Annotated in this window: 47 protein-coding genes (2 of these 47 running past the window's edge); 21 read left to right on the plus strand and 26 right to left on the minus strand. The window is 57.5% G+C overall.

What is annotated here, in order from left to right:
- A protein-coding gene (locus BLR44_RS22375; protein ID WP_245706147.1) for a Gfo/Idh/MocA family protein crosses the window boundary here: on the minus strand, nucleotides 1-593 show its 5' portion. 577 nt of this gene lie to the left of the window's left edge; only the first 593 of its 1170 coding nucleotides appear in the window; its start codon is at nucleotides 591-593; the stop codon falls past the left edge of the window.
- 249 nt (nucleotides 594-842) lie between these two features.
- Here BLR44_RS22375 and BLR44_RS22380 point away from each other — a divergent pair, with 249 nt between their 5' ends.
- The 3 genes from BLR44_RS22380 to BLR44_RS22390 all read left to right on the plus strand — a co-directional run bounded on the left by BLR44_RS22380 (nucleotide 843) and on the right by BLR44_RS22390 (nucleotide 4658).
- On the plus strand, nucleotides 843-2102 hold the full coding sequence (locus BLR44_RS22380; RefSeq protein ID WP_089686317.1) for an MFS transporter: 1260 nt from the start codon (nucleotides 843-845) through the stop codon (nucleotides 2100-2102).
- A gap of 156 nt (nucleotides 2103-2258) precedes the next feature.
- Nucleotides 2259-3812 carry a 3-keto-alpha-glucoside-1,2-lyase-like domain-containing protein gene (locus tag BLR44_RS22385; RefSeq protein ID WP_089686319.1) on the plus strand — a complete coding sequence of 518 codons (1554 nt, stop codon included), beginning with the start codon at nucleotides 2259-2261 and terminating at the stop codon, nucleotides 3810-3812.
- A gap of 3 nt (nucleotides 3813-3815) precedes the next feature.
- Complete coding sequence (locus BLR44_RS22390; protein ID WP_089686321.1) at nucleotides 3816-4658, plus strand: DUF3298 and DUF4163 domain-containing protein; 843 nt, start codon at nucleotides 3816-3818, stop codon at nucleotides 4656-4658.
- Between the two features lie 2 nt (nucleotides 4659-4660).
- Here BLR44_RS22390 and BLR44_RS22395 read toward each other — a convergent pair whose 3' ends face one another.
- Nucleotides 4661-5677 (minus strand): Smr/MutS family protein, encoded by a 1017-nt coding sequence (locus tag BLR44_RS22395; protein WP_089686323.1) that lies wholly within the window; start codon nucleotides 5675-5677, stop codon nucleotides 4661-4663.
- A 309-nt stretch (nucleotides 5678-5986) separates the two neighbouring features.
- On the opposite strand from BLR44_RS22395, the gene BLR44_RS22400 reads away from it, so the two are divergent.
- The gene (locus tag BLR44_RS22400) at nucleotides 5987-6490 is read left to right on the plus strand and encodes a tetratricopeptide repeat protein (protein ID WP_176956165.1); all 504 of its coding nucleotides are present in this window, start codon (nucleotides 5987-5989) and stop codon (nucleotides 6488-6490) included.
- Nucleotides 6491-6496: 6 nt separating this feature from the next.
- On the opposite strand, the gene BLR44_RS22405 is transcribed toward BLR44_RS22400, so the two are convergent.
- Nucleotides 6497-11080, minus strand: a complete 4584-nt coding sequence (locus tag BLR44_RS22405) for a translocation/assembly module TamB domain-containing protein (protein ID WP_089686328.1) — start codon at nucleotides 11078-11080, stop codon at nucleotides 6497-6499.
- Nucleotides 11081-11228: 148 nt separating this feature from the next.
- On the opposite strand from BLR44_RS22405, the gene tsaD reads away from it, so the two are divergent.
- The 3 genes from tsaD to ald all read left to right on the plus strand — a co-directional run bounded on the left by tsaD (nucleotide 11229) and on the right by ald (nucleotide 14327).
- The gene (gene tsaD / locus BLR44_RS22410; protein ID WP_089686330.1) at nucleotides 11229-12239 is read left to right on the plus strand and encodes a tRNA (adenosine(37)-N6)-threonylcarbamoyltransferase complex transferase subunit TsaD; all 1011 of its coding nucleotides are present in this window, start codon (nucleotides 11229-11231) and stop codon (nucleotides 12237-12239) included.
- Nucleotides 12240-12348: 109 nt separating this feature from the next.
- Complete coding sequence (locus tag BLR44_RS28945) at nucleotides 12349-13107, plus strand: DUF1573 domain-containing protein (RefSeq protein WP_176956166.1); 759 nt, start codon at nucleotides 12349-12351, stop codon at nucleotides 13105-13107.
- An 89-nt stretch (nucleotides 13108-13196) separates the two neighbouring features.
- Entirely contained in the window at nucleotides 13197-14327 is a 1131-nt protein-coding gene (gene ald, locus BLR44_RS22420) for an alanine dehydrogenase (protein WP_089686332.1), read from the plus strand.
- Nucleotides 14328-14398: 71 nt separating this feature from the next.
- On the opposite strand, the gene BLR44_RS22425 is transcribed toward ald, so the two are convergent.
- From BLR44_RS22425 to BLR44_RS22440, 4 genes are all read right to left on the minus strand, one after another.
- Nucleotides 14399-14854, minus strand: coding sequence for a hypothetical protein (locus BLR44_RS22425; RefSeq protein ID WP_089686334.1), 456 nt, complete (start codon nucleotides 14852-14854; stop codon nucleotides 14399-14401).
- A gap of 101 nt (nucleotides 14855-14955) precedes the next feature.
- Nucleotides 14956-15606, minus strand: a complete 651-nt coding sequence (gene upp / locus BLR44_RS22430; RefSeq protein ID WP_089686336.1) for a uracil phosphoribosyltransferase — start codon at nucleotides 15604-15606, stop codon at nucleotides 14956-14958.
- 33 nt (nucleotides 15607-15639) lie between these two features.
- The gene (locus tag BLR44_RS22435) at nucleotides 15640-16569 is read right to left on the minus strand and encodes a GNAT family N-acetyltransferase (RefSeq protein WP_089686338.1); all 930 of its coding nucleotides are present in this window, start codon (nucleotides 16567-16569) and stop codon (nucleotides 15640-15642) included.
- The gene (locus BLR44_RS22440; protein ID WP_089686340.1) at nucleotides 16570-17871 is read right to left on the minus strand and encodes a polysaccharide deacetylase family protein; all 1302 of its coding nucleotides are present in this window, start codon (nucleotides 17869-17871) and stop codon (nucleotides 16570-16572) included.
- 58 nt (nucleotides 17872-17929) lie between these two features.
- Between BLR44_RS22440 and BLR44_RS22445 the strand changes: the two genes are divergently transcribed.
- Both BLR44_RS22445 and BLR44_RS22450 read left to right on the plus strand, forming a co-directional pair.
- A complete protein-coding gene (locus BLR44_RS22445; RefSeq protein WP_143017423.1) occupies nucleotides 17930-18553 on the plus strand; it encodes a sll1863 family stress response protein in 624 nt (207 codons plus the stop codon).
- A 43-nt stretch (nucleotides 18554-18596) separates the two neighbouring features.
- On the plus strand, nucleotides 18597-18920 hold the full coding sequence (locus BLR44_RS22450) for a phosphoribosylpyrophosphate synthetase (protein ID WP_143017424.1): 324 nt from the start codon (nucleotides 18597-18599) through the stop codon (nucleotides 18918-18920).
- A 79-nt stretch (nucleotides 18921-18999) separates the two neighbouring features.
- On the opposite strand, the gene BLR44_RS22455 is transcribed toward BLR44_RS22450, so the two are convergent.
- Entirely contained in the window at nucleotides 19000-20244 is a 1245-nt protein-coding gene (locus BLR44_RS22455) for an aspartyl protease family protein (protein ID WP_089686346.1), read from the minus strand.
- Nucleotides 20245-20353: 109 nt separating this feature from the next.
- Complete coding sequence (locus tag BLR44_RS22460; protein WP_218127152.1) at nucleotides 20354-20806, minus strand: tetratricopeptide repeat protein; 453 nt, start codon at nucleotides 20804-20806, stop codon at nucleotides 20354-20356.
- Between the two features lie 265 nt (nucleotides 20807-21071).
- Here BLR44_RS22460 and proC point away from each other — a divergent pair, with 265 nt between their 5' ends.
- The gene (gene proC, locus BLR44_RS22465) at nucleotides 21072-21902 is read left to right on the plus strand and encodes a pyrroline-5-carboxylate reductase (protein WP_089686350.1); all 831 of its coding nucleotides are present in this window, start codon (nucleotides 21072-21074) and stop codon (nucleotides 21900-21902) included.
- 6 nt (nucleotides 21903-21908) lie between these two features.
- Here the strand turns inward: proC and BLR44_RS22470 are convergent, their stop codons facing one another.
- The gene (locus tag BLR44_RS22470) at nucleotides 21909-22334 is read right to left on the minus strand and encodes an HIT family protein (RefSeq protein WP_089686352.1); all 426 of its coding nucleotides are present in this window, start codon (nucleotides 22332-22334) and stop codon (nucleotides 21909-21911) included.
- A 15-nt stretch (nucleotides 22335-22349) separates the two neighbouring features.
- Here BLR44_RS22470 and BLR44_RS22475 point away from each other — a divergent pair, with 15 nt between their 5' ends.
- Nucleotides 22350-22958: a TIGR04282 family arsenosugar biosynthesis glycosyltransferase gene (locus tag BLR44_RS22475; RefSeq protein WP_089686354.1), complete on the plus strand. Its 609-nt coding sequence runs from the start codon at nucleotides 22350-22352 to the stop codon at nucleotides 22956-22958.
- Here the strand turns inward: BLR44_RS22475 and galU are convergent.
- The 4 genes from galU to BLR44_RS22495 form a co-directional block, all read right to left on the minus strand.
- Entirely contained in the window at nucleotides 22939-23811 is an 873-nt protein-coding gene (galU, locus tag BLR44_RS22480) for a UTP--glucose-1-phosphate uridylyltransferase GalU (protein ID WP_089686356.1), read from the minus strand. The two genes, BLR44_RS22475 and galU, sit on opposite strands and share 20 nt — an antisense overlap.
- Before the next feature lie 69 nt (nucleotides 23812-23880).
- The gene (locus BLR44_RS22485; RefSeq protein WP_089686358.1) at nucleotides 23881-24876 is read right to left on the minus strand and encodes a mevalonate kinase family protein; all 996 of its coding nucleotides are present in this window, start codon (nucleotides 24874-24876) and stop codon (nucleotides 23881-23883) included.
- A gap of 337 nt (nucleotides 24877-25213) precedes the next feature.
- Entirely contained in the window at nucleotides 25214-25774 is a 561-nt protein-coding gene (locus BLR44_RS22490) for a hypothetical protein (protein WP_089686360.1), read from the minus strand.
- A gap of 355 nt (nucleotides 25775-26129) precedes the next feature.
- On the minus strand, nucleotides 26130-27488 hold the full coding sequence (locus BLR44_RS22495) for a methylmalonyl-CoA mutase family protein (protein ID WP_176956167.1): 1359 nt from the start codon (nucleotides 27486-27488) through the stop codon (nucleotides 26130-26132).
- A 167-nt stretch (nucleotides 27489-27655) separates the two neighbouring features.
- On the opposite strand from BLR44_RS22495, the gene BLR44_RS22500 reads away from it, so the two are divergent.
- The 6 genes from BLR44_RS22500 to BLR44_RS22525 all read left to right on the plus strand — a co-directional run bounded on the left by BLR44_RS22500 (nucleotide 27656) and on the right by BLR44_RS22525 (nucleotide 37176).
- The gene (locus BLR44_RS22500; RefSeq protein WP_089686365.1) at nucleotides 27656-30595 is read left to right on the plus strand and encodes a sensor histidine kinase; all 2940 of its coding nucleotides are present in this window, start codon (nucleotides 27656-27658) and stop codon (nucleotides 30593-30595) included.
- Between the two features lie 53 nt (nucleotides 30596-30648).
- Complete coding sequence (locus tag BLR44_RS22505; protein ID WP_089686367.1) at nucleotides 30649-31278, plus strand: response regulator transcription factor; 630 nt, start codon at nucleotides 30649-30651, stop codon at nucleotides 31276-31278.
- A 321-nt stretch (nucleotides 31279-31599) separates the two neighbouring features.
- Entirely contained in the window at nucleotides 31600-34755 is a 3156-nt protein-coding gene (locus tag BLR44_RS22510; protein WP_089686369.1) for a SusC/RagA family TonB-linked outer membrane protein, read from the plus strand.
- A gap of 18 nt (nucleotides 34756-34773) precedes the next feature.
- Complete coding sequence (locus BLR44_RS22515) at nucleotides 34774-36210, plus strand: SusD/RagB family nutrient-binding outer membrane lipoprotein (protein ID WP_089686371.1); 1437 nt, start codon at nucleotides 34774-34776, stop codon at nucleotides 36208-36210.
- A 12-nt stretch (nucleotides 36211-36222) separates the two neighbouring features.
- Entirely contained in the window at nucleotides 36223-36684 is a 462-nt protein-coding gene (locus BLR44_RS22520; RefSeq protein WP_089686374.1) for a hypothetical protein, read from the plus strand.
- A 96-nt stretch (nucleotides 36685-36780) separates the two neighbouring features.
- The gene (locus BLR44_RS22525; protein ID WP_089686376.1) at nucleotides 36781-37176 is read left to right on the plus strand and encodes a hypothetical protein; all 396 of its coding nucleotides are present in this window, start codon (nucleotides 36781-36783) and stop codon (nucleotides 37174-37176) included.
- Here BLR44_RS22525 and BLR44_RS22530 read toward each other — a convergent pair.
- The 4 genes from BLR44_RS22530 to BLR44_RS22545 all read right to left on the minus strand — a co-directional run bounded on the left by BLR44_RS22530 (nucleotide 37173) and on the right by BLR44_RS22545 (nucleotide 41248).
- The gene (locus tag BLR44_RS22530) at nucleotides 37173-38279 is read right to left on the minus strand and encodes a transporter substrate-binding domain-containing protein (protein WP_089686378.1); all 1107 of its coding nucleotides are present in this window, start codon (nucleotides 38277-38279) and stop codon (nucleotides 37173-37175) included. The genes BLR44_RS22525 and BLR44_RS22530 overlap by 4 nt on opposite strands.
- A gap of 60 nt (nucleotides 38280-38339) precedes the next feature.
- Nucleotides 38340-39194, minus strand: a complete 855-nt coding sequence (locus BLR44_RS22535) for an SDR family oxidoreductase (RefSeq protein ID WP_089686380.1) — start codon at nucleotides 39192-39194, stop codon at nucleotides 38340-38342.
- A 75-nt stretch (nucleotides 39195-39269) separates the two neighbouring features.
- Nucleotides 39270-39731, minus strand: coding sequence for a ferritin-like domain-containing protein (locus BLR44_RS22540; RefSeq protein ID WP_089686382.1), 462 nt, complete (start codon nucleotides 39729-39731; stop codon nucleotides 39270-39272).
- Nucleotides 39732-39853: 122 nt separating this feature from the next.
- On the minus strand, nucleotides 39854-41248 hold the full coding sequence (locus tag BLR44_RS22545) for a DUF4403 family protein (RefSeq protein ID WP_143017425.1): 1395 nt from the start codon (nucleotides 41246-41248) through the stop codon (nucleotides 39854-39856).
- Nucleotides 41249-41399: 151 nt separating this feature from the next.
- Between BLR44_RS22545 and BLR44_RS22550 the strand changes: the two genes are divergently transcribed.
- On the plus strand, nucleotides 41400-42125 hold the full coding sequence (locus BLR44_RS22550) for an SDR family NAD(P)-dependent oxidoreductase (RefSeq protein ID WP_089686386.1): 726 nt from the start codon (nucleotides 41400-41402) through the stop codon (nucleotides 42123-42125).
- 175 nt (nucleotides 42126-42300) lie between these two features.
- Nucleotides 42301-43236 (plus strand): SMI1/KNR4 family protein, encoded by a 936-nt coding sequence (locus tag BLR44_RS22555; protein WP_089686388.1) that lies wholly within the window; start codon nucleotides 42301-42303, stop codon nucleotides 43234-43236.
- Nucleotides 43237-43496: 260 nt separating this feature from the next.
- Here BLR44_RS22555 and BLR44_RS22560 read toward each other — a convergent pair whose 3' ends face one another.
- The 7 genes from BLR44_RS22560 to BLR44_RS22590 all read right to left on the minus strand — a co-directional run bounded on the left by BLR44_RS22560 (nucleotide 43497) and on the right by BLR44_RS22590 (nucleotide 52598).
- On the minus strand, nucleotides 43497-44162 hold the full coding sequence (locus BLR44_RS22560; RefSeq protein WP_089686391.1) for an SMI1/KNR4 family protein: 666 nt from the start codon (nucleotides 44160-44162) through the stop codon (nucleotides 43497-43499).
- On the minus strand, nucleotides 44159-45418 hold the full coding sequence (locus BLR44_RS22565; RefSeq protein ID WP_089686392.1) for a glucuronyl esterase domain-containing protein: 1260 nt from the start codon (nucleotides 45416-45418) through the stop codon (nucleotides 44159-44161). The genes BLR44_RS22560 and BLR44_RS22565 overlap by 4 nt, the downstream gene beginning before the upstream one ends.
- Before the next feature lie 218 nt (nucleotides 45419-45636).
- A complete protein-coding gene (locus tag BLR44_RS22570) occupies nucleotides 45637-46194 on the minus strand; it encodes an OmpH family outer membrane protein (protein ID WP_143017426.1) in 558 nt (185 codons plus the stop codon).
- Nucleotides 46187-49522 carry a UTP--glucose-1-phosphate uridylyltransferase gene (locus tag BLR44_RS22575; protein WP_089686397.1) on the minus strand — a complete coding sequence of 1112 codons (3336 nt, stop codon included), beginning with the start codon at nucleotides 49520-49522 and terminating at the stop codon, nucleotides 46187-46189. Before BLR44_RS22575 ends, BLR44_RS22570 begins: the two co-directional genes overlap by 8 nt.
- Before the next feature lie 5 nt (nucleotides 49523-49527).
- Nucleotides 49528-50487 carry a UTP--glucose-1-phosphate uridylyltransferase gene (locus tag BLR44_RS22580; protein WP_089686399.1) on the minus strand — a complete coding sequence of 320 codons (960 nt, stop codon included), beginning with the start codon at nucleotides 50485-50487 and terminating at the stop codon, nucleotides 49528-49530.
- Nucleotides 50488-50656: 169 nt separating this feature from the next.
- On the minus strand, nucleotides 50657-51673 hold the full coding sequence (locus BLR44_RS22585; RefSeq protein WP_089686401.1) for a S41 family peptidase: 1017 nt from the start codon (nucleotides 51671-51673) through the stop codon (nucleotides 50657-50659).
- A 28-nt stretch (nucleotides 51674-51701) separates the two neighbouring features.
- Nucleotides 51702-52598 carry a hypothetical protein gene (locus tag BLR44_RS22590; protein WP_089686403.1) on the minus strand — a complete coding sequence of 299 codons (897 nt, stop codon included), beginning with the start codon at nucleotides 52596-52598 and terminating at the stop codon, nucleotides 51702-51704.
- A gap of 174 nt (nucleotides 52599-52772) precedes the next feature.
- Here BLR44_RS22590 and BLR44_RS22595 point away from each other — a divergent pair, with 174 nt between their 5' ends.
- Together BLR44_RS22595 and BLR44_RS22600 are read left to right on the plus strand one after the other, a co-directional pair.
- Complete coding sequence (locus BLR44_RS22595) at nucleotides 52773-53870, plus strand: acyltransferase family protein (RefSeq protein ID WP_089686407.1); 1098 nt, start codon at nucleotides 52773-52775, stop codon at nucleotides 53868-53870.
- Nucleotides 53871-53975: 105 nt separating this feature from the next.
- Nucleotides 53976-56435 carry a pectate lyase family protein gene (locus BLR44_RS22600; RefSeq protein WP_410493116.1) on the plus strand — a complete coding sequence of 820 codons (2460 nt, stop codon included), beginning with the start codon at nucleotides 53976-53978 and terminating at the stop codon, nucleotides 56433-56435.
- Between the two features lie 190 nt (nucleotides 56436-56625).
- On the opposite strand, the gene BLR44_RS22605 is transcribed toward BLR44_RS22600, so the two are convergent.
- Nucleotides 56626-57671, minus strand: partial view of a zinc-dependent metalloprotease gene (locus BLR44_RS22605; protein ID WP_089686411.1) — the 3' portion only. It continues 1444 nt past the right edge of the window; only the last 1046 of its 2490 coding nucleotides appear in the window; the start codon falls outside the window, past its right edge; its stop codon occupies nucleotides 56626-56628.

Genomic DNA, 57671 nt, shown 5'->3' on the forward strand with positions numbered 1-57671 from the left:
CCCGCAATGCCCGACTGCTTAGGATCGGTCCGCCAGGCGGCCTGCTTGTTATTGCCTACTTCGAGGCGTTGGGCCAGCCAGCCCTGCGGGTATTCCACGATGATTTTCCGCACCTTCCCGATCTCACCGTTTTTGACCATGTCGCGCGCCTGCTTCACCATTGGATAGCCGGTGTAGTTGTGCGTCAACGCAAAGGTGAGGCCCGTCTCCTTCACCAGCCGTTGCAGGTCCAGCGCCTCTTCCATATTGAAACACAGGGGCTTGTCGCACACGACGTGAAACCCCGCTTCCAGGGCCGCTTTGGCGGGACCGTAGTGGACGTGGTTGGGCGTTACGATCGACACAAAGTCCATCCGTTCGCCTTCGGGCAGTTGCCGTTCACGCTCGATCATCTCCTGATAGGTACCATACACCCGATCGGCCGGCAGGTAAAGCGCTTCTCCTGACTTCTTTGATTTCTCGGGATTGCTACTGAAAGCACCGCAAACCAGTTCGATTTCACCATCGATGGTGGCTGCAATGCGGTGTACGCCCCCGATGAAAGCGCCGATTCCTCCGCCGACCATCCCCATCCTGAGTTTTCGATTCGTCATATAGTTGTCTAGTTCGTAGGTTTAAAAAAATCTGATTGTGTCATTGTGACAAGTTCCGCGGATGGTATAAGTTGCGGAACCCTGAGAATTTCTCTAGCACGCGTAATTTTACAAAGGATATGCTTTCTCTGCGAGTTTAGAATTTTTTTCGGAAACAGGCCCGTTATTTCGTTTTTCGGTTAGTTTTCCGTTCTTTTAAATGCGTTTAACCACTTTTCCGTACCTGCTTACCAACACGAATACTCTTCTATGAACACCTCCACCACCGCGATCAACCGCGAGCGACTTTTCATCGCCAGTTGTTTCGCTCTGATTACCACCTCGATGGCCTTCGGGATTCGCGCCGGGGTTTTGACGCAACTGGGTGAAGCCTTCAACCTGCCCGATACGCAGCTGGGATACATCAACCAGATGGCGTTTCTGGGTTTCCCGATTGCCATGATCATCGGCGGCCCGCTCTACAACGTGATCGGTCCCAAGCGCATCGTTTGGGTGGCCTTTTTCACGCACCTGCTGGGGCTTATCATGACCATCTTCGCGACGGGTTTCTGGACGCTTTTCATCTCGACCTTCTTCGTGGGTTTCGGGAACGGTACGGTCGAAGCGGCCTGTAACCCCATGATCGCCGATATGTACGACGAAGGCAAAACGGCCAAACTGAACCGGTTCCACATGTGGTTCCCGGGCGGGATTGTGATCGGAGCGCTCGTTTCCGAATTTATGACCGGAGCCGGATTGGGCTGGCAACTGCAGATGGCCATCATCCTGCTGCCGACCATCGCCTACGGATTCCTGTTCTTCAACCAGGCCTTTCCGGAAAGCAAAGCCGAAGGCGCTCTGTCGTCGGGCGATAACCTGAAGGCCATGGCCACGCCGCTGTACCTGTTCATTGCCGCCTGCATGTGTCTGACTGCCATTTCCGAATTTGGTCCGCAACAGTGGATCGAGCGCCTGCTGGGCAGTAGCGGTGGTGCGCCGCCCATGGTGATTCTGGCGCTGGTAACGGGCCTGATGGCCACGGGGCGTTATTTCGCCGGCCCGATTGTGCACCGCATCAACCCGACGGGTGTGTTGCTGGCCTCTGCGGTCGTGGCTGCCATCGGCATTTTCATGATGAGCATCGCTACCGGAGCCCTGGTCTATGTAGCCGCCATTTTGTTCGCCCTCGGCGTGTGTTACTTCTGGCCGACCATGATCGGCTTTGTAGCAGAGTACATTCCACGGGCCGGGGCGTTCGGCATGTCGATCATCGGCGGCATCGGGATGTTCTCCACTTCGATTTTCCAACCCATCATCGGAGGATGGATCGACAGCCACCGGTCAGATGCGCTGGCCCAGGGGCTTTCGCCCGAAGCGGCGCAACTCGCCGCCGGACAGGCGACGCTGGCCAACATGGCCATTTTCCCCTGCATTTTGATCGTGGCGTTTGCCGGATTGTTCTTCTTCATGCGCAACAAGCACCACGTCAACGTGCCGGAAGCCGAGATCCTGGAGCAACCCCAGCGGTAAGCGTCCCACACGTTAACTACCCTTTTGCGAAGTACCTCTTTTCCAGGGGTACTTCTTTTTTTGCGTATCTTTTGCCGCCCGTTTCGGGTGCGGATCGTGAGGTTACCTCACCTGCTGGCGTGCGTTCTTACAACCTCTCACCTTAGTTTCACAACCTTGAAGTACACTCTCCTGCCTTGCTGGCGGATACTTTTTTTCCTGGCTGCGCTGTCGGTGACGGCGGCTCGGGCACAGTCGCCGTTGGTGCCTGAACCGACTGAACTCATTTTTTCGGCCGTGCAGGGCACCTCGACCCGCGAAACGGTCGTGCTGGTCAATACATTGAAGAAAACCGTGCGACTTCGCAACCTTTCCGTCGACGGGACCAACGCAGCGGCATTTCAGTTGATGACGGACCTTCCGGCATCGTTGAAAGGAGGCGACTCGCTGCAAATTTCCGTGGTCTTCAGTCCGTCCGATACCACGCTGGGGCTACGCACCGCGCGGCTGCACTTGCAGGACCGGAAACAAACGCTTCTGCAGTTGCCCCTGCGCGGTCTGGCGACCAAAGGGCTGGAAGGCAACCGCGAACCTTCGCTGGCCGAAGTGGTCAAAACGCTGGGCTACCCCATTGAAGTGGGGTGGAGCGGTCTGAACAACCACACACGGCCCCAACGGCAAGGCGCTGAAATCGCGCCCAGCCTCTTCCGCCGGGCCGGAGCGGGGCCGGTGGTGATGCATCCGGTGGCCCGCTACTCACCCGATTTCGAGCTGGCGTTCGGCTACTACACCTCGAACCGCGATGCCGTGGCGCTGCACGAAGTGGGCGTACTGGCCGCCCAGGACGAACGCCCCGAGCACCAGATTCTGCTGCCGGCGCTGGCGCGAGGCGCGATGCAATTCGACGTGGGTACGGCCCCCTTTGGTTTTTACACCACCAGCCCGACCCACACGGCCTACTCGGAAGATTACCTGAATGCCCTGCGCCACCCCGACCACGTATCGCACGCGGTACGCACCTACCCCCTGCCCGACAGCGCGCATGCGTATCTGGTGTGCTTTGAGGAAGCGCAAAACGGCGATTATCAGGATTATGTGTTTGTGGTTTCGAACGTAGAACCAGTGCAGGACTTTGTGACGCTGCTCGACGGAAAAGACCTGAAATCGTGGGAAATTTATGTACCGGGCACTGAGAAGAAAGCGGCGGATCGCCACGTTTTTCAACCGGAAGACAGCGCGTTGCACGTATCGGGCGAGCGGTTTGGCTACATCATTACGCGGGAGAGTTACGACAACTTCCACCTGCGGCTGGAATTCAAATGGGGTGAACGGAAGTATCCGCCCCGGCAAAACGCCAAACGCGACAGCGGCATTCTCTACCACATTGCGCCCGACAGCGCCAACCGCATCTGGCCCAAGGGATTCGAGTGTCAGATTCAGGAAGGCGATGTCGGCGATTTCTGGATGGTGGGCGGCACCACGCTCGAGATCGATGGCCAGCGGACCCAACCCGGCAACTACGTGCGGGCGGTCAAGAAACGCGACGCCGAACAGGCCCACGGTACGTGGAACGTCGTCGAAGTAATTTCACGGAACGGAACACTGCTCCATCTGGTCAACGGGCAGAAAGTAGCCGAAGGTACCGGCGCCAGTGTCACCTCCGGGAAAATTCTGCTTCAGTCGGAAGGTGCCGAACTCTGGTTTCGTAACGTAATGCTTAAAAAATTATAAGGCTTGAAGAAAAGACTTGTTTTCCTCTGGATACTGGGGCTACTGGCCGCGTGCGTATCCGACGAAGAACCCGCCACGTTGACGTGGCTGCCTGAGCCGATTGCGGGCGATACGCTGGTGGTGCCGCTGCCGTTTCACCCGCCGAGTACGCACGTGACGCTCCATCCGTCGGGACTTTACGAGATTGTTAGTTTCGATACCTTGATGGGCGACTGTGGCTTGCAGGGGCGGTCGGCCGCGTGTGCGCGCCTGTTTTACCGCTTTCCCCGTTTTATTGACCCGATGGGGCAGGCGCTTCGGCAATCGCTGAACCAGACGGTGACCCGCTACCTGTACAACGGCACGCGCGAAACGACCTTCGGCAACTACACCCCCGCTCCTCCGGCGCAGTTCGCCAACGATGCCTCGTACCAATGGCGCATCCGCAAAGAAGTGCGCGTAATTCGGCGCGACAGCATCGTGAGCCTGCAATTGGAATCGTTCGAGTACACCGGCGGGGCGCACAGCATCCACGACCTCACGTACCTGAATTTTGACGCAGCAAGCGGCACACCCCTGACGCTCAACGTGCTTTTGTCGGAAGAAGGACGCGAACAACTGCGCGACCTGGCCGAAAACCGCTTTCGTCAGAAATACGGCATCGACCCGGGGCAATCCTTGCAGGAGGCGGGCTATTGGTTTGAAGAAGACCGCTTTTACCTGCCCGACAACTTTTTTCCCGGCAAAGACAGCCTTCTGTTTCATTACCGTCTGTACGAAGTGGCCCCCTACACGCTGGGCGAGCCTTCGGTCGCGTTTTCGCGTCAGGAAGTTGCCCAACTCAGCCAGGGCCCGCTCAGCTGGTAAGCTTATTTGATTTTGGCACGAGTCGCGCCATAGCCGAACTTCTCCTTCTGGGCATCCTGATACCACTCCACATGCGGCTCCTGGCTCAAACGCCGGTGGATTTCCTGACGCAATACGCCATTGCCCACGCCGTGGATAAACGTTACTTCGTCGAGGCCCGCCGCGACGGCACGGTCCAGCGCCCGCTGAAACGTCGCCAGTTGCAACTCCAGCTTTTCAGCACGATTCAGGCGCGCGTGGTCTTTCGTAATCTGCTCGACGTGCAGATCGATAACGGCCGACGACTCGCCACGACGGCTTTTTTCACCGGCCGCCGTTTCTCGTCCCTGGTTCGTGGCCAGTTGCTCGCGAATCACGTTCAGATCTACTTCTGAGGTGGGTTCGCTGGGTGCCACCGCCTTCGACAGCTCATCGTCGATTTGAAATAAGTAGGCTTCTTTGTTCAGCAATGGGGCGGATTTCTTCTGCTTGAAGAACGATGACGCCCGAAAGCGAAACCGGCGCAAGAGCGGCGTGCGCAGTTCGTCGGGGCCGTTCCGGTGCGACAGTACCTGAAACACATAAGCCGGCCACTGCTCGAAATCGGCAGTCGATACCTGTTCGGACTGCAACGTGGTTCGGGGTTTCAGGAGTGTACTCAACAGGCCCTGGTACTGGTTGTTCCGCTCCCGCCCTAACGTCACGAGCATGTCGAGGTCGGTATTGTTGATCAGGTGGATAGTCAACGCTCGGTCGTTCAGCGGTACAAATGCTAGAAACAGTCCCCGGATGGCCGTTTGCGAAGCTGTAGCGGTGGTTGCTTTCGTCTTTTCCGTGGTTTTGCCCGGTGCGATCACCTCCGACTTTTCGCGCCGGAAAACCCGCTCTTCGTCCGTCGCGACGACAACCAGCTCGGTGCGTAGCACCGGAATGGGGAAATCGCCATCGATCGTCACTTCTACAACTTTATCGTCCACAAAGCGTGTGACCACGCCTTCTTCGGTACCCCGCAGCAGACGAACTTTATCTCCAATGTTCATGATCGTTCGAAAAAATGGTGGCGCCAAAAGTAACGAATGCCGCCCTCAGTCGCCGACCTTCTGCCCCAAAGGCTCCGGCGCAAGCCTACGACGCCCGGCGGAATTGGTGCACACCATTGGAGATCTGGTATAACTTTTCTATGTTTAGAAACCAGTTTTCACCTCTACCTCGATCCAACTTGAAAAATACGTTACGCTACCCTTTGGTGATTCCTCATGAATTCGGCTGATCAATCCAAGACTTCCCGTCCTGTTTCAGCCGCTATCTCTGCCCGTTCTACCGCATTTGCTTCCCTTCCCGATCCTCCAGTGCGACAGCACAATCGGTGGTTCTACGGCCTTTCGTTAGCGATTGGCCTCCTGCTGCTGGGTACCCTTGGTTACTTTTTCCTGATCAACCCGGTCAGCCGTACCGAGCTGTTCGACCAATACTACGACCCTTATCCCAACATCGTCGCGACACACAACGACGACAGCCTTGCTCAGGCGCTGCAGTGGTACACCGACCAGCAATATCCGAAAGCCGTTACTTACCTGAAGCAAATGGTGAAGCGGGCCCCCGAAAACGATACGCTTCAGTTTTATCTGGGAAGCACGTACCTGGCGGCCGGTCAGTTGAGTAAAGCCTCGGATACGTTTCAGGCGGCACTCCTCACGTCGGGTAGCGAGTTTGTCGACCCCATGCGCTGGTATTTGGCGCTGGCGTACCTGGGGCAGGAGCAGTGGCCGGAAGCACAGCGCACCCTCGAAAGCCTGACACAGTACAACAATTTGTACAGCAAGCAGGCCAAGGAACTTCTCGACGCTCTTTAGCGCGATTTACTTGCTGGCCTGAGGCCGATCGGGGCCTTCGACCGGCGGCGGATTCTCATCTTCGTCCTGCAACTTTTCGCGGAAACCGCGCGGCAACAGTTCGTGGAATTTGTTGAAGCTCTGCGTATGCAGGAAGCTAAAGCCCTGGGTGGTTCCGTTCGAAAAAGTAGAGTTGACGCCTGACGTCAGGAGGTTCTGGTTGGTGCGGCTGAACATTTTCAGGCGCAGTTTATTGTCGGCGGTCAACGAATATTCGACCGTGATGTCGCCGATGACGTTGAGGGTGGTCGCCTGGTTGGCACTGTTGGTAAACGAGCCGTCGCGCGTAAAGCGCAGCCTGCCGCCCAGTGCGGTATACGAAAGCCGTAACTGCAACGTGTTTAAGGCTTCCTCGTCGAAGCCGTTCAGGTCGATGTCGACTTCCAGATTATCGTCGATCTGCGAAAAGTAATAGCTTACCTGATTGGACAACAGTTCACTGATGCTGCTGACCGTACCGGTCTGAAAATCGATGCCGCCCACCACGTTGGAAGTCGGCAGAAGGCTGCGCATCACCAACAGCCCAAACACCTGCCGGTTCAGTTCCTGTTCGTTGTGCTTCGTCAGTGCCTCGAATTCCAGCACCAGCCGGCTCAGACTCGACGGGTACGAGTTCTCGGGGAAATCGATGCCCAGTTTGATCTGCGGGTTTAGCAATACGCCCTGCAACACCAGCTGCACATCGACGGGGTAGCGGCGGTTGATGGCAGGCAGGTCGCTTTCGGCGCGTCCGTTGGCCAGGGGCTGGAACGAAGCCACCTGCTCGTAGATCGCCTGAATGTTCATGATGCCCTGCAACGGATCGCCGTTCCAGGTAATGGTCCCCCCCGGTTCGACCACAAACTCCTTGTTGATCAGGTTCAGCATCGTGAAGTTGTAGCGCCCACGTGTAATGGTGTACTGCCCAAAGATGCTGAAATCGCCACCCCGGTCCAGCACCATGCTGATCCGCCCCTCGCCGTTGGCACGGATGATGTCGCCCGCCCGCCGGTCGAAGATGATTTCGCCATACGCTTCCGGCGTCACGTCGATGTTGAAGTTGAGGCTGAGGGCGTCGGTGTCGAGGTTGGAGAGCTGGATGGTATCGCTCGGCCCACCGTTCACCAGCGAATCGACGTTGATGAAATTGATGTAGTCTGATTGCGCCACTTCGTTTTCGTCCTCAACCGGAATGAACAGCTTTGTGTCCCGCTCGGTACGGACGTCGCCCCGGATCACAATGTCGCTAAAAGGCCCAAAGATTTCCATCGACCCGGTTACGTTCACTACGCCGTAATACAGTTTGTTGTCACGGTAGGTGGTATTCAACACCTGGAAGTTGTTGAGTTCGCCCTGCAGGCTCACCACAAAATCGCGAAAGCCGTCGTGAAACAGTCCGCCGCGTGTGAGGCGCGCGCGGTTGCCGTTTTCGTCGAGTAACTCCAGGTTGCTGACCCCAATCTGGTTCTCGCTGAAGTACACTTTGTCTTCGAACCGGTACGTGGTGTTCAGGTAATCGATGCGGAACCTGCCGCCGGTCACGTCGAGGTTGCCCAGCACCAAAGGTGAAGAAAGCATGCCCAGGATGCGTACCGAGCCGCTGGCCATGCCCGCCACGTTGCTAATGTCGGGAATGATGGTCTCCAGAAACGCCAGCCGCGCCCCTTCCAGACGTGCCGTCAGGTTCAGTTGGTTTTCTTCGTCTTCAGGCTTGTAAAATCCGGCCAGCCGTACCACGCGTTCGTTGTCGCGATCGATGTTCAGGTTGACATTCAGGCGTTGAGAAACGTCGTCCCAGGCCGATTCGCCGTAGACCTGCCCGACCATAAAATCCTCGAACATAAAGTTGCGCAACTGCACATTCCCCTGTAGCTCCTGGCTCTCCAGCACTCCGGACAGCGAAGCGTAGGCATTCAGCGTACCGCCAAACTTCCGGTTGACGACCGAATTCAGATTGGCCAGATCGAATTCGCGAACCACGACCAGCAGCGAATCGGACCGATCGCGCGAAATGAGTCCCCGGAAGCCCACCTGTTGTCCATCCTGCGCAATGGTCAGGTCGCGCACGTAAATGGAATCCTGCTGCCAGATGGTGATCAGGTTGTCGGGATTGATCTCCCAGCGATGGTCGATGATCTGGAAATGCGACGGCTGAAAGTGGAGTTCGGAGCGGTTGTCGCGGAACGTCATGGTACCGTTCAGATCGACCAGGTTGGTGCTGTTTTCCTGTTCCAGGCCCGTCCGGAACTCAATCTGCTTCTGGCTCCACGTGCCATCGAACAGAAAATTCTCCGTAGCGGCAATGCCGTGGATTTCCTGCCGCCGCGAGGTTGCAAAAATCGAAGCCAGTACGTCGCTGCTGTCCGCAATTTTGGAACTGGTAACGTCCAGGTCTGTCTCGAAGATGTAGTTGTCGTTGTAGACGAGCGTATCGAACGTCGTGTTGAGCGTGAAGACTGACGTGTTGCCGTTGAAGAAGTTCCCTTCCACGCGTGTGGCGGGCGATAGGTAAAAATTAGGGACAAACAGGCGGGTAATGGGGTTCACGTCTTTCAGCAACAGACCGTACTCCATGCTGTATTCGGGCAAGATCTCCTTTTTCTTCTGCTGATAGTACCGCTCTGTCAGCGCCGCATCATTCTGAAAAATCAGACCGTATTCGCGGGTGAGGCGTTGTAAATCTTTCACCACTTGTTCGATCTCAAAATCGCCGGCGAAATCGGCATCCACCAGGTCCGAAACCACGGAAAGTCGCTGTAGCCCCGGCTCCGGGTGCAACGACGTCACGTGGAGCGAGTCCAGCGTCAGCACGCGGTCCTGATATACCAGTTGCACATTGCGCAGAAATCCATCGCCTTGCATGTCGTTCAGGCGCAGGCCTTCAAAATCCAACTCCACGTCCGACTGCACCAGCGTCACGCCCTTCACCAATCCGAGTTGGTCCAGATTCAGGGTATCGATCCGCGCACTGATGTCCACCCGCCCGACGCGGTCGCGCAAATCGATCAGCCCGGCGGCCGTAAACTCCAGGTTGGGGTCTGCAATGCGCAGGTCGCCCCGGAACTGCTCCCGGCTCAGTTGCGCATCGACGGCAATGTTGCGGTAGTTGTACCCGTTGATGCCTAGGCGACTGATGGTGGCATTCAGGCTATCGTTGGCGTTTTCGAGCAGAAACCCGGTGCCCTCGATCCAGCCCGACATGTCGAGTTTTTGAAGTAAGCGTGGCACGTTGTAGAGCGTACCGATGTCCAGCCCGAACGTAGCCAGCTCGCCGCGGTAGTACGATTCCGCCGGATCTTCGTTGATTTTCAGGTTAAGGTCCGACTGAATATCGCCCAGGCCGGTGTTGAAAAAACCGTCGGCTACAAAGTCGTTGGGAAAACCCAGAAAACTCCCGTTAAACCGGATGGTGCCGAAACGCGCCACGTAGGCATATGCTTTGGGATTCGGAATGTACTGCCGGATGTCGGCGGCATCGACCTGCGCTCCCGAAAGATTCAGTTCAATAAACGTCTCTTCGATGGCAGGCAGGCCCATCATGGTCATCGACCCAAACAGATAGCTCTTGTCGCCGAAGTAAAAGTTCATGTCCTGAATCCGGAACCGATCCACGGTACCGCTGAACTTTCCGCGCACCATGACCCGCTCCTGAAAGCGCGCGACGGCCGGGGCAAAAAGCGCCAGGTCGTGGGCATACACAATGGTGTTTTCCAGATTAGCGTCGATGTTTACCTTGGGCACGAAATCGCTGAGGTCGGCCACCGAATCGTAGGTAAACCGCAGCGTATCCCCCAGATAACTGTCGCCGATGCGAGCGTTCAGGCCCAGAAAATCCATGCTCTGACTACAATAGCGGAAGAAGGATTTGAGTTGGTGCACCGGTACCCCGGCGTTACTCTCGAACGTCTGTAATTCATCCACCTGCATCTCGACCGTATCGCGCGCGATGCGGAAATCCGCTACCTCGGCCCGGATGCTGTCGTACTGCATGTGATAATAGTTGAACCCTTCGGGGAAGCTGTCGCGCGAGCGATCGGCATACAACAGGCGCGAATGGTTCAGGTGTACCTGCCCCACTTGAAAAACCACACTTTTCCCCGACGTGGTGTCGTTCGGATTCCGCGTCAGGTTGTTGATGGCCGCCACAAACCCGTTGATGTTCAGGCGCTCAGTCTCCCGGTCGATCACCAGCTGCACATCGGCCCCATCGATGGTTACTTCGTCGACGAAGATTCTGCCCGACTGAATCAGGGTACGCAGGTCGAAGTCGGCTTTCAGGTCTTCCACGTAAATCATGGGGGCTTGGGAAGAGTCGCGGATGCTGACCTGTTCGAGCACTACGGTATCGAACCAACGGATGCTGACGTAGCCCACGTGCAGCGGATAGCCTAGTTGTTGGGAAAGGTACTGGGTGGCCCAGCCGGCCAATCGGGTCTGGACGTAAGGAAGTTGCAGGAGGGCGAGCACCAGCAGCACGAAGATGCACACACCGGCTAAGGCCGACGTGACCCATCGCCCGAACCGGTTCTTCCGTCGGGGGTGCTGTTCCTGCGTTTCCTCTGCGTGTGCCAAAAAATCCTAGCTAGTTACGTCTGCCAGCCGATCTGTACAATTTTTTTACCAAAGTGATCGATCCCGCGTAATTTTACCGTTGTATTCCCACCAACTTGTCGTGTTCCGTTATGCATCTGCCTGACCGACAGGCAACTTTTCATTCGTTATGCCCTCCTCTCCTACTCTTTTGGCGATAGAGTCGTCTTGCGACGAAACCAGTGCAGCCGTACTGCAGGGCGGTGTCCTGCTCTCGAATGTGGTGGCAACGCAGGAAATCCATCAACAATACGGGGGGGTGGTCCCCGAACTTGCCTCACGTGCCCACCAGCAGCACATTGTGCCGGTGGTTCACGAAGCGCTGCAGCGGGCAAAAGTACCCAAAAACGCCCTGGATGCCATTGCTTTTACGCAGGGACCCGGTTTGCTGGGCGCATTGCTGGTAGGAGCTTCGTTTGCTAAATCCATGGCCCAGGGACTGCAAATCCCGGTGGTGGCGGTCCATCACATGCGTGCACACATCCTGGCCCACTTCCTGGAGACGCCGCATCCGCCGTTCCCTTTTCTCTGCCTGACGGTGAGCGGGGGGCATACCCAGCTGGTGCAGGTCAACAGCCCGCTCGACATGCACATTCTGGGCGAAACGCTCGACGATGCCGTCGGCGAGGCCTTCGACAAAGCTGCCAAAATGCTTGGCCTGCCGTACCCCGGCGGACCGCTGATCGACCGGCATGCTCAAACGGGAAATCCGCAGGCATTTGCCTTCACTATAACGGAAATGCCCGAATTGAATTATTCGTTCAGTGGCGTGAAGACCAACATCCTGTATTTCTTACAGGCCCAGCGGCGACACGACCCCGATTTCGTCGAGCACCACCTCGCCGACCTGTGCGCCAGCATCCAGTATACGCTGGTGGAAACGCTTCTGGTCAAGCTTCGGAAGGCGGCCGCGCAGACAGGCATTCGCCACATTACTATTGCGGGGGGCGTCTCGGCCAACTCCGGACTGCGACAGGCGCTCACGGCAGAGGCCCGTCAGCACGACTGGCACGTTTACATTCCGAAGATGGAATATTGCACGGATAATGCCGCCATGATCGCCATGGCCGCCCACTTCCAGTACCAGGCCGGGCAAGTCGGCGATCTGGCCGTCAGTCCTCAACCACGCCTCCCGTTTTAATAAGGTTTTCGCGCCGGAACCTGCACCGCAAGTGGCGTGTTCGACGTGTACATTGCACATCACCCGGAATGCCGTATCTTTACCTAACTTGTTTTAACCACGTTAGCTGATGAAAAAATTTTCGTTTTTACTGTTCCTGATGAGCCTCTCCTGTGCGCTGGCAGCACAAGGGGTGCTTACGTTCAAAAGCGAAGAGTACAACTTCGGGCAGGTGAAAGAAGGCGATCTGGCCGATCACGAATTTGTGTTTACCAACACCGGTAACCAGCCCATCGTGATCAGTTCGGTGCGCGCTTCCTGCGGCTGCACAACGCCCTACTGGACCAAAGATCCGATTTTGCCCGGCAAAGAAGGCAAGATCAAAGCGTCTTACAACAGCAAGGGACGCCCGGGAAACTTCATGAAGACCATCACCGTTACGTCGAACGCCTCGGAGCCGAACAAGGTGCTGCGCATTCAGGGATCGGTGGTGGACCACCCTGCCTACACTCCGGAACAACTGGCGCAGTCGCCGACCATCACGGTCGAAGCGGCCACGTTACACCTGGGCAAACTGGAAGTCGGCCAGCATGGTACCAAAACCTTCGCGATCCGCAATACGGGCAAAAGCCCGCTGGTCATTAAAGGGCATACCAGTACCTGCAACTGCGTAGAACTGGACGTACCGAAACTGCAACTGGCACCGGGCGAGGAAACGCAGGCACGCCTGACGTACGTGCCCCCTGCGCGGCAGGAGGACCGTCTGATGATCCGCACCAACGATTTGAATACCCCTGAGTTGTCCGTAACTTTACAGGCCGATCTGGTAGAAAGCCTTTCCTCCCAAGGATTGTTGCGCGAAAACAAAGCGGCAGTTCCGTTTAAATAAAGAAATTCGATCCCCCATCACCCCCAACCGCTTCTTGCTAATCAGAAGCGGTTTTTTTGATCAATACCAAACAAACTGATTGTAGTACTATGATTATTGGCGTCCCCAAGGAAATTAAAAACAACGAAAACCGCGTGGCCCTTACCCCGGCCGGCGTGGCCGAACTGGCGAAATACAACCACACGATCTATGTGCAGGCAGAAGCCGGGGCCGGTAGCGGTTTTCCCGACGAGGCGTACGTAGCGGCGGGTGCGCGCATTCTGCCCGACATCGAATCGGTCTACGAAAAGGCGGAGATGATTGTCAAAGTAAAAGAACCTATCGAATCCGAATACAAGCTGATTCGGCAACATCAATTGGTGTTTACGTACTTCCACTTTGCTTCGTCGCAGTCGCTTACGCAGGCCATGCTCGAAAGCAAGGCCGTGTGCCTGGCTTACGAAACCGTCGAGAAAGCGGACCGCTCTCTGCCACTGCTCGTGCCCATGTCGGAGGTTGCCGGCCGGATGGCAGTGCAGGAAGGCGCCAAGTACCTGGAGAAACCGCAACAGGGCCGGGGCATTCTGCTGGGCGGCGTGCCGGGCGTGAAGCCAGCCAACGTGCTGGTGTTAGGCGGCGGCATTGTCGGCACGCAAGCGGCCAAGATGGCGGCCGGACTGGGGGCGAACGTGACCCTGATGGACATCAGCCTGCCGCGCCTGCGTTACCTGGCCGACATCATGCCGGCCAACGTCACGACCATGATGTCGAACGAGTACAACATCCGCGACCAGATTCGTTATGCGGACCTGATCGTCGGAGCGGTACTGATTCCGGGTGCTAAAGCGCCGCATCTGGTTACGCGCGATATGCTGAAAGACATGAAGCCTGGCACAGTACTGGTCGACGTGGCGGTGGACCAGGGCGGCTGCATCGAGACATGCCAGCCGACGACACACGAAAATCCGACGTACGTCATCGACCACGTTGTGCACTACTGTGTGGCCAATATGCCAGGTGCGGTGCCTTACACGTCGACCCTGGCCCTGACGAATGCTACTTTGCCTTACACGCTTCAATTGGCCAACAAAGGCTGGGTACGCGCCTGCCAGGAAAACGAAGAGTTGAAAAAGGGCCTGAACGTGGTGCATGGGCAAGTGGTCTACCAGGGCGTCGCCGAAGCCTTCGACCTGCCGTTCTATCCTGTTAAGGACATCATGGCCACTCAGGTAACCGCCTGATGGGTTCGATTAACACACAAAAAAAGGCCGTTCTGAGAACGGCCTTTTTTTGTGTATGATAATTCTTTTGCTTAAACCGGATGAACGAATCGCCCGAAACCGTAGTACATCACGACGGTCACAATGGCGGCCCAGAAAATGGCACTCACCAGCATATAGCCGACAATTTTTCCTTTAGGGGCACCGAACGAGGCGGCAAGAATGGTTCCGATAATCGGGCTGAATAGCACCGGGGTGAGAAAGGCCACGCCCTGTACGCCCCAACGTGTCCAGATGGTCACAATGCGCCGGTTGCGCGGCGTGAAAAGCTTTTTGCGTTTGCGCTGAGGAAAATATTGCGTCCACAGTTTGCGAAGGCGCTCGCCCAGAAGGGAGAACATGACGACGCTCGTCATCATGCCCAGAACGGTAAACACCAGCGTTTCTCCGAGCGTGAGCCCGGTAGCCAATCCGGTGGTGGGGCCGGCAATGAACTTGACCATGCTGGTCAGGTAAACAGAAACGTATTTTACTAACTCGGATATCATGGCTGCATAGGAGGAAAATGTCTCTACCAACGGCTCTAACGCCTTTCTATTTCCTATATCTACTAAACGCGCAAAAGGTCATCGACATATCGTATTGCGTACTAATTTTTTTCTCCGAACGCCAGGTCGCCGGCATCGCCCAGACCGGGCACAATGTACGATTTGGCGTTTAAGGTAGGATCGACCGCCCCGGTCCAGATGGTGGCTTCCGGCAGGTACTGCCGAACCCAATCAATGCCCGTTTGGGTCGCAATGGCCGCTACTACGTGCAGTTGCTTGGGTTGCCCATACGTATGGATGGTTTCCCAAGCGCGTACCAGCGAACGGCCCGTCGCCAACATGGGATCGATTAGCAGCGTCACCCGGTCCTCGATTTGCGGAGCAGCCACATAGTCCATGTGGATGTCGAAAGAAGCGTCCGAATGAGGTACGCCGCGGTAAGCGGCAATGAAGCCGCTGTCTGCCTGATCGAAGAAATTCAAGAGGCCTTGGTAAAAAGGCAGTGCTGCCCGCAAAACGGGAATTAGCACGGGTGGTGTGTTCATTAGCTGCACTTCACTCTCGCCCAGAGGCGTCGTCACCTTGCGTTCATCGTAAGGCAGCGCCTTCGATAGTTCGTACGCCAGCACTTCTCCTAAGCGCTCCAGATTCCGTCGAAATCGCCAGCGATCCCGCTGTATATCCTTACTACGTAACTCGGCCAGGAAATGGTTGGCTACTGATGCGTGTTTGTTTAAAACAAATACGGACATATAAATTTAAAACGATTCGTTTACAATTGAAACTCAACCTCCTAAAATATTTTTCACCCCCGCGAGACGGTCGATATGCAGGTGAAAATAAGGCACTTCTTCGGCACCGAAGCCCCGGAAAAAACGGGCGATGCCCGGCAATTGACTCCCCTCAAAATCGAAGTACCGGCCCGGCTGCCCTGCGCCGGCATAGCGCCGCAGGCAATCGTCCAGCAAAAAGGTCATACTCCCGTTGTTTCGCCCGGCCGGCGACGAAACGCCGAACAGGTAGATGACGCTATGGCGGTAGACCACCCAGAGCGCCCCGGCCTGAAAATCGCCTTGCGGGGTGTACACTGCCCGCAGGTCGGCGCATCCCTGCGCACAAAGCTGCTGATAAAGCGCGCGCAGCGTATCGTAATGACGCGGCTGCAATACAGACGCTTTTTCGTGCTGAAACCAGTACAGCATGTGTTGCCATGCGTCCGGTCGCGCTTGAATCGACAGCCCGGCCCGCGCTGCCTGTTTCACGCCGGACCGATGCCCTTTCCTGTACTTGGCACGGAGGGTTTCGTAAGGCTGGTCGAGCGAAAGGCGATACGTAGGCAGCGTGCGCCAGACGGCGCGAGGCCAGTCCAAAGGCGGATTGCAGGTATTCACGGTATAGTTCACCCGCCAGTACGGGCGCGTGGCTTCGCGCAACACGGAATTTACTTCGGTGGCGGTGATGGGCTGGCGCGAAAACACGCCGAGCTGCTGCGTAAAGTAAGGCTGATAAAGGTACGGAATGCCCCACTTTCTTCCTGTGGTCAGGGGCAGAACTTTCTGGTACTCACCGTCTTCCTCCCAAACCCAGGCACGCCACTGCGGGCATACGACATCCAGATACCAACTACAACCGTACACCTGGCTATTGCAGGCGGCTTCTATACAATCGTCCCAGCGCTTTTTGTCGATCTGATGCGAGTCGTACCGTTGCCACATTTACGACACCGCTTTTTGTAGAATGGCTTCGTACACATCGCCCCATCCTTCCCATTCGCCCCAGCCCCCCGGCGATTCGTTATGAAAAATGCCCGACAGCCAGCCTCCTGTCTGTTTGACCGCGTCCACAATCTCGCCAACGTGCGCAACGGCCGCGTCGGGAGTCAACTTCATTTTCAGCAGTGTCGCGTCCATAAACGCAAACGGAAAGACCCGCAGCTTGGTCGTTTCTTCTTTGGCCAGGTCGTAAAACAGAAAGGGAGCAGCAAGGCCTGCCCGAAAGCCCGATGTCGTCGCCCACCCCATGGTATAGTCGCCCCGGATGCCCGCCGCCAGCAGATCGCGGTACGTTCGGGGCAATTGCATGCGCAGGTAATGCTGTCGGCTGCGGATGATGGGCTGGTGCACAATCTGCTCCAGGCGTTTTTTCTCCTTAACGATCAGGGCCGCCTTGCTCAGCGATGCGTACGACGGATGAATGCCCAGATCGGCGTGCAGTGCCGACTGCCGAATCAGGCTTTGCAAGGCCGGGTTCTTGTGCGACAAATTTTTGTCGAACGGTCCGTAGTCGCCCAGAAGCCAGAAGACAAAAGGCTTGGTGTGGTACTTTTCGTGCAGACGCCGGAGTTTTTGATGGGTATCGTACGGATCGTGCGTTTTTTGCAGCGCGACGTTGAACCGCGCGCCCAGCATCCGGAAATCGCGCCGCCCCATCGCCGCCAGGGTACCCACGCCCGCCCGGTAGAACCCTTTGTGCTGAAACGCAAATGCATTGTCGATGTCCAGGGTGGTGCGAAACGTGTAGGTCGGCATTTTGCCCAGTTCGGTACCAAAATGGGTTCGCAAATCGGTCAGCAAGCGGCGCACCCAGTGGTTCACCAACGGGTGCAGTTGAAGTTGCTGCTGCACCATCCAACTGGCTTCGGCAGGAAAGCGCCCGTGGGCATCGGGCACAAAGGGGAGGTATTCCTCGTAGCGGCTCACCAGCCAGAACGATGCCGCCAGCGGATCGAACGCCCAACGCCCCCCATCGACCGGAAAAATGCCCGGCACGGCGCCTTCCCACGCAACGGTTTCTATCGCTTGCGGGCGAATGTCTTTTTCCCACAACAGCGGCACGGCCTTCAGAAAAAAGGCTGGCCCCTGATACGCACGGGCGTACACCAGCTTGGGGCCTTCCTTGGCCTGCAACTCGGCCGGCTCGGTCACGTATTCCACAGGGATTCCCAACAGCTCCTCCAGCAGCAAATGGACAATGTACTCGTGCCGGGGGGTGCGATCAGGGATATAGACGTATAGCATTGATATAGGGCTGGTTGAACAAATATAGGAAGGCGTTTCGGCTGTGTGTCTCAAAATTATGCATCCTGCAGAAACCCAAGGAATGGTGTTCGCGTATCAGGTAACTATAACGCAGAAAAAAACAATGAATCCTGCGTTTGATGTGCCCCGTCACACATTACTAAACCCGACGGCACGGCAAGCCCGTTTACATGGGTTATTTCGTGAATTAAACCTAAAGCAAAGAATCATGAAAAAGCAAGTTTTGAAATTTGGTAGCGCCGCTGTACTGGTGGCTGGAATGTTTATGGCAACTTCGTGTACTGAAAGCTCACGCGATCAGGCCTATGACACGACCGAAGAAGTAGCGGACGACATGGAAGATGCCGGTGACAACATGGAGGCGTCTTACAAAGAAGAAAAAGCCGAACTGAAAGCACGTCTGGAAGAACAGGACGATCGCATTGAGCAGCGCATCGACGAGCTGGAAAAGCAAATGGATGGCGCCAGCGCAGAAGCCAAAGCCGAAATGGAGCAGAGCATGGATCGCCTGAAAAAAGCGAAAGACAACGTAGATAGCGAACTCGACGAACTGGAAGCCGCTACCGAAAGCGAGTGGGCTCAGTTTAAATCGCGTGTAAACCAGTCGATTACTGAAATCGACCGTGAGTTTGAAGAAATGGATAACGAGATCGAAGGCTAATCAGCTTTTCGCATCTCCTACCTCACTAGAATCCTCTAAGATCATGTATAATAATCGGTATAGTACGCTGGTGGAAGCAACCAATGCGCTCATGGAGCGTGGCTTCACAGAACAGTTTCAAGTCAACGAAGATGGACGCATGGCGGGCACTGATAAAGATGCTAAAAGTTACGCGCCCGAAAAACTGACCGTGGTAGAGTACCACCGCTTCGAGGGCGAAAGCGCTCCTGAAGATATGTCGGTCATCTACGCGATCGAAACTGACGATGGCACCAAGGGTACACTGATTGATGCATACGGAACCTATGCCTCGGCCGAAGCGGCAGAGTTTATCAAGAAGCTGAAGATCGAGGAAGATCCGGCTTAGAGACGAAATACATGAGAAAAGGCGTCTTCTCCACCCGGGAAGGCGCCTTTTTTGTATCTGGACGTATCATTTTTAAGTCTTAAATCAGGCGACGTAATTGAAGCGGCACCATGTAAAATTCGTCGCCGCGCCTAACGAGCAAATGCACTTTCCGCCCCGACTTGCGCTGGAAATTTTTATAAATCTCCGAGAGTTTCATGGCGGCGGCGGGCATCGCATCCACCAGCACAATCTCATCGTCGGGTACAAGCCCCGCTCGGTCGGCCGCTGATCCCGGAATGACGCTCGATACCACCACGCGATCGAATTGCTCGCCAATGGCGCGTAATTCCAGTCCACTCATGTCGCGCTCGAACGGCTTGTTGATCCGACTCCGGTAAGGCTTAAAATGCACGTACCGCTTAGGGAAGTTGAACGTCACTTTGAAACGATTCAGCACTTCACAGCCCACGTTCCCCTGCCGTCCGCTGTTGCGGTACGCCGCCAGCGCCACCGAATTGGTATCGGGAAACGAGGTGAGCACTTCGTCGAGCTCGCTGCCCCCGATGCGCATTCCTTCCACCCGGCCCAGATGGCCTTTGATGATGCCGCTCAAACCGCGCCCCAGCTCCATGCGCAGGCGCTTTTCGGGCAATTGCAACGGCGCAATCGAGTTGGCATCGAGCAAGAGGGCGTGTCCGGCCCCCGTGTCGAGCAAAACTTTGATGGTAACCGGTGCCCCGTCGACCAGAAGGTCGATGTAGGTATGGGGTTTTTGATTTTCCAGCGTGAGGGGATACGTCACTCCTTTGCGGGGTTCCTTGTAATGCTCAGGCTGGTACAGACAGATTTCTTTGCGCATAAAATTGATTTCCACCACAAACGCGTGGAAAAAATCGCAGCCCAGAATGCCGTGTACCGGCGCGCCGATGTACGAAGAAAGGGCCAGCACGTCTTCTTCCAGCGCCAGAATGTTGTGCAAACGCGCCTGCGAACTGCCCATAAACACTTCGTTGTTCACCGACACGGAGGTCAGCAGACTTTCCCCCTCGCCCATGCCCCCGATGTTGAGCGTACGGACAAAGGGCAACTGCAAAAAGCGGATGGCTTTCGGATCGGTCAGCAGCGTCATGCCTGCGCCTGTATCCAGAATGAAGTTGAGCGTTTCGGAGCCGTTGATTTTAACCGGGACTACAATCAGGTTGTTGTAGGTCTCGAAAGGAATGACAATGCGCTTGCGTCGGTTAAAAAAAGAATTGCTCTGCGCCTGTGCGCTTGCAGCCCACACCAAAGACACCTGGAGCATTGCCAGGAGGCAACAGAACCGATACATCTTTGATCTCATGAGCTTTTCTATTCATTCACATAACGCATTCGCGACGGCGCTTCAGCACCGCCCACTGCCCCAATAACTCGCTGATCCTCAGTTTGGTTCTGGCGTGCAAGAATATTACTTACTTCGTATCGAACCCTCGGGTAAGCTGCCGGTGCTGCCGCAGGTAGAAGTTGGCGTCTTCGTCGCCCAGCGCGACCGCCTTCTGGAAATCCTGCACCGCCCGAGCCGGATTGTCGAGCTGCAGGTACGTCATCGCGCGCCACCGGTAGGCCTCCGGATCTTCCCGAAAGAACAAGATGGCCTTATCAAAATACACAAAAGCTTCTTGAAAATCACCCAATCGGTAGAGAATTTGCCCGCGCAACTGGTAGACGCCAGGCACTTCCTGATCTACTTCGGCCGCGTGACTGCAGTCGGCCAGGGCCAGGTACATTTCTCCCAACCGAAAAAAGCATTGTGCACGATGGACCAACGCCACCGCACACTCCGGCTCCAGCGTCAGCACGCCGTTGAAGTAAGCCAGCGCGTCGCTGTAATGCCGTGCCTTCACCAGCTGAATCCCTTCCCGCATTCGGCGCTCATCTTTTACGTAGCGGGATTCGTTCCTGCCAAAGAGTAGCTTTCCCAGTAAGTAAAAAAATGAGTACATGTGGTAGCAATAGTAAGGTCAACCCGTTTCGGAACCCACCCACAAACCGGGAAAGTGCGAGAAGAATTGTAGTTAAATATAAGGAGATTTCAACGATCCGTACGTGCCTGCGCAGAAAAGTTTTTTCGGCAGATGGGCGGCCGAATTTCGGCACAAATTGAATATTGCCTGTATCTTCACCGGCCTTATGAAAACCGAAGATTTATCCATCGCCGTATTGGGCGGCGGCAACCTGGGGCTGTCCATCGCCAAAGGCGTAGTGCAGTCAGGGTTCGTAGCTGCCGAGCGTGTGCACGTCACGCGTCGCAAGAAACACTTGTTACAAGCGCTGGCCGAAGAAGGTCTTCGCGTCGGCAACGATAACCTCGCCGCGGTACGCGAAGCCGATCTTATCATTCTGGCAGTCAAGCCCAATCAGGTCCGTCCGGTCACGGAAGAAATTCTACCCGCCCTGGACCCGAAGCGCCATGCCCTGATATCAGTGGCCACAGGCGTTTCCATCGAATACATCCGCGAAACCGTCGGAAAAGAACTGCCGGTGTTCCGGGCCATGCCGAACACGGCGATTGCCATTCGGGAGTCGATGACGTGTCTGGCAACCGACCGCCCCGACGACCCCAACGCCGAAACCATCCGTCAGTTGTTCGACCAACTGGGGCGGAGCATTTACATCGACGAGGACCTGATGGCGGCGGCGACCGTAATCGGTGCGTGTGGCATCGCCTACTCGATGCGGTACGTGCGCGCAGCCTCGCAGGGAGGAATCGAAATCGGTTTCGATGCGGCGGTGGCCCAACTGATTGTTTCCCAGACAGTAAAAGGAGCCGCGGCTCTGCTGCTGGCCAACGGACAGCACCCCGAACGCGAGATCGACAAAGTGACGACGCCGCAGGGCTGCACCATCGCCGGCCTGAACGAGATGGAACACCGGGGTTTCAGTTCGGCGCTCATCAAAGGAATTGTGAGTTCGTACCGAAAAATCGGGGACATCGAAGACCGGGTCGAGAAGAAAAAATAGCCCCGTTTACAGGTGGGCGGCCAAGTCCGCCGCCAATTGGTCGAGTTGGGGACGCGCAGCCGTATGCAGTCCCGCTCCCCGAAAGCGAAAGCCGGACCCATCGCCCCGGTGCCGGGGAATTACGTGCAGATGGACGTGAAACACTTCCTGTCCGGCCGCCGCGCCATCCGAAAGCAACAGGTTAATGCCTTCCGCCTCGGGAATCGTTTGCCGGAGAGCTAGGGACAAGCGCTGCCCCACCCGAAACAGATGCCCACCGACATCGGGCGGCAGATCGGCCAACCCGGAAGCATGCTGCAGCGGGACCACCAACAGGTGCCCGGGATTGATCGGGTGAATGTCGAGGAACGCCGCACATTGCTCGTCGCGATAGACCAAGCTTCCGGGCAGGTCGCCCGCCAGGATGCGGCAAAAGATACAGTTCGTTGCCATTGCTGTTACGCTAATTTGCAGACCGACACGCTTCTCATTTTCGTCAAAAATCCGGTACTGGGGCAAGTAAAAACCCGGCTGGCACGCACCCTCGGCGACGAGCGGGCGTTGCAGATTTACCGACGTCTACTGGCACACACGCTTGCCATCACCGCCCCGCTCCCCTGCCGCAAGCTGGTTTTCTATGCCGACTACATCGCTCCTGGCGATCTCTGGGCGCAGGCGGGTTACGAACAGAACCTGCAGGCCGACGGCGATCTGGGACAACGCATGCACGCGGCCTTTCAGACTGCCTTTGCGGCGGCGGCCCCACGCGTCGTCGTCATCGGAAGCGATTGCTGGGAACTGACCACCGCGCACCTGGAAGAAGCCTTTCAACGACTTCGTACGCACGAGGCGGTGATCGGTCCTGCGCACGACGGTGGCTATTACCTGCTGGGGCTGCAACGGGCCATTCCTGCGCTGTTTGCTCACAAAGCCTGGAGCACAGCACACGTCCTGCCGGACACCTTGGCTGACCTGACACGCCTGCAACTCCGCTATGCGCTGTTGCCCGCCCTCTCCGACGTGGACGAGGCCGCCGACCTGCCGCCGGAGCTGCGCTTTAGTCCTGGTGTTGACTGACGGTTTCTTTCAGGAACTCCAGGAAGGGGGCAGCAAATTCGCGGCGACGCAGCGCAAATTCTACCGTGGTTTTCAGGAAGTCCAGCTTGTTGCCAATGTCGTAGCGCTTGCCTTCGATGGTGTGGGAGTAGATGCACTCGCGTTTCAGCAAAATGCGCATGGCATCGGTCAGTTGCACTTCGTTGCCCTTGCCCCGGGGGGTTTGTTCCAGGGTTTTGTAAATCTCGGGCGTCAGGATGTACCGCCCGGCAATCGCCAGGTTCGACGGCGCCTGGTCCGGTGCAGGTTTTTCGACCAGGTCGGACACCTCCATGATGTGATCGGCCAGCGGCTTCCCGCCCACAATGCCGTAACGCGACACTTTATCGTGCGGCACCTCTTCGACCGCCAGCACGCTTGCCTTGTACTGTTCGTAAATGTCGATCAGTTGCTGGGTGACGGGAATGACCGAACTCATGACGGTATCGCCCAGTAGCACCGCAAACGGCTCGTTCCCCGTGTGAAAACGGGCGTAGTAGATGGCATCGCCCAGGCCCTTGATCTCTTTCTGCCGCACGAAGTGGATGTTGGCCATGTCGCCCAGCCGGCGAATCTCGTTGTAGAGGGCTTCGTCTTCTTTTTCTTCCAGACGCGCTTCCAGCTCGAAATTGCGGTCGAAGTGGTCTTCGATGGCCCGTTTGCCTTTTCCGGAAATGATCAGAATGTCTTCGATTCCCGAGTCGACTGCCTCTTGCACCACGTATTGAATGGTGGGCGTATCGATAATGGGCAGCATCTCTTTGGGTTGTGCTTTGGTAGCGGGCAAAAAGCGGGTTCCCAGGCCAGCGGCAGGAATAACGGCTTTACGAATCATATGAGTGTGAGGAGGATAGGTGATACAAAAGGCTGCGCAGCGCCCTACTCAGGTGGCAGTGCAGTGGTGTTAAAAAACGTACGGTTTGATTACGCGCGCGTTGATGCGTTTCAGTGCGACGACCAGTTTGTTCAGCACTTCGTCGTTGTGGTACATCCCGATGATCGAACCGCCCGAGCCCGTAAACTTTGCGGAAGCACCGCAGCGCCGCGCCGTTTCGACCAACTCCATGTTGCTGTCGCTGATGTTCATGATTTTGCAGCGCAGGTCAAAATTCCGGTCGATCAACTCGTGCAGGGTGTCGTAGTCGCGCTCCAGAATGGCGTTGCGCCCACGTTCGGTGCCTTCGGCCAGTTGCCCCAGCGCCTCCAGCGTTTGCGGATCGCCTTTTTCGTAACGTTGCCGCACGTCGTTCAGCACCTTGCCCGATTCTTTCCCCAGGTCGGTCTTGTAAGCAATGTACAGCGGGGGAAGTAACCGGGGGTCGAGGCGTTCGTAGCGGCCCCGCCCGGTGCGCTCAATCAGTTCCTTGTCGAAGTCCATGTACACACATCCCTCGTAGGCCTGAATGACGCGATCCTGCAAACCGGCGTTGATGCCCAGCTCGTCTTTTTCGGCTGCCAGCACCAGCGAAGGCACCACTTCGAGCGGAATCTCGACTTCGTAAAACTGCATCAGCGCCCGCATCGTCGCCGTCACAATGGCACTGGAGCCGGCCAGCCCGATCTGACGCGGGATGGACGAACCGTAGCGAATGGTGAAGTTGCGGTTGCTTAGCCGCAGGTGGTTCTGCTCACAATACTCCACAAACTTCCGGATGGCGGCTTTGATCAGACGCGATCCACCATAATAGCCGGTCAGCGACACCGATTCGACCAGGTGGTACACGTTGCGGTACAGATTGCGATCTTGTTCCTGCGGCTCAATGTGCAGTTCAGGAGTCTGGTACAGCGACACGTGCGCGCCGAAGTTGCGGACAATGATGGAAATGGTTTTTCCAAAGTAACCATCGGAAGGATTGCCCAGTAAGCCTGCGCGGGCATAGGCTCGCGATTCTATGATCATGTGGGTAAAAGTAATGGATTGAGACTAGCGCGTCGAGATTCCTTTGGCAGGTGCGGGCCACGCACGGGTGCCAGAGCAACTGCGCTCGCGGCGGACGGTGGGTAATTTACCTGTACAGAGTGTCCCAAACGACTTTTGTAATCGGGCGGCGTGAGATTTTCCGTGCGCCCGTCATCAGAAAAAACCATCCCTCTCTCGCCCTACATGCCGGGTCGCAGCGGGTTTTATACAAGACGATGCCTCCGCTTCGGCATAACGTCCGGAACAGAGGCATCGCAGGGGGCTCGGTCTTGAGCGGCCGGATGGAAAGTATCAAATCAATGCACAAGCGGCGGTGCTAGTAACACTGCCCGTGCTCGATGATGTAGACAATTTCGTTCAGGTCTCCTCGCTCCTGTGCAATTTGACGAATGCGGTCCGTCAGGACTTCGTACGAATGCACGATGAAGCTATTCTCCAGATCGGTCAGGTACTGCGCATGCGGATCGTGGCGGGTTGGGTACTCGCTGGGGTCGCGCATCTTTTCTTCCAGGCACACGCTGGGATAGCACTCGATGTACTCCCGAAGTTCGGGTGACAGACGCGTGATGTTGACGATTTCGTCGCAGGTCAACAGGCTAAAAATCAGTTCGTGCGGATCGGGCAAAGGACCCAATTCGTCGAAATAATCATCGTAAAAGGTATTTTTCAAGGCTTTCTCCGAAGTTTCCTTGATCACTTCGAGGGAACGAAAAATGTAGTAACTCTGCTCGGCAATGGCTTCGTAGCGGGCCAGCCGCAACTTGGTTTTGGCCAGTTGGCTGGGACGCGTATGACGCCCGTTGAGTTGCTGCATCAGATCTACCTTCTGGTTACCCGCCTGAACGTATATATCAAAGATAAAGTGAATGAGATTCATTCGATTGAGGTTTATGGATGCAAGTAAGCGATCGTTTCTTTCTCCAAAAAGTCCAACGGAAGACGGAATGCATTTGTGTAATGTTGCCTCCCAAACCCCGGGATCAACTACCGGCACAGTGCTTCTGTTTTCTTGTAAACTTTCAACCGCCACGCTGCCAAAAAATCGGTTTCAGCGATGCAACGATTAGGAGAGAGGTTGTTTAATTGAGCGTAAGAGCTTAGTGAAGGGGTGAGTTCTTACAGTACTCACAAGTACGCAAGTAATTAGGGAATAGCCAGTGCTTTTCGGTGACTTACGACGGATTTTCGACGAATTCTCTGTAGCGCCACACCGCCACGATTTCTTGGCAGTTTTATGATTTTTGTCCGAAAAGTACCTCAATCGAGGGAGTTGCAGGTGCAGCAGGGATTGGGTGCGCTCCCGAGTCAGGGCGGTAGTGCGTTACGCCAACCACCACGCGCTCACCGTGTTGCAGTTTTGTGGCTTGCGCAGTCCGCGCCTCTTGCAGCGCCTGGGCAAGTTTGCCTTGCTGTACATACGCAAGCCAACCGCCGCCGTCCTGCACCGTGCAAAACAACGCCCAGGCGCGGGTAATCAGGGCATCCGTAAGGTATTCCAGGTAATAGGCCCCCGCGGCCGGGTCCGCCACTTTGTCCAGATAACTTTCGTGCTTCAGAATGCTGGAAACGTTACGTGCCAGCCGAAATGGGCGGCTGTCCACCGATTGCCCTTCAACCGACGTGTAAGGCAGAACGGTTAATGCCTGGCAACCGCCCAGCACTGCCGCCATGGCTTCGGTCGTATGCCGAAGGAGATTCACGTAAGGATCGGCAACCGTTCGGGTCCATTCGGAAGTACGGGCGTGTAGAAACAACCGAACCTCACCAGGTACCGTCTGGTAAGCGGCCGCCAGCGTGTGCCACAGCCAGCGAAACGCGCGCAGTTTGGCAATTTCCAGCAAGTAGGCCGGCCCGATGGCGACACGGGCTTCTACCTGCCGGAAAAACGTGGCGGTTTCGACACCCGCCTCCTCCAGCCATCCACGATAGACCAGCGCTTCACTGAGCCCGAAGGCAATCTCCTGCACGGCGGTGGCACCGGCATGCTGGTACGCACGCAGGTCGACGGTGTGCGGGCAGAATGCCACCGAGTCGGCAAAGGTCTGGTGCAGTCGGGCAACCTGGTGGGCAGCATCGCCCGGCAGCGGTCCTCCGCCCAGGGTCTGGTGCAGGCCGGTATAGTAGACCGACCCTTTCAGGGCACTCCACGCCGGGTAGTACCGCTGTACGTAGGCAATGACCGCTTCCGGAGCGTTGGTGTAAAAGCTGACCGGCACCTGATTCAGGTTAATACCCGCCAGCAACGACCGCAGATCGGTCTGCGACGATACCCGGAGGGCCAGCCCCTCGGCACCGGTGGCCAGCGCCGCTTCGAGGGCCGAGCGGTCCAGCGTTCCGTCGCGGGCATCGAGCTCTTCGCGGTTGACCCACCCGGCCGCAGGCATCTGCGTGGCCAGTTGGCGGAGGTAGCCGAACTGCTGCATGTGTTCCTGGGTAAAGTAAGGCGGCACGTCAAAGTCGTCGCCAAGGTGCCAATGCAGTTGTGCAGGGGTCTTACCTTTAAGTTCGCGACGCGCCCGCTCGGCCCATTCGCCGTACGAAAGGGCCTCAAAAGCGGTCGTATCCAAGCCGGTGGTAGGGGTGGAAGCCATAAGGCCAAAGCTACGAAATTCTACCTCGGCAGCGCGCCTCTCCGCTCCCCCAATCCGGGTGATGGAATACTGGCCGTCGGGCCGTAACATTGACTTTTTATTTCCCATCGCTTACCTTCTCTCTGTGCTTTACACGCGTGTGCATCGGGATACGTGGGCTTCACAACATGTCACTGAAAAACCTTCTGTTCTGGCTGTGGTGCGGGCTGGCCTCGGCGGCGGTCGGCCAGAGTTATAATTTCACCAACTACTCGGTAATCGACGGGCTGGCGCAGTCGCAGGTGACGCGCATCGCGCAAGACCGGCGGGGCGACCTCTGGCTGGCTACCCAAGGCGGGGGCGTGGACCGCTTTGACGGCCTCGAGTTCTATAACCTTCGCAAGCAGGACAGCCTGCCCTCCAACTTCGTGCTGGACGTGGCAGAAGATCACGCCGGCCAACTCTGGTTTGCGACCAGCAACGGCCTGGTTGCGTACGACGGGCGGCGCTTCGGCCCGATTTTCTTCCAGGATACGACGGTGACCCGCCTGCTCGAAGACACCGCCCACCAGCTCTGGGTCGGTACTACCGAAGGCTTGTTTGTACTCGACAGCGCGCGGCAAACGGTTCGCGCCGTACACACGGCCGCCACAGACGAGAAGGCCCCGGTACGCTCCCTGTTGTTAGACGCGCAAGGTCAGGTGCTGGTCAACTTCCCGCAGGAAGGGCTGTTCCGCTACTGGGAAGGCCAGCTGAAACCAGTCGTGCTCAGCAATGCAGAGCGGGGCTACATCCAGGCGGTGTTGCTGGACCGCACGCAAAAGCTCTGGCTGGGCACCACCACGGGCATCTACGTGCAGCAGCCAAATGCATCCTTTCAACAGGAACATTTTTTCCCGACCCACGAGATTGAGGAAGATACGGCCGGTAATATCTGGTTTGCCACCAGCCGGGGTGTTTTCCGGCAGCGGGCTCACGCCTTCGTGCGCATCGACGATCCACTCAACGGGGCCTACGTCGAAGATATTTTTTGCGACCGCGAGGGCAACGTCTGGCTGGCGTCGTCGGGGGCCGGGATTTACAAATTTATGGGCGATCGGTTCGCGTTTGTCGACCACACCAACGGCCTGCCCCACGACGTGGTAATGACCGTGAACAAAGACACGGACGGGGCCTACTGGTTTGGTACTTCGGCCGGTGGGGTATCGCGCCTGCAAGACGGTGAAATCGAGCACTTTTCGATGGCCGACGGGCTGGGCAGCAATGCCATCAATTGCAGCGTGCTCGATTCGCTCGGGCAGATCTGGTTCGGGACACGCGGCGGGGGCGTCAGTCGGTTCGATGCGGCTACGGGTCGGTTCATCACGTACGCTGCCGACGACGGTCTGGCCTACCGGGTGGTGTACTGCGGCCTGCTAGACGCCGACCGCAAACTCTGGTTCGGGACACACAACGGCCTCAGTGTCTTTGAGAACGGCACGTTTACCTCGTTTGGCGCGGGCGAAATCACCGGCATCCGTTCGCTCTGCCGTTGGGAAAACGACGCGCTGCTGGTGCAATCGGAACAAGGCTTTTTCGTGTTCCGCGACGGTACGTTTACGCGCCACCCCCTCTCCGAACAAATGCCCCACACCGACATTCTGTCGATCATTCAGGGACCGGCGGGCGACTTCTGGTTCGCACATTACGGCGACGGCGTGTTCCGCTACGATCCGGCTTCCGGACGACTCCAACAGTACACCGAAGCCCAGGGCCTGACGTCCGGCCTGATCTTCAGCCTCGTCTTTGATTACCAGGGCAATCTCTGGACCGGGACCGAACGAGGGCTGGACCGCCTCCGGTTCAACCCCGATCACCAACTTCAGCAGGTCACGCACTACGGCGTGGCCGAAGGTTTTCTGGGGGTAGAAGCCAACGAAAAGGCCGTGTACCTGGACGACGACAGCACGCTCTGGTTCGGGACGATCCGGGGGGTGTACTGCTACCATCCCGGGTATGATATTCAGAACGGCACCCCGCCCGTCACGACGCTGACCGATCTGCTGCTTTTCTACCAACCGACCGACCTGAGTCCCTGGTCCGATACGCTGGCGGGCTGGTATCCATTTCCGCGGGGGCTGTCGCTGCCCTATCACCAGAACCACCTGACCTTCCGTTTCCGGGCGACGAGCCTGGCCGACCCGAAGGGGGTGCGTTACCGGTTTATGCTGGCCGGATTCGACAGTGACTGGTCGCCCGCCCATGCCCAACAAGAGGCTGTCTACGCCAACCTGGCGCCGGGCGATTACACGTTTCTGGTCGAGGCGGCCAACGCCGACGGGGTCTGGAACCGGACGCCGCAGCGGTTTTCGTTTCAGGTACGCCCTCCCTTCTGGCACACGGTGTGGTTCTACCTCCTGATGGCGGCGGCGACGTTCCTGCTGCTGTGGTTGGTCTACCGGTACAGCATCCGCCGCAAGTTGCAGGAAGTGCTGGCCCTGGAACAGGCCAAAACCGAAGCCGTGGAACGAGTCCGCAAAGAACTGGCCCGCGATTTTCACGATGAACTGGGCAACAAACTGGCCGGCATTACGGTGCTTTCCAGCCTGTTGCGAGTCAAGCTCAACGGTTCGGCACGCGGCGAAACCGACCATCTGCTGGGACAGATCGAAGATTACTCAACGTCATTGTTTAAAGGCACGAAAGAGTTTGTCTGGGCCCTCGATCCGAAAAGCGACCATTTCGAAGAGATGATTACCTACCTGAAAGATTTTGGCGAGCAGTTTTTCGCCCATACGCCCGTTACGTTTGTGGTGAAAGACGATCTGCTGAACGAGGCCAGTGCGGTGGTACTGCCGCCCGGCTGGAGCCGCCAGATCATCCTGATTTTCAAAGAAGCGATGACCAACTGCCTGAAACACGCCCAGGCGCAGCACGTCTGGCTCGACGCGGCCATTACCGACGGCACGTTGCGCATCCGCCTGACCGACGACGGCGTTGGCATGGCACAACCGGCAGGGTTTCAGGGCAATGGCCTGAAAAACATGCAACACCGCGCCAAAGGCATCCACTGCCGCGTGTCGATTGCGCCGCCGACCGGCAGCGGCACGCGCGTCACCTTTTCGGGCCACATCCCCCAAAAGAGGTGAGGCAACTCCCGTACAGAACTCGTAACTTCCCTTACTCCTACCATCTCCTCGCTATGATCGATTACCGAACTCGTATTACCATTGTCGAAGACAATGTCCCCCTGAAAGATGCGTTTGCCATCATGCTGGCCAGCAACGAAAATTACTACGTCACCAATACCTACACCAATTGCGAAGCGGCCCTCCGCAACCTGGAAGTCGACGCGCCCGACATCGTCCTGATGGACCTGAAACTGCCGGGCATGAGCGGCATCCAGGGCATTGCCAAGATCAAGCGGATTCGCCCCGAAACCGAAATTCTGGTGATTTCGGTCTACGAAGACAGCAAGCAGGTCTTCGACGCATTGTGCGCCGGGGCGTCGGGCTACATTACCAAAAACACAGGGTACGCCGAGTTGCTCGGCGCCATCGAAGAGTTGCTGAATGGGGGGGCGCCCATGAGTGCCAAGATTGCCAGCCTGGTGGTGAAGTCGTTTCAGCGGAATCAGGATACGCCCCTCACCCCCAAAGAAACCGACGTTTTGTTTCACCTGGCCAAAGGCAAAACCTACGCCGCCATCGCCGACGCACTCTCGGTGAGCAAAGAGACGGTCAAAACTCACGTGAAGCACATTTACGAAAAGCTACACGTTTCGAATAAATCGGAGGCGATTCAAAAAGCCATGCACCAGAAACTTATTTAGCCTCCCACCTGTCTTTCTCATTATGCCTCAAAGCCTGCCCAAAACGCAGGCTTTTCTTTTTTTTACTTCACTCATCACCAAGGCCTTATCTAACGGATCAACTCAAAAATCCCCTCAAAAAGGGGATCAAATCAAAGACAGATCCATCCATCAAAAATCACGATTTGTCGTGATGTACGCGCGGCTTGTTTTAGAGACTTTTGCTTAGGTAGGGAGGCTCTCTCTAACTCTTTCGACACGCCCCGCTTTTTAGCGAACAGCAGCCGTTCGGGATTTCCCCCCTTCTGATTCTTTTCTCCAACCTTATCTGGTCTTATCCTTATGAGTAAACATGTACGCATGGTATTGGCCTTGCTGATGCTGACCGCTCCCCTGTGGGATGTCTGCGCGCAAAGCCGACGCATTTCCGGTACGGTGGTTTCCGTTTCCGACGAACTCCCCCTCCCCGGCGTGAACGTGACGGTCAAGGGCACGACCCAGGGCACCATCACGGACGTAGAAGGACGTTATGTGCTCGAAGTACCCGCCGATGCTGAGACGCTGGTGTTCAGCTTTGTGGGCTACGAGTCACAAGACATTCCGATCAACAACCGCACCGTCCTCGATGTCTCGCTGCAGGAAGACATTGCGCAACTGACCGAAGTGGTGGTAACGGCCAACGCCATTGAGCGGGAGCGCCGGGACCTGGGCTACAGCGTGGCGACGGTCGAGGGCGAAAACCTCACGCGAGCGCGTGATCCGAACGTGCTCAGCACCTTAGCAGGTCGCGTGGCGGGTGTGCGGGTGCAAAGCCAGTCGGGTACGCCCGGTGGCTCGGTGCGGGTGCAGATCCGCGGGGCGAAGTCGCTCGGAGCGTCGCCCAGCGAACCGCTGTTTGTGGTTGACGGCATGCCCATCAACAACTCGTCGTACGGCGGCACGCGCAGCGACGTCATCAACGGCGGGAACGACTGGGGCAACCGGGTCGGCGACCTGAACGCCGACGACATTGCATCGGTAAGTGTGCTGAAAGGGTCGGCCGCGGCCGCCCTGTATGGTTCCCGCGCGGCCAACGGCGCGGTGATCATCACCACCAAACGCGGCAGAAAGGGCACCAAAGCCCAGGTATCGGTCAACTCGACGGTGCGTTTCGACAACGTCCTGAAGCTGCCTGATTTGCAGAACGAATACGCCCCCGGTAACTTCGGCCTGTACGACGACAACCTGGCGGCGGGCTGGGGTCCGCGCATTTCCGATGTGCAAAACCAGCGCTTCCTCGACTACAAAGGCGATTCGATTCAGTTGCGCGCCTATCCCGACAACCTGCGTGACTTTTTCCAGACGGGCCGCACACTGCTGAACAACGTGGCGATCAGCGGGGCGAACGACGCCATCAACTACCGGTTCAGCTACACCAACACCGACCAGAAGGGCGTGATCCCCTACTCGGGCCTGAAGCGCAACAACTTCTCGCTGAACGCGGGCGGTAAACTGTCGGACAAGATTTCGACGCAGGCAACGGTGCAGTACATCCGCACGGAGGCGTTCGGGCGGCCGCGTCAGGGCAGCAACGACCCCAACATTCTGATCAGCTCGCTGTACCTGCTGCCGCGCACGTACGACATGCAGGAGCTGCGCGACAACCAGTTCGACGAAAACGGGGAGCCGCTGGGCATCAACACGAACCAGACCTCGAACAACCCTTACTACGTCGCCCAGTACAACCAGGTCTCGAACCGGGTCGAGAACGTGATCGGGCGCGGCGAGGTCAGCTACACGCCCGTTGACTGGATCACCCTTTCGGCGGCGGCCGGGACCAACTTCTTTTACGAAGACCGCCTCAACATCGTCACGAAGGGCACCAAGGGCAACCTGAACGGGCAGTTCACCACGCAGGACATTTTCCGGCGGGAAGTGCAGACCGACCTGATCGCCCGCATCAACCGGCAGCTTTCGAGCGACCTGACGCTGAACGTGATTCTGGGCCACCAGATCAACCAGCGCTCTTTCCGGCGCAACCGCCTCAACGCACAGCAGCTGAGCGTGAAGGGCCTCTACAATTACGCTAACGCGGCCAACGTAGCGTCCGAAAACCGCCAGAGCCTGCAACGGCTCTACGGCGTGTACGGCGACATCAGCCTCGACTACAAAGGCTGGTTAAACCTGAACGTAACGGGCCGGAACGACTGGACATCCACCCTGCCCAAAAGCAACAACTCGTATTTCTACCCGTCGGTGAACACCAGCTTCATCTTTACGGATGCGCTGAAATTACAGAACGCGATTCTGTCGTACGGCAAGCTGCGCGCCAACTGGGCTAACGTGGGGAGCGACACCGATCCCTATCAGTTGCTGTTCACCTACCAGCCGGCGGCCGATCTGTTCACGCAGTTCCTGAGCAACAACACCTTTCCGCACGGGGGGCAACTGGCCTTCCAGGGACCGATCACCATCCCGCCGGGCGATAACCTGAAGCCTCAGAACCAGGTGGAATGGGAAATCGGGACGGAGCTGGGCTTCTTCGACGGGCGCATCACGCTGGAAGCGAACTACTACGACCAGCGGACGGAAGACCAGATCATCGCCGTGTCCATCCCGCAGTCGACCGGCTTCGACAACAAGTTCATCAACGCCGGCACGGTGCAGAACCGCGGCTTCGAGGCATTGCTGGCCGCCAATCCGTTTCGCTCCGAATCGGGCTGGAGCTGGGACTTCCTCGTCAACTTCTCGACCAATCGCCAGACGGTGAAAGATTTGCCACCTGACCTGACGGACTATAACCTGACATCTGGCTTCAGTGGCCTTTCGGTGCGGGCCGCGCCCGGCGAATCGTTCGGCCTGTACGGCAACGACTGGCAACGCGACCCCAACGGCAACATCATCATCAACCCCAACAGCGGCCTGCCCCTGGCGGGCGACGGGCGCGAGCGGCTCGGCAACATTTTTCCCGACTGGATGATGGGCATCAACAACACGCTGACTTACAAGGGCATCAGCCTGGGCTTTCTGGTCGACATCCGGCAGGGCGGTGTGATCTTCAGCCGGACGGTGCAGGGGCTGCGCGGCAGTGGCCTGGCGGCAGAAACGCTGGTCAACCGCGGCGAAACGTTCGTGGTTCCTGGCGTACTGGCGCAACAGGACGCAGGCGGCAATGTATCGTACGTTCCTAACACGGTGCCCGTGCCCAGCATGCAACAATTCTGGGAAGCCTGGACCGATAACTCCATCACGTCGACGGGCATTTTCGATGCGTCTTACATCAAATTGCGGGAGATCCGCCTGGGCTACACCCTGCCCACAGCGTTGCTGAGCCCCACGTTCATCAAGAAAGTGGACATCGGCGTAGAGGCGCGTAACGTCTGGATCATCAAAGATCACGTGCCGCACATTGACCCGGAATTGAATTTCTTCGGCAACAGCCTGAACGGCGAGGGCGTCGAGTTCTACAGCGTGCCGTCCACCCGCTCGATCGGTTTCAACGTGCGTGTTACTCTCTAACCCAACTCCTTGACTTTCATGAAACGATATACCCTAGTTTTTACTTTCCTGGCCCTGATGGGACTGTCCACGGCGTGTCAGGACGATTTTCTGGACGTAAACACCGATCCTAACGAGGCCTCGGAAACCACACCCGATCTGCTGTTCACGTGGGCGGCCAACAACTTCTCGAACAACCGCACGGTCGACTACGGCATTTCCGGTGCGTTCTGGTCGCAGATCTGGTCGGCAGGTGGCTCGCTCACGTTCTCCACGTTTACCAACCCGGAACGCTACATCATCAGCATCTTCACCAACGGCAATACGTGGCGCTCTCATTACCGCGAGGTGCAGAAAAACCTGGTGTTGGCCGAGGACATTGCGCGCAACAGCAACCCGGCGAACCCGAACGCCATTGCACAGTGCATGATTTTCCGGGCCATGACGTATTACCACACCACGCTGATGTGGGGAGACGTGCCTTACTCGCAGGCGGTTGATCTGGACGGGCAGGAACTTCAGACGGACTTTCCGGAATTCGATCCGCAGGAGCAGGTACTGAACGGCGTCATCACGCTACTGGACGAGGCGGTCACCCTGATCGACCAAGGCAGTGAAGTGCCTCCCATCAACGACCTGATTTACGGGGGCGACATGACGCTGTGGCGGGAGTTTGCGCGTTCGCTGAAATTCCGCACGCTGATGACGATGGTCGACAAAGACGCTTCGAAGGCGTCGGCCATTCAGCAGATGTTGCAGGAAGGCGGCATGCTGTCGGAAGATGCGGCGTTTCCGTTCTACAATACTCCTGGCAACCAGAATCCCATTTATCGGGTGATCAACGAGTTTACCAGCGGTCGTAACTTCTGGTACATCGCACCGAAAACGATGGTCGACCTGATGCTGGCCAGCGACGATCCGCGTCTGCCGATCTACTTCCGTCCCGGCGACGATGCCCCGGCCGACGTCTACATCGGGGTCGCGCCCGGCGCGAACGGCACGACCGAAACGGCCGTCATCAACGAAGGCATCATTCCCCCCGATTTTCCCGATGTATTGTTCTCGGTTTCGGAACAGCTCTTTCTGGAGGCCGAGGCCGAGGCGCGTTTCAACAACGACCTGGAAGCGGCCGACGCTACCCTCCGCGAAGCCGTTGCCACCAACATGGCCTACTGGGACGTAGCCGACGCCGATGCCCAGGCTTACGTCGATGCGATGCCGGCCCTGAGCACGGGCGACCTGACCGCCGCCCGGACGACCATCGAGCGGGAATTGTGGCTTAGTCTGCAACTGCGACCGTTCGAGGCCTGGACGCACTGGCGGCGGGGTCTGGAAGTGCCGCAACTCGAACTGCCGGAAGGCACCTCGGCCAACGACATCATCCGTCGCCTCCCCTATCCGCCCGACGAACTCGCGGCCAATCCGAATGCGCCGGACGTGATTCCGGTCGATCAAAAAATGTGGTTCGATCTTTAAGCCTTTCCTGTTATGAAGAATATCGCTTTTCTGTTGTCGGCCGCGCTGTGCCTGGGGCTTATGTCCTGCGAACAGGACTACGACAACGCCCTAGATTTTTCGAATACCCATCCGGCCTACGTCGACTTTCCGTCGGGTAGTACGCTGAACGTTGCGGCGGGTGGCACCGGTACGGCCACGGTCGAATCTCCGGCGACGCCGTATCGTGAGGCGACCGTCAGCTGGGAAATCACCGGTGCCTTTACGGCCTCCGGCTCGCTTACCATTCCGGCGGGGGCGTCGAGTGCGGCGCTCAGCTATGCCGTGCCGGACACAAACAACCTCACGTTCAACGCGGCCGGACAGGCACAGGCGACCCTCACTCTGACGTCGGTATCCGAAGGGTTTGTGCTGGGGCAGGGTGGTCACTTCGAAAACAGCACCCAAGCCAAAAACTCGTTTCTGAGTCGGCCCATTGTGATTACGAAACCCTGAGTTGTTTTATAAAAGCGGTAGGGCCTCCGGGTCGTACCGCTTTTCCTTTTTGACTGGCGGGCAACCCGACCGGCAGCGGCTTGCGTATGCAACTCCATGCGACGTACTCACCCGCTTCTTCGCCTGGCCGGACTCACTACCCTGGTGGGCGGTCTGATGAAACTGTTCGACCATCCGGCCGGCGCGCTCGTGTTTTCCATCGGTTTTGCGGCCGTGCTAGTCCTGCGCGTCTGGCGGGTGTGGCATCGCCCGGGGCGGAAAACCCTCACGCACGTGTTGTTTCTGTTGTCGGTGGTCGGCTCACTTACGGCCCTCTACTTCTGGTACGAAGGCGTGGGCTACGCGCGTCTCTTCCTGGGCCTCAGCGCCCTCTGCACCGGAATCCTCAGCATCAAAATTGACCTGGATCGCTGGATCGGGCGGGAAAACACACGGACGCTGTGGCACACGGCCCGCAAGGTTAGGTGGCTGGAACTGTTGCGACGCCTTTAATTGCCGGCACGGGGTGCGTATTTGTTTTCGACCTCCTGCCAACTGAGGTCGCTCGTTTTCTGCACCAGCACCGCATTGATCGGGGTTAACAGTGCGCTTCCGGCAGGCACCAGAAAGCTGGCGTAACCGGACGTAAATTGCTGGGACGAGAGATTGACCTCGGACGTGAGGTCTTGTTCGAGAAGGTAGTAGCGCGTGGCCGTCCGGTCGTGCAAAAATCCTTCGATCGTTTCCTTTTCCACATCTTGCAACGCGTCCTGAGGATTGGCGTAGGGCGTGTAGTCCACGCGACGCGCCTGTAAAAACTTTTCGCCGGTAGAACCGCCGACGACGCCCAACTTCATGGTTTTCAGTTCCGACAGTTTCACTTCGCCGTTGCCCATCAGGCCGGTCGTGAGCGAAGAGGTGACACTCGCCGTAAAAAGCGAGGTGAGCACCAGCGCCAGAAATACCCAGACAAACGTCACGATCTTGCCGCCCGTCGTCACCGGCGCTTTGTCGCCGTACCCGACGGTCGTCATGGTGATGGCCGACCACCAGATGCCGTCGCCCAGCCCCGAAAACCCTTTCCGGAAGGCCTCTTCGTTCGTGGGTTTCTCCAACAGCCAGATGATGACGCCAATCAGGGCCAGCACGCAAAAGACGGATAAAAACGCTTTCAGAAAATCGGCAGAAAACACAATGGACAGGAGCATGCTCAACTGCGTTTCGGCCCCGCCCGGCACGGCCATGCGCACTTCGTAAAGATGATACGGCTGGGTGAACTGCACGCGGTGCAGCAAATCGGCAGAAGGCGTAAGCGGCGTCAGGCCGACCTGAACTTTCCCTGCGGTCAGGGCTTCGATCAGGTCCGCTTCGCTGTAGGCCTTGAGTTGGTACTCTAATTTTAATTCGTCTGCCACCTGGTCCCACCGGTCCACACTCAGTCCGGAAAAGGTGCCGTCCGGCTCACGAATGACGTACGGTGGCTTTTCGGCTACGCCGACTTGCAGAGGCGTAGTAACTGGCCGGTTCGTGGAATCGGGTGCGGAGGCAGGGGCCTGAGCGTACCCCAGGTGCCACGCAAAAAGAAGAACAAAGGCAAGAAGGAAACGATACTGCATGCACAACCAAACCAAAAAGAGGCGCCGGTTCTGACCAGCGCCTCTTTAGAACAAACGTACTTAGGTGTTGACAATCTCCCCACCGTTGGGGTGGATCACCTGCCCGGTGATGTACGAGGCGTCGTCGCACGCCAGAAATACATAGGCCGGGGCCACCTCGCTGGGCTGGCCGGGGCGCTTCATCGGCACGTTTTCGCCAAACTTGTCGACCTTCTCTTCCGGAAACGTCGACGGAATCAGCGGGGTCCAGATCGGCCCGGGGGCTACGGCGTTCACCCGAATGTTTTTCTCGGCCAGTTTGCTCGACAGCGAACGGGTAAACGCGACAATGGCGCCTTTGGTCGAAGAGTAGTCGAGCAGACCCGGGCTGCCCCGGTAGGCCGTCACCGACGTGGTGTTGACGATGCTGTCGCCTTCGCGCAGGTGTTCCAGCGCGGCGCGGGTCACGCGGAAATAAGCAAAAATGTTGGTTTCGAACGTCTTCTCCAGTTGCTCGTCCGTAATGTCTTCCAGCGACTCCTGCGGATACTGCACGGCCGCGTTGTTCACCAGCACGTTCAGCTTGCCGTAGTGCTCCAGCGTCTGTTTTACCACCGCCTGACAGAAGTCGGACTCGCGCAGATCGCCGGAAATGATCAGGCACTCGCGCCCTTCGGCTGCCACCTGCTTTTTGGTTTCCTGTGCATCTTCTTCTTCGCGCGGATGGTAGACAATGGCCACGTCGGCCCCTTCGCGGGCGAAATGCACCGCCACCGAGCGGCCAATGCCGCTGTCGCCCCCGGTGATCAACGCTACTTTTCCTTTCAGTTTGTCGGCTCCTTTGTAGCCCTGGCGGATCACTTCCGGCTCCGGATGCATTTTGTGCTGCAGGCCCGGCTGCTTTTCCTGCTGCTGCACGGGAATATCTTTAGCCATGTGTTTAAGGGTTTAAATAAAAAAATAAAGGAATCACCCTTGCGCGCGATTCCTCTTTTCGGGACTAGCCCCGGATTAGTCTTCCAGTTTCGCCTTGGACTTTACGTCGTGATAGGCTTCCGAAATGGCGTTGTACTGGCTGCGCAACAGGGTAGAAATTTCTGCCGGCAGGTTGGCCTCTTTGAGGGCACTTTCGTACGCCTCGACGGCCGCCTTATCGCCGCGCACGCATTCGTTCAGAATGGCTTCGCTGTCGCCGGCGGCCACCACGGATTTCAGGTTCATCCAACCGCGGTGCAACGCTGCTGCGGCATCGGTCACCAGGTTATGCTTGTCTTCGCCGCCCATGGAAGCCAGTTGGCTCCGGAGCGATCCGGCAAATTCGGCGCGTTGCTGCGCATACCGCTGAAACAACGACTGGTATTCCATGTGGTCGACGTTGCGGGCGGCCAGCTCGTAGCCTTCTTTGCCTTCTTCGTTTACTTCAATCAGGTTATTTATGGTCTTGACGACTTCTTCTCTTAGGGTAGTAGCCATAGTGAGATTTGGGTATAGGTGTAAAAAATGAATACACCCTATTGTACGCACAAGCCACCGGTCGGTTGTGACCCGCCCCTAAAATTGCTCGCTTTTTTGCCTGTTACTTTCAGGCCGTTTTTTTATAGCCCTTTGATGTCGAGGCGCGCCCGGCCCCGGGCCACGACGAGGGCCTTGATGCCTTCGCGGGTGATGAAGATTTTGCCGGGTTGAAACTGACTCAGCTCGCCGTTGATGCGCATGTTGGGGTACGGCTCATGATCGTCGAGCAACTGTTGCAACTGCTGTCGGGTGGTGTCGATCTGCGCGCCGATCGGAAACTGAAACGCCTCCTGCAACTCGCGCAGAAACTGGCCCCGGCCCAGCCACGCCGCCGCTTTGGCCAACTGGTTGCGGGTGTCGAGGCTAAAATCCAGGTCGTCGATGATGATCGACTCGGTCGTGGGGTCATAGCGCGGTTTTCCTTGCAGGTAGACTTTGCCTTCCACATCGCCCGCCAGTTGCAGCGCGCCCACCAGATTCTCGCCGCTGCCGTACAAGTTCAGGTGCGTGATGCGTACCGCGCGGCTGCCGCTCGTGAAGGTCTGCTGCTCCACTTCCTGCCGCAGCAATTCTTCGGCTTTTGCGTACGAAATCTGCCCCAGTAATCCGATCTCAAAATCGGTCGGCACACTGTCGGTGGTTTGCAACGCGGGCAACGGTTCATTGGTGGATTCGGGTTTCTTTCCGGTAAACGTCTCGGCATAGCCCCGAAACCCAATTTGCCCCTGCACGACCTGCTCGTTCACGTGCAGCGGCGACACCAAGGCCTGGGTCGGGTGGATGCGCAGCCACGTATCGAACGCCTCGGACAGCAGCACCGGCTTTTGCACCGCGGCCCACGCCTGTTCGGCCTGTGGGCGAAGATTGACCTGTTGCCCCACCTGTTGATCGATCTGCTTCGCGATGTCGCGCTGTTGGCGTTTCAGGACGCCTTCCACAAACGGTGCCACCTCGATCCGAATGCCCCCCAGGTCCAGTACCGGTTTCTTCACCCAGTCGAAGCCCTGCGCGGTAGTTTGCGTTCGTAACTGCCACTGCTCGTCGATCTGCACGCGCACGTCGTACTTCACGTTCAGGTCAAATTCCGTCTCTTCGTATTTCGACAGATCCAGGCCAAACCGCTTGAGACTCACCCCGCCCTTAGCCCAGACGTGCAGCGGGATGGTCACCCGAAATGCCTCTTCCGTGGCGGCATCCGACGTCGCGACGCGGATCGGGTTACGCCGCGAGACGCGCAGCATCAGGTTATCGTCGTCGAGGTCGTCGTCCACGTACACGTCGCCCTGAATCTGGTCGTTCAGCTTGCGTTGCAACTCAGGAATCGGGATTTCGACCGGCGCACTCAACACCGACAGCGGCGGCTGGTAGTCGAGGTCGAGGTAAAATTCCTCGGGTCGTTCGGGCGAAAGGGTTTTGCACGATGCCAACAGCGCCAGCATCAGCCACAGGAGAGAAAAGGGAAATGATTGCTTCACAGAAAGTTCAAAATCAAGCGGTCACTGCCTGCGTACAAGACGGGACCGGCGGGGTCGGGGTTACTGTTTCGTTTTTTTCACCGCAAATTTCCGGCCTAACCTGGACCTTTGCCGCCAGACCTGCGTATTTTTTGACCAACGTTTGAACCCTATGAACTATTATTTCATCACCGGCACCAGCAGCGGCCTGGGCAAAGCGCTGGCCGAAGCCCTTCTGGAAGATGCCAACAACACCGTCATCGGCGTCTCGCGGCGGCAGACCATCGACCACGACCGCTACGCGCACGTCACGCTCGACCTCGGCAACCTTAGTGAGGTGCAGGCCGAACTGCCAGGGCTGTTTTTCCGGGTGAAGGACGCCGAACGCCTCGTGCTGATCAACAACGCCGGTACGCTGGGGCAGGTCGGCTACGTCGGCTCGCTCGACAATGCCGCGCTGATGCAGGCTTTTCACGTCAACATCACCTCCGTTGCCCTCCTGACCAACGAGTTCATCCGGCGCTACGGTCATGTGGATGCGCCCAAAACCGTCATCAACATCAGCTCCGGCGCAGGCCAAAAGCCGACCGACGGCTGGTCGGCCTACTGCGCCACCAAAGCGGCCCTCGACATGTTTTCGCGGGTGATCGACGAGGAAGTGCAGCGCAGCCGGATGAACCTGCGGATCTTTTCCGTCGCGCCGGGCATCGTCGATACAGAGATGCAATCCGAACTCCGCGACACCGCGCCGGAAGGCTTCAGCCGCCACGCCCAGTTCGTCGCCTACAAATCGGAGGGGCAACTCGTCTCACCCGAAGCCGTCGCTCAGAAGTACCTCTACCTCCTGGCACACGAAGATCAATTTGAGGACGTGGTGCTATCGGTACGGAATTTTTAGAGGGGAAGGGGTTGGACCACGAAGTCACGGAGTGCACGCATAAACGCCGAATGCGAGACATGGATTATTGCAACGACCGCAAGCTTGTCGCCGCGCCACGCAGGCTTGTGAAAAAAATGCTAGAAGCGGTCCGCTGCGCTAAATTTACGACGGTTTTAATATCATCAGCCTATTTATGTCATTACTGAAACGTTTCTTCGACAATAAAAGCTCTGGAAAATCAAACAATCTAAGAAAGATTGAGAAACGATTAAACTGCAAATTCCCAAAGCATTTTCATGAATTACTGCAAGATATTAACACCCATGAAATCATTTTGGAACTTGCTGATGAGAATTATAGAATTCTATACTCTATCTTCCAAAAAAGTACAGACTCCTACGAAAATGTAGTTGAGCTCTCAGAAGACATAAGTTCTCGGCGAGAGCTGAATAACGGCAGCATCAAACTGCCCTTTGCCAGAAACCTAAGCGGAGATCAATTTAAATTCCTTTTTTTTGAAGGAAAGGCAGGCGAAGAGTGCGAAGCGCGAGTCTTCTTTTCAGACATCGATTCACGCATAGGGCAACTAGAGATAACCCATGTAGTTGATCTTTTCGAAGGCAAACCAGAGCATAATGCGCTCGGCAAAGTGACGATTAATTGTAAACCTCAATCTATTCAATCGTTGGTCCAAAACTTCGATTTACCCAACCCAATTAGTTACTGGAAGGATAGTTTTGGACTCTACGCTGGGGAAAGTCAGAAAAAAAATTCCCCCAAACTTACCATTGAATCGTACGCCACTAATTACAAGTTCAAAGCTCCTCAGCAAAATATTGCAAAGTTTGAGATTCAAGCCTCTATGGGTGTTAAAGAAGCTATGTTTTATACCAGTGCTGCATACCAGATAGACAATTCCCAATTGCAAGTCTCACTTTTATATCCTCAAGAATATAGGATATTTTATTTTAAACTTCTCTGTATTGTTGATACACTACTCAGATCCATGCAAGCCATCACAAATCAAAGTCTCATGACAGAAGAAGATTTTATTGGCTTGATCAACCTTGATTACCTTATCCAGGTTGCCAATCAGTCATTTAGAGGAGTAAATTACTGGGAAGAATAGATGCCGACAACTTACGCAGATGATTTGATGTAAATCAATCATTCGGCAAGTATTCTCACGCTCAAACCCACGCTTGGCGAATGGCGCAAGCTTGTAGCCGAGCATGATTTCTCAAAACTTACAATCATCCTGTGCAACAACGCTCAGGTTTTACCCTTTCTGAAGTTGAGTCAACCTCTCCGAAGAGACAGATTTAATGGTCCGGCTTCCCGGTTCGTTACTACAGAACGCTAAACTTACGGAAGTTTTCATACCTACATCTACCAGTAGGCACAATCTGGATTCATTCTTCGACCGATTTGTGTCTCTTTTTCGTCATCCCATTGCATGCCGAATTCTCCGTTTTCATCGTAGGCAAAAAAATAAGCGTTCTCCTCAAAACAGGCCAGCACGGTCTTGAGCATAGCGGCCAGATTTCTGTACATGAGTGCAGACTCAAAAGGGTATTCATCGGTTTGTACTTTTCCCCACTCTATCCCGTTAAAAAAATAAATCTTCCCGGTATCCGCCGAATCTGGTTCGCAATCGACCACCAGCTGCCACCCAGCTCCATCGTCGGTGATTGGAAACAAAAAGGGTGTCCACAGGCTGTGCTCATAGTTCTGTTGGCCGTAGTGACTTTTTGACTTATAATAACGAAGTGATAGTTCAATCGAATGGAAAAGTTGCCCAGCATAAAAAAAGTCGGGCGCCATTTCTTCGTCTATCTCCAACACTTCACGAAGATCGCTCGACCCATTGTGCCACTGATACAGCGCCTTCAGTTCGTTTGGTAGTTCAAAAGGCAAGGCAGCAGTTTTGCGTTGAATCGTTTCGTCAGACAGTCCAGGATGTAGACACGGCACTACGCCCGGATTTTTGAGCCGCAGCATTGCCTCGAATTCTTGTAGAAGCCTTTCTACTTCTGAAGCGCTTCCATTCTTCATTTTAACTGCCGGTCGGCGAAGTCGAGGAAGTGCTGCCAGTCGTACGGGAGGACGTCGTGTTGCCCCGCGCGGATGTGGTAGCCCAACGTGCCCATGACGGGCTGGTGCAGCGCCGGAAACTTCTTGGCAGGCAGGCCCTTTTTGCCGAGTAATTCGTAGACGGGACTGGCGGCCTGCGTCGCGAGAAACTCACCGCGGGGGTCGGAGCCCTGGTCGCCTTCGGCACTGGCGATGTAGACGGGACGGGGTGCGATGAGGGCGATGATTTCGTGCTGATCGAAAGGCAACGCCGCTTCGCGGTGGGAGTACTTTTTGAAATTCTGGTTGAACCAGTGTGGGAATACACGGTTGAGGCGGTCCACATCTTCGCCGTAGATCCGCTTGGACAGGGCCGCACCGCCTGCTCCCGATTCGTTGCTGATCACCATCGCGAACCGCTCGTCGTTCGCGCCCGCCCAGAGGGCCGCTTTGCCCGTGCGCGAAAAGCCAAAGGCCATGACCTTTTGTGCATCGACGTTCTCGTCTGTTTCCAGGTAATCCAGCGCGCGGCTCAGTCCCCACGCCCAGGCTGCCATTGTGCTGAAGTTGTCGCCCCGGTTTTGTAAGTCGGGATAGAGGGCCTGCACGCCATTCTTGAAACCATCGTCGTAATCGGGATCGATGTCGCCGCAGTAGATCGTCGCCACCCCATAGCCCCGCTCCACAATCATCTCCACCGGCCACCGACTCGCCGTAGCCCCACGCGCGGCTTCCGTCATGCGGTTATCAACTACGCCCTTATGTCCCTTGTACTGCCAGCTCTCGGTCAGGCGGATAGCCGGATCGGATTGGATGGCAGCGTTTCCCTGAAAGTTGAGGCCCAGAAAAACGGGCACGGGTTCGTTCGCATCCGCGGGCACGTACAGCAGCAGGTCCATCCCCGGCCCGGCCGGATCGTCTGTAAACGAAACTCGCACCTGCCTGCGCCGGGCCTTCCCTCCCAACGCGGTATCACTTTCCTCAAACACCGTGAACCGCATTCCGTCGGGTCGGCCGGGCATCCGTCCGTACATTTCCCGCTCGGCTAGTTCCAGGATTTCGGCGCGCCGCTGTTGCCACGCCTCGAGGGTTGTCACTTTTTTCCCGTTCTCAAAGCGCAACGGATCGGGCAGGGTGTAAGGAGGCACCTTTGCTTCGTCGTAGTTGCCCTCCTGCGCCAGCGTAGCGTAAGAGGAAAGTAGAATGAGTAACAGAAATGGGAAGCGAAAAGAAGACATATGATTCAAATTCGACTCTACCGCAAGCTTGTAGCCGGGCCTAGTTGGCCACGCCACGTAGGCTTGTGGGAAAAATGTTGTAAGCGTCCCGCTTGCGCACGTCGGGCCGCGTAGGCTGAAAACGTGCTAATTTCTCCACACAAACGGTCCGCCGTGGCGGTTACGCTTTGCTTCTCTCCGCCGGGCGGCGTTCCGCTAAACTTGCGGCAGATCAGAGTTTATCGTTCTAAAAATCCTATAAAATCACTTGTAAAGTCCGTACAATCCGAACAATACAAAACGGCTTCTTTTTCTCCTAAACACACAATGCCGGTTTCAATACAGAACTGCTCCATCTTCTTGCTTACGATGTCTTTTAGACGGGCATCAATCGCCTCTCGCGCTCTTTTTAGTTCAACTTGGGCGTAGTCCTGCAAATTTTGAATTCGCTTTTCTATTTTTCTAAAGTCATCGTTAAGAAGTGCTATTTCCGTCGAATCCATCTTGCGATGTATGTTTACTATGCGCTCCACTTCATGTTGTGTGGAGTCAAAATAGTGAACTATTAATGGCTTGATTGAATCTTCTAATATTTTACTTCGCAACTCAAGCTTCTTTTGTCCTGCCTCGTATTCAGGAAGTGTCCGCACCACTTTATCGTAATCGATGTAGCCTTGCCCGGTCTGTCCATACGTCGACATACCAAGCAACCATGCGATGATGAGATAGAGTACCGGCTTCAAGCTATTTTTCAAAAAAGAATTAGCTTCTAAAACACAACGAGTAGCTTCACGCAAACCGCCCCAATCCTTCTACATACGCCTTGCTGCCGTCGGTGACCCACGCGTCGAGTTGGGCGGGATCTTTCAGTTGCTGTCCGCGGAGGCGGGGGACGGCGATGTAACCGCATTGGACGTCGGGTAAGGCCGACATGTCGGGCCAGAGTTTTTCGATCTGCGCTACGGGGTAAATGTCTTCCTGTCCGTGGCCCCAGCGGTACTTCACCTCTTTGATCGTCACGTAGGTCGGGATGCGTTGCGCCACGCTGCGGACCGCTTTTGCGAGGCGGGCTTCGTCGGCAGTTTGCAATTCGGCACGCGTCAGGCCGAAGAGTTCGAGCAGCGCGTCGACCTGAATCCACGTCGTGTTTGAGCTGTAGTAACTCAGGTTCAGTTCGTCTTCCTCACGGGGTTGGGCCAGCCCTTCCAGCAGCCGCAGTTTCCCGTTGACGCGCGCCAGGCCGCCGCCCCGGTCTTCGATGCGACGCGGTACCACTTCGAACGTGAGCATGTTGCCGGACGCCAGGTGATAGCCCAGCGCAGCCGGATGGACGTCGGCCCCCAATGTGTCGATGTTGTGCAGCATCAGCGTGGTGACCTGCGGATGCTCCTTCAAGAGTTGCGCCAGCACGCCGTTGCGCAGCAGGTTCGAGACTTCGTACCAGTGGCCCAGGGGCGAGAACCGTTGTGCGGCAATGTTGTCGACGTAGTCCGAGCCTTCGCCTTTCGACTTGGCCCAGCCGATCATGGTCTGACGCACGGCGTCGCGCACCTTCTGCTTGTTTTCGTCGAGCACATCCTGCGGCATCTCTTCCCACATGAACCGGAGGTCGCGCTCCATCGGCACGTAGCGCTGCCCGATCGAACGCCCCGGCGAGAGGTAGACCGGACCGCCGTAGCCGAAGTTGCCGGTCTGCGTGAGGGTTTCCTGCATGGGTCGATGCGTCAGGTAACTGGTGGCGACCAGGTGCGGAATCGTCGCGGCGTAGCGTTCGGCGACGGCGCGGGTTTTGGCCAGGTGAATTTCCAGGAAGCTGCGGTGCTCGCCGTCGATTTCCACGAACGGATTGATGGCTTTGATCACCCCCGCCCCTTTGGTCCAGCGGCTGCCTACCCCGGCGGCCAGGCTCATCACCGCCACTTGCCCGGTGCGCAGGGCGGCTTCGCCCGGTGCGACGTACGCGTCCAGGGCGTCCCAATGCGCCAGCTCCTCCGGCCGCACGTCGTCGATGCGGGTTTCGGCGGGGAGGCGGTTGCGCGACAGCCCGATGCGGCCCTTCTGCAATTCCGTACGGATTTCCTCGTGCTGGATGTAATCGAATCCGTTCTCCTTTTTGATGCGGTCGGCCTTCTCGTTCTCGACGCTGCGGTTCGACTGCGAACTGGGATCGGACACTTTAAAGAGGTTGCTAACAATCGTGCGCAGCAGCGGATAGGCCAGGTTGTTTTCTTCGCAGTGGGTCGTGAAATGGTCGATCTCAGCACGACGCAGGTACGAGATGCTGGCCGGGTCTTTCCGCACCAGTTCCGATACGTGGATGCCGTAGTACTGTTCGGGCATCATGGCAGACGCGCCGGTGTGCAGCGTGGCCCAGGTGCCTTTCGGATTGATGCGCCAGTTGTACACGACCGGCTCCATTGCGAACGGCAGCGACGCCGACAGTTCGTGTTTGGTGGTGCGCAGAATGTCGAGCACCCGCAGTTTGTAGTCTTCGTAGTGGTCGGGATTGACAAACATGCCCATGCCGCCGCCCGACATGCCGCCGAGCATCAGGAAGCCGTAGTAATCGTCGCCGAACGCCTTTTTCGCCTTCTGGATGATCTGTTCAGTGAAGTAGGTCGAGGCCCACGGAATGATCGTCTTGATCGGCCCTTCCCAGTTGCGGGCGGTATTCGCACCCAGTTTCCGGATGTCGCCCTCGCGGATGGCCTCCAGGATGTTGTCGAAAATCTGGTTGGTCTGTTGCCGCCCGGCCCACTCCTTTTCGCCGCGCAGCAGGTACTTCTCCGTCACCATTTCCAGAATCGGCCCGACGTTGGAGGCCATGCCGCCGTGCATGAGCACCAGCGAGTGCATGATCCGCTCCCCGAACTCGGGATGAATGGCGTCGCCTTCCAGCACGCGGTGGCGCGGCAACAACGTGCCCCGGCTGATGCCCCACTCGGGATCGCCCTCCTGCGCCAAAGTGCCCTGAATGGCCTTGACGCCCGGCCACACACCGCCGGAATCCTGCCAGCCGCCACCGGAGCCACCGATCCACTCGCCCAGAATGGCGCGGGAAGCCACCAGCCGACGTTCGTGTTCCTGCAAGCCGCCTTCCAGGTGTTGCGTCTGTCCCGTGGCGCGCATCAAGACGCTGATGATGGAACCCAGCAGGTTGGTCGATACGGCGAAGCGCGACCCTTTCGGAATGTCGTTGACTTTCGTGACCAGTTCGAGGCCCATCCCCGGCGCGACGATCCGTGAGAGGATTTCCGGCAGCGATTGATTAGTGCCCTCGAACGACGGGGGAATCAGGCCGGAGGCGATAACGCCCGCTTTGATCAGGCTCAGGTAGTCGTTTCCGAAGTTGAAGAGGTCGTCCAGGTCGTGTACATCTTTCGTGGCGTTCAGGTCCACGCTCGTCAGGCGAATCACCGGATCGGGGATGACGCGCACGTAGCTGTTCAGCGGCGGGCGGATGTCTTTGTCGCGCCCGAACACGCCCAGGTCGATGGAAATGTTGATGACCCGCGCGCCCTCGGGGTAGTCCATGCCCAGAAAGAAAATGTCGGACCAGCCGCTGTGGCTCAGGTCCATCCGGACGGAGGTCTGTTCCTGCAAGACGGGATAGAACATCGAATCTTCCTGGCGTTGCAACAGCCGCGGGTGAATGCGGATGGGGTGCTCTTCCTGGTGACCGACGCGGAACATCCACTGGTTGCCCCGGCTCGACCGGACACTTTTGCGCACCTGATCGGCCAGGATCTGAAACGACAGGTGGTGATAGCTCTCGGCCAGGAGGCTGAACAGCGCGGCGTTGGGGCCTTTGTAGTCGAGGTCGTGCCAGCCGAGGGCGATGGCCTGTTCGAACCGGCGGCCCAGCAGGTCTTCGAACGCCTCGTAGGGCAGGTGGCCGGTGCTCGGAAATGCATTGGCTTCCATCCGGAAAAACCGGAACCCGGCGTGCAGAAACAGGATGGCCCGCACCTTCTCGTAGAGGTTGGGCGTGGTCTTCCGAAACTGGTCGAGTTCGCGAAGGGCGGTTAGTAACTCCTTCGCCGAAAGCGAGCGGCTGAGTTCGAAAAACGAGCGGTTGCGGACGTGAGGATCGGTCGACGTAATGGTCTCGATGAATGGCTGCATGCTCCTTACGCGTTTGAGTGAGACGTCCGGCCGTTGGCTTCCGCCAGCAGTTCGACCATGGTGGCGAGCGTTTCGGCGTGGGCCTCTCCGGCTAGCCCCAGGGCCAGCTGGGCACGCAACAAGCCTTTCCGACGGCTCAGGTCATACCGGTTGCCCTTCACTTCCAGCGCCAGGTACTTTTCCGAAGCGGCCAGTTCCTGCAACGCGGGGGTCAGCATAATGTCGTTGCCCCCGGCCAGCACCTGTTTTTCGAGCAGTGCAAACACCGTCGGCGTCAGCACGTGCATCCCGAAAAAGCAGAGGTAATAGCCCGCCCGCAGGCCCGGCGTTTGCAGTTCGAGCTCCGCGATACTCAACGAAGGTTTCTCGATGATTTTTTCGATCTGGTACACACCCTTCACCTGCGGCAGTTGCTTGCCCGTTAGTGTACCGTAGCGGGTGATCTGGTGCTCGATCGTCGGATTGACCGCCGAGACCGCACAGGCCTCCTGCATCGCCAGTTCGACCAGTTGCGTTGCGCACCGTCGGCCTTGCAGGTACGACACGTAGAGGTAGTCGCCCAACAGCAGCAGAAAGGGTTCGTCGCCGACAAACGCTTTGGCACAGTAGACGGCGTGGCCGTAGCCCAGCGGCTTCGACTGCTCGGCAAACCGGAGGCTGCTCAGCAGGTGGTCGACCTTTTCGGCTTCCTGCCGCGCCCAGTCGATGCCCTGATAGGATTTGATAAGGTTATCGCGCAACAGCGTGAAGGCACTCAGGTAGCGGTCGCCGTCGCCGGGCGCGCACACGATGCAGATCTCTTCGATCCCGGCGGCAAAGGCCTCTTCGGCGATGATCTGAATGGCGGGCTTGTGCAGGCCGTCGATGTCGATCACCGGCAGCATCGCCTTCTGGATCGTGTCGGCCACCGGGTAGAGGCGTTCGCCACGCGCGGCCGCCGTAATCACTGCTTTTTTGATTTTCATGGGCAAGGAAAGCTCAGGTTCCTTCGTGCAGAAGGTTACACAAAGCTATCCAAAACCCGGAGTTCCGCCAGCCAAAGGTTGTCCCTGACCCACCGCCCCCGCAACAAAACGCCGCCCCGGCCCTTTTCAGGTCAAGACGGCGCACAAACGCAGCAGGAAACACATCCCTTTACTTTTTCTGTATTTCCTGCAGCGCCCGTTCGATCACCGTATCGACGCCCCGCGCCACATCGGCCTGGTCGAGCACCACGTAAACATCGGGCGGCACGCCGTTCTCGTAATTCTGGCCGTCGTGCGCTAGCGTACGGGTGATGGAAAAGCGGTACGTCCAGCCGTTGGGCAACTGACCGCCGTTGGGCAGACCCATGCCGCCGCCTGTGGTATCGCCCACCAGCACGAGGTTGTCGAGCGCTTTGGTCGCCGTTGCAAAGAACGACGTGGCGCTGTAACTGCCCCGGTCGATCAGCACCATCACGGGTTGGGTGTATTGCGTGTCGCCTTTGGGCTTGGACCTGACCGTTTCGGCCTTGCTGAAGGCATCGTGGTCGGGCCCGGATTTAATGGCTGAGGTGTAGAGAATCGCTTCCTGGTCGGTCAGTCGGTTCAACAGGTTGTAGACGTTGTGCACACTGCCGCCCCCGTTTTGCCGCAGGTCCAGAATCAGCCCCTGGGTACGGGCGTAGCGGTTCAGGATGAAATCCAGGTGCTTCGCCTCAATGTCGCCTTCGAACGAAGCATAGCGCACGTAACCCACGTCGCCGTTGGCGATGAAGTCGTGCACAAACGGGCCGGTGATGTAGTAGTCGTCGCCCAGGTAATGTTCGGTGATCACGCGCCCGTCGATGTTTTTAGGGCCGAGTAGCGCCACATCGAAGCGCGAAATGTTGAAATCCGACACCAGATTCACGTGTCCGTCGTGCAGTTCGTTCATCATGCTGCCCAACACCTGAAACAGTGAGTCGTCGGACATGCCTTCGGTGACACGTGGTGCGTAATTGGCGTAGATTTCGTTCCAGTCGACGCGTTTCACATCGAAGAACGCATACTTCTCGTCGATCTCTTTCCAGAGGTACGCAAACGTTTCGTTCGGTTTGCTGGAAACGGGCTCTTCGAAAAACAAAGTCTCGCAAGCGCTCAGCAACGCCACGACGGGCAAGAGCAGCGCAGGAAAGAAGCGGGGTTTCATAGGCGAAGGGGCACAGGGCCGTAGCGGGTTAGTTGAGTCGGAACAGAAGCGAGAAAAGCAGCGTGTGGCGCGCCAGCTCGACCGTGTGGACGGCGTGCTTTCCGGTGGTTACCGTATCCCACACGTACGACGCACTGACGGCATTGGCGTTGTTGGAGAAATAGCGAATCACGCTCAGGCGTGAGCCCATCCGGAAGCCCTGCCAGGTCCGCCACGTCTGACCATCGAAAATGGTCGCGTCTTCCGGCACGGCGTTGGGCAGGTACGGATAGCCCGGACGGAGGCTGGTTTGCAGCACGGGCAGATGCAGCTGGTAGCTCAACAGAAATTTGCGCTCAGGTTTGTCGTACGGAAAAATGAAGAATGTGCCGCGCCGTGCCGGTACGCGGAACCGGTACTCGAGCTTACCCACCGCAAAGGCGGTAAGGAAATTTTCAAAACCCACGGCGGCGTTTAGGAAGCTGGGGTTGATCCGCAGATTCGTCGCGTTGTTGATTTCGCCCCCCACTTTCAGATTCCACGCCCCGGGCCGGTGCGATACGCCCCACAGGTACCGAAACATCAACTCCAGACCCGACTGCGTCGTGGCGTATTGCTGCGTGCCTGCCGTATAGCCATACGTGCCCCGCAGGATGCCGAGCGACCAGGTCCGTTCGCGCCGCTCGTCCATGCGCCAGAGGCCGATCTCAGTCTGCTTCAACGCTCCCTGGTACCGCAACGGTGAGGTGCCCGCATCGCGAAGACTCGCGTGAGCCAGGCCCGCCCCGAGCGTCAGGTAATGAGGTCGGGTTTTCCGGAGTTGTTTCCGGGTGGGCGGCGCCTCTGCGGCAACCGTGTCGATCTCGGAAAAGGTCGCTTGACCAGCAGCACGTCCGCCCTCCAGCAGAGCGCACAAGAAGATCAGAACAAAGACAGCGCGTTTCATGGGGGTAATGGGAACCAAGTTTTAGCAAAGGTAGCGGGCTGACCAACCGCCCATGTTGTACAAATCCGACGGTTGAAAGGCAGGTCCGTGCCCGTGTGATGAGGGCTTTCACCACGCACAAGTAGAAAGAATCCGGTATGTTGTGCCGCCGTTGGCCTGTCGCCCCAAATCCGTATGCAAACCTCCTCTTCTGCTCCCGCCGCCCCGACCCTGTCGCCCACCAAACCTCATTTCCACGCGCTGGATGGTCTGCGGGGCGTGGCCGCACTGGCAGTGGTGGTGTTCCACTTCATGGAGTGGGTAGTTCCCGATTACCGTCAGAACTTCGTCGGACAGGGTTTCTTAGCGGTCGATTTTTTCTTCTGCCTGTCGGGCTTCGTGATGGGCTACGCCTACGACGACCGTCTTCCGCGGATGGGGAAAAAGTCCTTCTTTCTGGCCCGCCTCATCCGGCTCCATCCGCTGGTGGTGCTGGGCTCGGTGCTGGGCCTAGTGGAGTACCTGTTCAATCCCTTCGCCTCGCCCGAACACCTCGACGCGGGTTGGCTGACGTTGCTGTTTCTGGGTTCCCTACTGCTGATCCCGTTGCCGCTGATGGAAGCGCGGTTCTACAACCTCTTTAGCTTCAATGCCCCGGCCTGGTCGCTGTTCTGGGAATACGTGGCGAATGTGGTTTACGCGGTGGTGCTGCACAAACTGCCCCGCCGGGCGTTGCTGGTACTTACCCTGGTGGCCGCGGTGGTACTGACCTGGGTGAGCTACCGGGCGGGCAACCTGATCGGCGGCTGGAGCGGGGGCACCTTCTGGGACGGGGGCGCCCGCCTGGCGTACTCTTTTTCGGCCGGGCTGCTGCTGTATCGTTCCCGCTGGATCATCCCGAATCGGCTGGGATTTCCCGGACTGGCGGTCCTGTTGTCGCTCGCCTTCCTGATGCCCTACGTGTCCTGGAACTGGCTGGCCGAAGCCCTCGTGGTGATTTTCTATTTTCCGTTGCTGGTGTCGTTGGGAGCCGGTACCCGCCTTGCTCCCTCCATGCAACAGGTGTGTATGTGGGCCGGCCACCTCTCATACCCCCTCTACATGACGCATTACGCGGGCATCTGGCTCTTTGCCCAGTACTACACCACCCACCCACCGGATTCCCGATCGCTTACGTTGATGATCCTCGGCGGCATCCTGTTTTTACTCGGGGTGGCGTATGTCGCGATGCATTTCTACGATCTTCCGGTACGGCGGTACCTTGCCGCCCGCTGGAAGCAAAAAAGAGTGTAGCGGAGGCGTAACCTGGGCGAATGCTGTGCGCTTCTCTGCAGCGGCAAAGGTGATAAACCGGGGATGCGCTTCCACTGTAAGGGGGAGATGGACAATGACCCGCACATGATTTTGAGAAAATTTCACGCCCTTTTCCTGATAACTGCTTTGCTGACAGGCCTGTTGACACAGTGCCAGACTGAACGGGAAGCCCGACGCCCCGCGTTCGAAACCGTGAAAGTGGATTTCGACTTCGCGCAGCGGCGGGTGGAGGAAGTAAACGACCCGCATTACCATTCGTGGCCCATCGAAGAAGGGACGGAAGCGCAGAAGACGTTTGGCGAGACGCGCGTGACGCTGCGCGGCAATTTTTCCTCCGGCTGGTACAAAGTGGGCGTACATGCTCCGCACTACGCCCAGTTGGTCAGCGACGGACTGGTCACCGCACAGCCGCTGGAGATGACAATCGCGGGGCTTCCGTCGGGGACGCACTCGCTGCTCACCTTTCACAATACCTTCGACAATCCCGAAACGGGCACGTTCGCACCGATTCAGATCTACGTCAACGGCAAACAAGTCGAAACCGTCACCCCCACCAACCGCGCCACGTCTACCATCGAAAGTGGCATGACGTACTTTACGTTCGACGTGCCGGAAGGCGACTCGGTTCGCATTCGCTTTGTGGCAGATTCCACCGCGGAGGCGACGCGCAGCGAATTGGTACTCAACGGGTTTGAACTGGACGGGGCCAACCGGATGCTGCAGGCCCGCCATCCGCAACCCATCAACGGCGATCAGCACGTGGTGACGGAAAACGACTTTCAACTGCGGTGGGAATCGCCGAAGGGCATTCAGAAACATCACCTGTACGTGGGCACCGACGAAGCGGCGGTCCGAAACGCCGGTCCCGACGCGGAGGAATACCAAGGAGAACTGACGGGCAATGCGCATCCGCTGCGGGACCTGTACAGCCGGAACCTCTACTACTGGCGCGTCGACGAAGTGGACGGGAACGGGGAGGTCACCGAAGGAGAAGTGTGGTCGTTCCGTCCGGCACAGCTCGCCTTTCCGGGGGCCGAGGGCTACGGCCGGTTTGCTCTGGGCGGCCGCGGCGGCAAAGTCGTGGAAGTGACTAATCTGAACGACAGCGGACCGGGCAGTCTGCGCGAGGCGGTCACGAACGACATCGGCCCGCGCACCATCGTGTTCAACGTAGCGGGTACCATTGAACTGAAGTCGCGGCTCGTCGTCAACCAACCCTACATCACCATCGCGGGGCAAACCGCGCCGGGCAAAGGCATCACGATCACCCGTGCCCCCATCGGCCTGACGGGCGACGACGGCGTCATCCGCTTTTTGCGCGTGCGCATCGGGGCGGGCCGCACCTTCGACGGCATGGGCCTGACGGGCGCCAACCACAGCATCATCGACCACTGTTCCATCAGCTGGACCTTAGACGAATCGTTCAGCTCGCGCGGCGCGCACAACATCACCCTGCAACGCACGCTCATCTCCGAAGCACTGAACGTGGCCGGGCACAGCAAGTACGAAGCCGGCAAGATGCACGGCTACGCGGCCACCATCGGCGGCGACGTGGGGAGCTTTCACCACAACCTGCTGGCCCACAACTACGGCCGCAACTGGAGCATCGGCGGCGGCCTGAACGGTGACGGCTACTACACCGGCAAGCTCGACATCCGCAACAACGTGGTCTACAACTGGGGCCACCGCGCGACCGACGGCGGGGCCAACGAGGTGAACTTTGTAAACAACTATTACAAACCCGGCCCCTCGACCGACTTCTTCTACGCGCTGAACGCGCAGCATGAAGGCGTCGGGCTAGGCAAGCAGCAGTACTACTTCGACGGGAACGTGATGACGGGACACTTCGACGAGCAGAACCAGGAAGCCGGCCGGAAGGCGACCACGACCAACCAGGAGGTGGTGGAATACGAAACGTTTGTGGACGCGCCGTTTTTCGAGTCGCACGTCACGACGCAACCCGCATGGCAGGCGTACAAAGACGTGCTTTCTGACATCGGAGCGAATCGGCCGCTGGATCAGCACGACCAGCGCATCATCCAGGAGACGCTCGACAGCACGTATGCGTACAAAGGCAGCAAAAGCGGACTGGCCGGGATGATCGACACGGAACAGGACGTCGGGGGGCTGGAAGAGTACCCCGAAGAAAGCCGCCCCGCCGATTGGGATTCGGACCACGACGGACTGCCCGACTGGTGGGAAACGGCCAAAGGGCTGAACCCGAACTCCGCCCGCGGTGATTTCACAGACACTAACTTGGACGAAGACCGGGACGGCTTCACTCAACTGGACGATTACCTCGACTGGATGGCGCAGCCGCACTACTTCGTCAAAACCGGTGAATCCCTGTCTATTCCGGTTGCCCCTTTATTCCGAGGCTTTACCGAAGGCCCCAGCTATTCTATCACGAAAGGCGAAGCCACGCTCAACAACGGCACCATCACTGTCCCTACCTCGCAAAAAGGCCTGCATTCGGTTGCGGTAACCGTGGAAGATGCTTCGGGCGATGCCATGACACGAACCGTCCAGGTGCTGGTGCAGTGAGGCATGACTTCAACTAAAGAATATTTTTGGGGCAGCGATCAATGGGCGATAGCGATGTAGTTTCATCATAATGCTCATCCGTAGCGACGGAATTAAACGCCCGGCGTCCCGGTCCGTCGCTACGAATAAGCGAAACCTGTCCACTCTCCTCTTAGTACCCATCAAGCGTCTCCACACGTGCACAGACGCCTCATCCTTTCGGCTCCAGCATCTGCTCGATGCGGTAGACGCTGTCTTCCAAGTGGTACTGCATCATGGGCGACAGGCGTTTGGAGTTGGCCCGTTTCAGGTCTTTTTTGAGGGTTTGCAGTTCCGCCCGTACCGCCGGACGAATGTCCGACTGACTGACGTTGACGCGGGTAGCACGCCGCCCGCCACCGGCTTGCTCCTGGTGCAACAGTGCGTTCATTCGCTCCAGGTAAGCGCGTTGCAGGTTGCGCCGGTAGACGTCGGCGTCTTCTTTCGCGTAGGCTTCTGACCAGAGGCCGCGGCGCACGTCGGCCAACAGATTAACGAGCGAATAGGCGACAACGTCATTGCTGAGGGCCTCGGTTTCGATCAGGCGCTGCATCCGTCCTGCGTCGAGCAGGTTGCTTAGGTGACGGGCCTGAAGCGCACGTACCTCTTCCACCGCCCCGACGGGTTCGATCCGCTGCCAGATGTCGGTTTCGATGAGCCAGTCGGGCGTGGCAAAGGCGTTGTCCAGCAGCCATCGGACGGACTCCCGCTGGGTTGCCCGGGCAACCGGTTCGTAGACCACGCCCGTCTGGTCGGTGGTTTTCAGGGTTTCGCGCACGCCGCCCACGTTCGCGACCACGTGCCCGATGTAGCGGCTCCACACACTGACCAGTTCGCCGTACAACTCCGCCAGGTCGGTGTAATCTTCGCCTTGCGTCGTGGTCCAGGCAATCAGTTGCGGCGCGACCTGTTTGAGGTTCTTCAGGCCGTAGTCGCTGGCCCGCACGGTGTTATCTCCTACGTTTTCGGTCTGGGCGTTCGGATCGTCGCCGTAGCCGGAGCCAAACTGGTACATCGGGTCTTCGGTGCGGGCATTCACAAAGGCGTGCAGCCGCGGCGTTTCGGCTTCCGGCGTCTTCGCGTCGGGATACCAGCGATAGCCCCATTCGATGGCGTACAGGTCGTACGGCCCCAGCTGGCGGATGAAGCGAATGCCGTCGTCGCCGGGCTGCGCCACGTAATTGTAGCGGGCGTAATCCATAATGGTCGAGGCGATGC

Origin of the sequence: Catalinimonas alkaloidigena, assembly GCF_900100765.1 — a bacterium.
GTDB classification, from domain to species: Bacteria; Bacteroidota; Bacteroidia; order Cytophagales; family Flexibacteraceae; genus Mooreia; species Mooreia alkaloidigena.

Excerpts from the sequence above, each read along its gene's own strand:
- BLR44_RS22380 (WP_089686317.1), top strand. The coding sequence starts at position 843 with ATGAACACCTCCACCACCGCGATCAACCGCGAGCGACTTTTCATCGCC.
- BLR44_RS22395 (WP_089686323.1), bottom strand. The coding sequence starts at position 5,677 with ATGAACATTGGAGATAAAGTTCGTCTGCTGCGGGGTACCGAAGAAGGC.
- tsaD (WP_089686330.1), top strand. The coding sequence starts at position 11,229 with ATGCCCTCCTCTCCTACTCTTTTGGCGATAGAGTCGTCTTGCGACGAA.
- BLR44_RS28945 (WP_176956166.1), top strand. The coding sequence starts at position 12,349 with ATGAAAAAATTTTCGTTTTTACTGTTCCTGATGAGCCTCTCCTGTGCG.
- ald (WP_089686332.1), top strand. The coding sequence starts at position 13,197 with ATGATTATTGGCGTCCCCAAGGAAATTAAAAACAACGAAAACCGCGTG.
- BLR44_RS22425 (WP_089686334.1), bottom strand. The coding sequence starts at position 14,854 with ATGATATCCGAGTTAGTAAAATACGTTTCTGTTTACCTGACCAGCATG.
- upp (WP_089686336.1), bottom strand. The coding sequence starts at position 15,606 with ATGTCCGTATTTGTTTTAAACAAACACGCATCAGTAGCCAACCATTTC.
- BLR44_RS22435 (WP_089686338.1), bottom strand. The coding sequence starts at position 16,569 with ATGTGGCAACGGTACGACTCGCATCAGATCGACAAAAAGCGCTGGGAC.
- BLR44_RS22440 (WP_089686340.1), bottom strand. The coding sequence starts at position 17,871 with ATGCTATACGTCTATATCCCTGATCGCACCCCCCGGCACGAGTACATT.
- BLR44_RS22445 (WP_143017423.1), top strand. The coding sequence starts at position 17,930 with ATGCATCCTGCAGAAACCCAAGGAATGGTGTTCGCGTATCAGGTAACT.
- BLR44_RS22450 (WP_143017424.1), top strand. The coding sequence starts at position 18,597 with ATGTATAATAATCGGTATAGTACGCTGGTGGAAGCAACCAATGCGCTC.
- BLR44_RS22455 (WP_089686346.1), bottom strand. The coding sequence starts at position 20,244 with ATGAGATCAAAGATGTATCGGTTCTGTTGCCTCCTGGCAATGCTCCAG.
- BLR44_RS22460 (WP_218127152.1), bottom strand. The coding sequence starts at position 20,806 with ATGCGGGAAGGGATTCAGCTGGTGAAGGCACGGCATTACAGCGACGCG.
- proC (WP_089686350.1), top strand. The coding sequence starts at position 21,072 with ATGAAAACCGAAGATTTATCCATCGCCGTATTGGGCGGCGGCAACCTG.
- BLR44_RS22470 (WP_089686352.1), bottom strand. The coding sequence starts at position 22,334 with ATGGCAACGAACTGTATCTTTTGCCGCATCCTGGCGGGCGACCTGCCC.
- galU (WP_089686356.1), bottom strand. The coding sequence starts at position 23,811 with ATGATTCGTAAAGCCGTTATTCCTGCCGCTGGCCTGGGAACCCGCTTT.
- BLR44_RS22485 (WP_089686358.1), bottom strand. The coding sequence starts at position 24,876 with ATGATCATAGAATCGCGAGCCTATGCCCGCGCAGGCTTACTGGGCAAT.
- BLR44_RS22490 (WP_089686360.1), bottom strand. The coding sequence starts at position 25,774 with ATGAATCTCATTCACTTTATCTTTGATATATACGTTCAGGCGGGTAAC.
- BLR44_RS22495 (WP_176956167.1), bottom strand. The coding sequence starts at position 27,488 with ATGGCTTCCACCCCTACCACCGGCTTGGATACGACCGCTTTTGAGGCC.
- BLR44_RS22500 (WP_089686365.1), top strand. The coding sequence starts at position 27,656 with ATGTCACTGAAAAACCTTCTGTTCTGGCTGTGGTGCGGGCTGGCCTCG.
- BLR44_RS22505 (WP_089686367.1), top strand. The coding sequence starts at position 30,649 with ATGATCGATTACCGAACTCGTATTACCATTGTCGAAGACAATGTCCCC.
- BLR44_RS22510 (WP_089686369.1), top strand. The coding sequence starts at position 31,600 with ATGAGTAAACATGTACGCATGGTATTGGCCTTGCTGATGCTGACCGCT.
- BLR44_RS22515 (WP_089686371.1), top strand. The coding sequence starts at position 34,774 with ATGAAACGATATACCCTAGTTTTTACTTTCCTGGCCCTGATGGGACTG.
- BLR44_RS22520 (WP_089686374.1), top strand. The coding sequence starts at position 36,223 with ATGAAGAATATCGCTTTTCTGTTGTCGGCCGCGCTGTGCCTGGGGCTT.
- BLR44_RS22525 (WP_089686376.1), top strand. The coding sequence starts at position 36,781 with ATGCGACGTACTCACCCGCTTCTTCGCCTGGCCGGACTCACTACCCTG.
- BLR44_RS22530 (WP_089686378.1), bottom strand. The coding sequence starts at position 38,279 with ATGCAGTATCGTTTCCTTCTTGCCTTTGTTCTTCTTTTTGCGTGGCAC.
- BLR44_RS22535 (WP_089686380.1), bottom strand. The coding sequence starts at position 39,194 with ATGGCTAAAGATATTCCCGTGCAGCAGCAGGAAAAGCAGCCGGGCCTG.
- BLR44_RS22540 (WP_089686382.1), bottom strand. The coding sequence starts at position 39,731 with ATGGCTACTACCCTAAGAGAAGAAGTCGTCAAGACCATAAATAACCTG.
- BLR44_RS22550 (WP_089686386.1), top strand. The coding sequence starts at position 41,400 with ATGAACTATTATTTCATCACCGGCACCAGCAGCGGCCTGGGCAAAGCG.
- BLR44_RS22555 (WP_089686388.1), top strand. The coding sequence starts at position 42,301 with ATGTCATTACTGAAACGTTTCTTCGACAATAAAAGCTCTGGAAAATCA.
- BLR44_RS22560 (WP_089686391.1), bottom strand. The coding sequence starts at position 44,162 with ATGAAGAATGGAAGCGCTTCAGAAGTAGAAAGGCTTCTACAAGAATTC.
- BLR44_RS22565 (WP_089686392.1), bottom strand. The coding sequence starts at position 45,418 with ATGTCTTCTTTTCGCTTCCCATTTCTGTTACTCATTCTACTTTCCTCT.
- BLR44_RS22575 (WP_089686397.1), bottom strand. The coding sequence starts at position 49,522 with ATGCAGCCATTCATCGAGACCATTACGTCGACCGATCCTCACGTCCGC.
- BLR44_RS22580 (WP_089686399.1), bottom strand. The coding sequence starts at position 50,487 with ATGAAAATCAAAAAAGCAGTGATTACGGCGGCCGCGCGTGGCGAACGC.
- BLR44_RS22585 (WP_089686401.1), bottom strand. The coding sequence starts at position 51,673 with ATGAAACCCCGCTTCTTTCCTGCGCTGCTCTTGCCCGTCGTGGCGTTG.
- BLR44_RS22590 (WP_089686403.1), bottom strand. The coding sequence starts at position 52,598 with ATGAAACGCGCTGTCTTTGTTCTGATCTTCTTGTGCGCTCTGCTGGAG.
- BLR44_RS22595 (WP_089686407.1), top strand. The coding sequence starts at position 52,773 with ATGCAAACCTCCTCTTCTGCTCCCGCCGCCCCGACCCTGTCGCCCACC.
- BLR44_RS22600 (WP_410493116.1), top strand. The coding sequence starts at position 53,976 with ATGATTTTGAGAAAATTTCACGCCCTTTTCCTGATAACTGCTTTGCTG.